Here is a 56,262-nt window from a genome sequence, read left to right on the forward strand (position 1 = left end):
AGCCACCTCGGCTAGCGTCACGGCCGCCGCGACGCTAGCGTTCAGCGACTCGACGTCGGAGACCATCGGGATGCCGACGGTCAGGTCACAGGTCTGGCCGACCAGCCGGGACAGGCCGCGGCCTTCGGAGCCCACCACCACAACGAGCGGGCCAACAGCGGCTTCCAGGTGGTACAGGTCGGTCTCCCCGTCGGCGTCCAGGCCGACCACGAGGAAGCCGGCGTCCTTGCACGCCTTCAGCGCCCGGGTCAGGTTGGTGACCTGGGCGACCGGAACCCGCGCGGCGGCACCGGCGCTGGTGCGCCAGGCGGTCGCGGTGATCCCGGCGGCCCGCCGTTCGGGGACGAAGACCCCCTGCGCGCCGAACGCGGCGGCCGATCGGATCACCGCACCCAGGTTCCGCGGGTCGGTGACGCCGTCCAGCGCCACCAGCAGCGGGGCGGGCTGTTCCAGCGCCGCCGCCGTCAGCTCCTCGAACGGCTCGTACCGGAACGGCGGCACCTGCAGGCCGACGCCCTGGTGCAACACGCCGCCGGTCATCCGGTCCAGCTCGGCGCGGCTGACCTCCAGCATCGCGATGCCCCGGTCCGCCGCGGTCCGGACGATCTCGCTGATCCGGTCGTCGGTGTTGAGCCCCTGCGCCACGTAGAGGGCGGTGGTCGGCACGTTCGCACGCAGTGACTCGAGCACGGGGTTGCGGCCGACCAACAGCTCGGGAGTGTCCTTCGCCGGGTTCGTCCGACGACCGGGGGCAACCCGCGGGCCACCGCTGCGGCTCTCTGGCCGACCCCGGCCGCCGCTCTTGGCGGGGGCGCCCCGGCCGCTCTTGTTGGTGGGAACACCCCGACCGCCACCCCTGCCCCAGGTGGTGTCCTTCGTGCCGGGTTTACCGATCTTCGGGGCGCGCCCCTCCTCGGCCGCGCTCCGCCGCTCCTTCTCCTGCTTCCAGGCGGTGCGCTGGGGCAGCTTCTCGGTGCCCGAGTACGCCTTGTGCCACGGCCGCTCGTCGGCGGGCAGGGTACGGCCCCGGCCGGCGAGGGCGTCCCGCCCCTTGCCTCCGGTGCCCTTCGGGGCGCCTGCCTTCGATGTCAGCCGTCGGCCACGGCGCTGCGAGTTGCCGGCCATCAGTCCTGCTCTCCAATAGTCCAACGGGGGCCCTGGGGGGTGTCCTCGACCACCACGCCGGCCTGCTTGAGCTGGTCGCGGATCGCGTCGGCGGCGGCCCAGTCCTTGCGGCTGCGGGCCTGCGCCCGCTGCTCCAGGGCCAGCTGCACCAGCGAGTCGACCACGGTGCAGAGGTCGTCGGTGTCGCCGCCGGCGCTCCACGCCGGGTCGAGGGGATCGACCCCGAGGATATCCAGCATCGCCCGCACCTGGCCGAGCGCGGTGCGGACGGTCACATCGTCGCCGCCGGTCAGCGCGGTGTTGCCGTCCCGGACCGTCTCGTGCAGCACGGCGAGCGCCGCCGAGGTGTTCAGGTCGTCGTCCATGGCGGCGGCGAACGCCGCGGGCACCACCGCGGGTTGGCCGGCGCCGACCCGTTCGGCGGAGCGCTGCACGAAGCCCTCGATCCGCCGGTACGCGACGGCGGCCTCCCGCAGCGCGTCCTCCGAGTAGTCGATCATCGACCGGTAGTGGGCGGCGGCGTAGTAGTAGCGCAGCTCCACCGGACGCACCCCGAGCGAGTCCACGTACGTCAGGTCGAGCGAGTTGCCGCAGGACTTGCCCATCTTCGTACCGGCGATGTTGAGCAGGCCGTGATGCACCCAGTAGCGGGCGAACGGCAGGCCGGCGGCCTGGGATTGGGCGAGTTCGTTCTCGTGGTGCGGGAAGGTCAGGTCCAGCCCGCCGCCGTGGATGTCGAACTCGCTGCCGAGGTAGCGCCAGCACATCGCCGAGCACTCGATGTGCCAGCCGGGCCGGCCCCGACCCCACGGCGACGGCCAGTACGCGTCGGTGGGCTCGCCGGGCTTGGCGCCCTTCCAGAGGGCGAAGTCGCGCGGGTCACGTTTGCACCGCTCGGGGGCGTCGCCGGCGGATTGCATGTCGCTCGGGGACTGGTTGGACAGCGCCCCGTACGCGGGCCAGGAGTGCACGTCGAAGTAGACGTCGCCGGAGCCGTCGGGGGCCGGGTAGGCGTGGCCGGCGTCGATCAGTTTCGCGATCAGCTGCTGCATCTCCGGGATGTGTCCGGTGGCCCGCGGCTCGTAGGTCGGGGGCAGCACGTTCAACGCCCGGTACGCGGCGGTCAGCTTCAGCTCGTTGGCGTAGGCGATCGACCAGTACGGTCGGTCCTGCTCCACCGCCTTGACCAGGATCTTGTCGTCGATATCGGTAAGATTGCGAATGAAGCGGACCTCGAAACCGCGGGCCAGCAGCCACCGGCGGAGCACGTCGTAGTTGACGCCGGAGCGAAGGTGACCGATGTGCGGCGGCGCCTGGAGGGTGAGACCACACAGGTAGATCCCCACCTTGCCGGCTTCCCGCGGGACGAAGTCCCGCACCGAACGGGTGGCGGTGTCATACAGGCGTAGGGTCACCAGACAAGGGTATCCGTCCCCGCTTCCTCGGGCCGCCGGGAGCCGGGTCGTACGCTGCTGGCGTGGACACGACCCCCCGACGCAGCGACCCGCCGGCCCCGCGGGGCGGCGAGAGCGCACAGACGCTGGACCGGGGGTTGCGCCTGCTGCACCTGGTCGCCGACGCGCCCGGCGGGTTGACCGTCACCGAGCTGGCGGGCCAGTTACGGATCGGCCGTGCCGCCGTGTACCGGCTGGTCGCGCCGTTGAGCGCGCACGGCCTGCTGCGCCGGGACGCCGACGGCCGGCTCCGCCTCGGCGTGGGGGTGCTGAATCTGGCCCGGCGGGCCCAGCCGCTGCTGGCCGAGGGAGCGCTGCCGGCGCTGCGCCAACTCGCCGAGCAGACCGGCGCGACCGCCCACCTGACCGTGGTCGAGGGCGGTGAGGGCGTCGCGCTGGCGGTGGTCGAGCCGAGTTGGACCGCCCTGCACGTGGCGTACCGGACCGGGGCGCGGCATCCGCTGGAGCGTGGGGCGGCAGGGCGGGCGATTCTCGCCGGCCGGGCCGGCGTGGCCGATCCGGTGGACACGGCGGGGGAGTTGCAGTCCGGGGCGCACGGGGTGGCGGCCCCCGTGCTGGGCGTACCAGGGCTGGAGGCGAGCGTCGGTGTGGTCTCCCTGACGCCGCTGGACACCGAGACGATCGGCGGCCAGGTCCGCACGGCCGCCGGCGCCGTCGCCGACGCGCTGCGCTGAAGCCGACGTGCCGCGCTGAAGGGCGGTGGGCGACCTGGACCGGCGTTGCTGAGCCGACGTGCCGCGCTGACAGTTGGGGCCGATGTGCCGTGCTGAAGCGAAAGGCCCGGCCGACCTGTCGGGTCGGCCGGGCCTTGTGCTCGCTCGGTCCGCCCTACGGCCGGCCGTGTGACTTCAGCGGGGTGGTTACCGCCGTGTACGCGTCGATGACGCCGTGCCCGTAGAAGCCGTTGAAGCTACGTCCACCGGCGCAGTACGCGTCGTAGGTCTCGTCGCGTCCCTCGTCGCGGTACTGCTGCAGCCGCGGGTTGGGGCAGGCCTGCTCGGTGGCGGTGCGGTAGAGGTGCTGCTCGACCAGGTCCGGGGCCAGGCCGTAGCCGCCGCGGCCCTGCTTCTTCCCGTGCTTGCTGACGATCAGCGCGGCCACGCCCGAGGCGTGCGGCGACGCCATCGAGGTGCCCTGGAGGTAGCGGTAGTAGCCGCACTCACCGTTGCTCTTGCAGTCCTTGAAGACGATCCCTTCCGCGCTCGGGTCGATGTTGCCGTCCGCGTCCACCAGGCCGTCTTCCTTGAGCACCTTCTCCGGGTAGGTGGAGAGGATCAGGTTGGGGTAGGTGCTGAAGGTGTCCGTGCCGAAACCGTCGCGGTACCAGCCGCCGGGCGCGGCGATGCTAATCTGCTCGGTGCCGTAGTTGGAGTAGGCGGCCTTCTTGCCCGAGGGGCCGACGGCGGAGACGCCGATCACGTGCGGCCCTTCGACCGGCAGGTCCCAGCAGCTGTCGTTGTCGATCTCACGCGGGTACGGCGGGGTGTCACCGAAGTCCGGGCTGGACGTGTCCATCCGCGGGTCGCCCAGGTCCTCGTGGTTGTTGCCGAGGGAGCCGACCAGGGTGACGCCCTGTTCGTGGGCGAAGTTCAGCGCCCGCTTCATCGCCTCGATGATGGCCCGCTGCTCGGCCTGGTGTTCGGGCGAGTCGGCCGGGTTGGCGGTGCAGTTGTAGAGCCACGGGTCGACGTAGAAGGACATGTTCACCACGTCGAGCCCGGCCCGGCCGGCGTGCAGCAACGACTGCACCACCGGCTCCAGGAAGAAGTAGCCGGAGTCCTGGCCGCCCTTCAGCTCCACCAGCGAGACGTTCGGCGCGACACCGGAAAGGCCGAAGCCGTTGGCGGCGGCACCGATGGTGCCCCCCACGTGGGTGCCGTGGCCACCGTCATCGGTGCCGACCGGGTCGAGACAGCTCGCCACCTCGCACTCGCCGTCGACCTCGGGCAGGTCCGGGGCGAAGTTGCGGGACAACGCCCAGTTGAAGTTCGGCGCGATGTCGGGGTGGCTCGCGTCGAGGCCGGTGTCCAGCACGCCGACGGTGACGCGCTGGTCGCCGGGCTCCTTCTTGCGGGCCTTGTCGGCGCGGATCATGTCCAGGCCCCACAGCTTGTCGTCCAGCGGGTCCATCTTCTTGCCCTTGCCGCCGGACCCCTTGCCGGAGTCGGAGCCCTTACCGGAGCTCTTGCCGTTGATGGCGGTCAGCAGCGCCTCCTGCTCGACCGGGTCCAGCTTCGGCTTCCGGCCGATGGCCTTCTGCTCGACGGCACCGATCAGGGTGTCGGCCTCGGCAATCCGATCGGTGAAGTCCACCCGGTCGCTGGTCACCTGGAACACGCCGACATCGTCGATCCGGGTTACGACGGCACCCCCGGCTGCCTTGATCTCGGCCAGGGCCGCCTCGGCGCTGACGCCGTCCGCTGCGACCACAGTGAAGGTTTCGTTGCTGCTCGGTGCGGCGCCAGCGGGGACGCTGAGCCCCGTGACCGTCAACGCCAGGCCGGTCACGGTAGCGACGGCGCCAGCGGTGATGCGTCTGCTCACATCGGATCCTCTCGTTGCGGGACGTGGCAGTCATCGAACAGCACCATCGACGTTTACACCAGGGGTCGTTCCGATTGCGCCCGAAGATCTTCTTCGTCCGCAAGAGCAGCCAAGACGGCAGGAAGATCCGTCAAGGTGGACAGCTCCGCGTCTGGCCGCACCCCCGGCGGGCAGGTTCGACCATCGCGGTTGAGCCAGACTCCACGCAGCCCGGCGGCCTGCGGCCCGACCACGTCGTGGGCGATCGAATCGCCGACGTACACCACCTGCTCGGCCGGCACCCCGGCCGCCTGGACCACCGCCGCGTAGAACTCCGGCGCCGGCTTCTTCGGCAGCCCGTTGTCGTGCGCGTACACCTCGAAGGCGAACCTCCCGGTGAGCCCGCACCGCTCCGCGCGGCTGTTGCCGTTGGTGGCGTAGCCGACCGCCCACGTCTCCGCCAACTCTGCGAGCGCCGGCAGCGCATCCGGGAACGGGCGGGTCAGCGCGAACCGCCGGGCGAAGTAGCGCGCCAACAGGTCATCCAGGTGCGCGTCGAGCCCGACCCGGGACACCGACCGGGAAAGCGCCACCCGGCGCAGCTCCGGCGTCGGAATAGCAGGGTTCGCGGCGAAGGCCACGGCCCAGTCGGTCTCCAGGTCAGCGAGGGACACCTTGGCCGCCGCCGGGGTCAACCGGCGCATCTCGTTGAGGACGGCCAGCAGCCCGCCGGTCATCGCTGGGCGCAGGTCGAGCAGGGTTTCGTCGGCGTCGAACACCACCGTACTCAGCATGGCGTCGAGCTTGCCAGGGTCAACCGCGGGTGGCGAGTGCCGGTTTCTCGTCCTGCTCAACCGTTGGGGTCTCGCGTGGCTCGTCAAGGCGGACCAGGGCCACCCCGGCGACGATCAGGGCCCCACCGACGAGCTGGACCACGGTGGGCAGCTCGGCCAGCACCAGCCAGGCGATGAGCACGGCGAACATCACCTCGGTCAGCCCGACGAAGGAGGCCAGCCGGGCACCGAGGAGACGGGTCGAGACGACCCCGGTGAGGTAGGCGAGCACGGCCGCCACCAGCACCAGCCCCGCCACCGGCACCAGCCAGCTGGTGCGCTGCCCGGCGAAGTCGACCGGGCCGGTGTACGTCCGCAGCGGCAACAGCCCGACCAGCCCGAGGAGGAGCAGCACACCGGCGCCGACCGCCATCCCACCGGAGGCCAGCACCACCGACGGGAGGTTCGCGTCCATCCGGCCGGCGAGCACGAAGTAGCCGGCCAGCCCGACGGCCGCGCCGAGCCCCCAGAGCACACCCACCGGGTCGAGCCGCTCGGCCCCGGCGAGGTCGAGCACGAGGCCGAGCCCGGCCAGGGCGACGATCGACCCGACGACGGTGAGCCGCCGGGGTCGTTGCCCGTGGGCCAGCCACATCCAGCCGACCACCACCACGACGGCCAGGTACTCCAACATCAGCGCGACGCCGACCGGCAGGTAGCGCACCGCGTTGAAGAAACACACCTGGGCGAGGGCGACGCCGAGCAGCCCGAACGCGGTGATCGAGGCGGCGTTGCGCCGGAGCAGCGACCAGCGACCGCGCAGCGCCAGCACCGCGGGCGCCGTCAGCACCAGAGCGGCGAGGCCGACCCGGACGACCACCGCCGCCTCGGCGGACCAGCCGGCGTCGATCAACGAGCGGGCGAACGTCCCGGAGGTCGCGAAGGTCAGTGCCGAGAGCACCGCCAGCAGCAGGCCGGCGCTGCCGCGCGGGGGTTGGCGCATGGGTTCTCCTTGGCAACAACACCATGTAATGGGCAAAATGCGCTTACGTCGATGACGGTAGCGCTACCAGGATAGGAGTCAAATTGCTTTTTGCCCATGACACCGAGCATTCATTGATCGCCGCCGCAGCCCTGGTGAACACCGACAGCAGCGCCGGCGACGGCCTGCCCGACACGACCGCGCTGGACAACTTCTTCGTCGCCCACGCGTACAGCGGACGACACGAGCACAGCGAGGGCGAACTCCGGGGGGTACGCGAGCTGCGCCCCCGGCTGCGCCGCCTCTGGCACGGCGACACCGACGAGATCGTGTCCATCGTCAACGGACTGCTCCGGGAGAACGCCGCCCTGCCCCAGCTCATCACGCACGACGACGAGCCGTACCACCTGCACGCGGTACCCCGGGACGCGCCGCTGGCGACCCGGATGGCGGTGGAGGCCGCGATGGCGATGGCCGATCTCGTCCGCAGCGGCGAACTGGGCCGGCTACGAAGCTGCGACCACCCCGGGTGCGGCAACGTGTTGGTCGACCTGTCGCGGAACCGATCTCGCCGCTTCTGCGACGCCGGCTGCGGCAACCGGGCCGCCGTCACCGCCTACCGCGCGCGCAAGACCGCCAGCCGGCCCTGACCGGCCGTGGTGCCGCGACCCAAGTTCTGACCGTTGCATTACGGAGTTCGGCACCCCCGGCCCCGACCGGGCATCCTGGACAGGCACGGTCGCACGGGCGGCGCAGCGAGGAGGCTGGTGGGGTGGAAGAGTGGGATCTGGTGGTCCTCGGTGGCGGCACCGCGGGGCTCGTCGCGGCCAAGACCGCCGGCCGGTTCGGTGCCCGGGTGCTGCTGGTCGAATCCGCCCGCACCGGGGGTGACTGTCTCTGGACCGGCTGCGTGCCGAGCAAGTCGCTGATCGCGGCCGCGCACGCCGCACACGCCGTCCGCACCGCCGACCGGTACGGGGTGCGGACCGGCCCGCCGAAGGTCGACGACGCCGCCGTGCTCGCCCACGTACGGTCGGCGATCAACCGAATCGAGCCGGTGGACTCCCCCGCCGCGATCGGCGCGACGGGGGCGACGGTGGTGGCCGGCCGGGCGGAGTTCACCGGCCCGGCGACGCTGCGGATCACCGACGACGCGGGCACCCGACCGGCGCGGTTCCGCTGGGCGCTGATCGCCACCGGTGCCGCGCCGGCCCTGCCCACCGTGCCCGGCCTGGCCGAGGCCGACCCGCTGACCACCGACACGCTCTGGGACCTCACCGAGCTGCCGCAGCGGCTGGCGATCCTCGGCGGTGGCCCGATCGGCTGCGAGCTGGGCCAGGCCCTCGCCCGGCTCGGCGTCGAGGTCACCGTCGTGGAGGTGGCCGACCGGCTGCTGGGCAAGGAGGAGCCGGAGGTCGGCGCGCTGATCGCCGAGCGGCTCCGGGCCGAGGGCGTGACCGTGGTGACCGGGACCGCCGTCGACCGGGTCGCCGCCGGCACGCTCCACCTCAGCAGCGGCGAGACGGTCGAGGTCGACCGGATCCTGGTCGCCACCGGACGCCGACCGCGCAGCACCGACCTGGGCCTGGCCGCCGCCGGAGTGCGCTGCGCCGAGCCGGGGCACGTCGTGATCGACGGCCTGATGCGGACCAGCAACCGGCGGATCTACGCCGCCGGTGACGTCACCGGCACCCTCCCGTTCACCCACGTCGCCGGGGTGCAGGGCGGATACGCCGCCACCAACGCGCTGCTCGGGCTGCGCCGCCGCATCGACTACGCCGCCGTACCGTGGGTGACCTTCACCGACCCGGAGGTGGCGCGCGTCGGGGCGACCCTCGCCCAGGCCCGCCAGCGGCACGGCACCCGCGCCCGCGCGGAGCGGCTCTCCCACGACCACGTCGACCGGGCGATCACCGACCGTCGTACCGACGGATTCACCCAACTGGTGAGCGGGCCGGGCGGCCGGCTCCTCGGCGCCACCGTCGTCTCGCCCCGGGCCGGTGAGTCGATCGCCGAGCTCGCCGCCGCGATCCGGCGCGGCGCGAAGGTACGCGACGTCGCCAGCACCGTGCACCCCTACCCGACGTACGCGGACGGGCCGTGGAACGCCAGTCTCGCCCAGCTTCGCGCCGACCTGACCGCGCCGCTGCCGGCCCGGGCGATGACCGCGCTCCGCACCCTGCGCCGTGCCCTGCACCCGATCCGGGGTGGGAACCGATGACCGACGAACCGGTCCAGCCCGCGGCGGCGTCCCGGCTCGTCCGGATCGTCGGCTCACCGTGGCCGAGGCTGGCCTTCCTGGTGGTGCTGCTGGCCGGTGCGGCGACCCTGCTGGCCACCCAGGGCACCCCGGACGTGGCGGTGCTGCGGGACCGCGTCGCCGCCACCGGGCCGTGGGCACCGCTGCTGTACATCGCCGGGTACGCGCTGGGCACCGTGCTGCTGGTCCCCGGGGTGCTGCTCACCGCGGCCGCCGGGGCGCTCTTCGGAGTGGTCGGCGGGTCAGTGGTGGTGCTGGTGGGGGCGACCACCGGGGCGGTGGCGTCGTTCCTGCTCGGTCGGCTGCTGGGCCGCCCGGCCGTGGACCGGCTCGTCGGCGGCCGGCTGCACCGCCTGGACCGGTTCCTGGCGCGGCGCGGGCTGATCGCGGTGATCGGGCTGCGACTCGTGCCGCTGGTCCCGTTCGCGCTGCTCAATTACGGCTCCGGAGTGACCGCCGTGCGGCTACGCGACTACGCCCTCGGTTCGGCGATCGGCATGACGCCGGGAATTGTCGCCTACACCGCGGTCGGTGGCTCGCTGACCGACCCCACCTCGCCGCAGTTCCTCGCCGCCGTGGCCGGGCTGGCCGCGCTGACCCTGGCCGGTGCGGCAGCTGCCCGCCGGGCCCGCCGCCGGGACTCCCGCCCGGTGCCGACCGCCGAGGGCGCCACCGGGTCGGCGTTGCGGCTGCCGCCACCGTCGCCGCCGAGGTCCGCCCCGTGATCGACGCACGTCTGCGGCCGGTCCTCGCCAAGACCCTGGACCGGTGCGCCGCCGCCGTGGACCGGCCCTGGGTGACACCCGGCCGGTTGACCGCCGCCGGCCTGACCCTGGGCCTGGCCGCGAGCGCCGCCGCAGCCGCCGGCTGGTGGTGGCCGGCGCTGGTCGCGTGGCTGGTGTCCCGGCTCGCCGACGGCCTCGACGGCCCCCTCGCCCGCCGCCGCGGCACCGCCTCCCCGTTGGGCGGCTTCCTCGACATCGTCGCGGACTTCACCGTGTACGGGGCGTTCGTCGCCGGGGTCGCCGTCGGCGTCGACGGGCCCGCCACCCCGTTCCTGGTCCTGCTGGTGACCTACTACGTCAACGGGGCGACGCTGCTGGCGTACTCGTCGATCGCCGAACGGGTCGGCCGGGAACGCGGTGACGAGCGGTCGCTGCACTTCCTCGGTGGACTGGCCGAGGGCGCCGAGACCATCGCCGTACACGCCCTCTTCTGCCTGCTGCCCGGCTTCGCCGGACAGCTCGCCTGGGGGTGGGCCGCCGTGGTGGCCATCACCGCCGGGCAGCGCGTCGTGCACGCCGTCCGTACCCTGTCCGAACCCGCCGGGAGGCCCACCCGATGAACCGACGATGGCGCGCGGTGGCGACGCTGACCGCGGCCGGCCTACTCGCCGCCAGCTGTACCACCGGCACCGATGACGCCGACCCCGCCCCCCGCGACTTCGCCCAGGTGCTGCGGGAGGCCCGCGGGCAGACGGTCAACCTCTTCATGTACGGCGGCGACGACGGCGCCAACCGCTATGTCGACGAGGTCGTCGCCCCGGCCGCCCGCGAACGGCTCGACGTCGCGATCAACCGGGTGCCGATCACCGACACCGCCCTGGCGGTCAACAAGGTCCTCGGCGAGAAGCAGGCCGGCCGCGGCTCGGGCGGATCGGTGGATCTGGTGTGGATCAACGGGGAGAACTTCCGCACCGGTAAGCAGGCCGGGCTGTGGCAGTGCGGGCTGGTCGAGCTGCTGCCGAACATGCGCTACGTCGACTGGTCCGAGCCGACCGTCGCCAACGACTTCGGCACCCCGGTCGAGGGGTGCGAAGTGCCGTGGAGCCGCGCCCAGTTCGCGTTCAGCTACGACTCCGCCCGGGTCAGCGACCCGCCGGCCAGCCTCGCCGGGCTGCTGGACTGGATCCGCGCCCACCCGGGCCGGTTCACCTACCCCGCCCCGCCGGACTTCACCGGCTCGGTCTTCGTCCGGCACGCCCTCTACGCCCAGGCCGGCGGGGTCGACCAGATCCCGGACGACTTCGACCAGGCCACCTACGACCGGCTCACCCCGCCACTGTGGCAGACCCTGCGCGAGCTGCGGCCCGCCCTGTGGCGCGCGGGTGAGACGTACCCGGCCAACGAGAAGGAACTCAACGACCTGTACGCCAACGGGCAGGTCGATTTCACCATGACGTACGGGCCGGCGCAGGTGACCAGCCTGGTCGAACGGGGACAGTTCCCGGCCACCACCCGTACCCTGCTGCTGGACGAGGGCACCATCGGCAACACCAACTACCTGGCCGTACCGGCCAACGCCGCCCACCGCTCCGCCGCCCTCGCCCTGGCCGACCTGATGCTCTCCCCCGAGTTGCAGTACGAGAAGGCCCGCCCCGACGGGTGGGGCCAGTATCCGGCCGTGGACCTCGACAGGCTCGACGTCGAGTGGCGGGACCGCTTCGCCGCCCTGCCCGCCTCGGCCCAGGTGCCGAGCTACGACCAGCTGTCCCGCAACAGTCAACCGGAGCTGCGGGCGGAGTGGCTGCCGCCGTTGGAGGAGGGCTGGCGGCGCGAGGTGCTGCAACAGTGAACCACCGCCGTACCGGGCTCCTGCTGATCCTGCCGGCGCTGGCCACCGTGGTGCTGCTCTTCGGCGGCGGCCTCGGCTACGGGTTCGCGCAGAGCCTCGGCCTGGCCGGGTTCACCGACACACCGGTCGGCCTGGCCGCCTACCAGCGGGTGACCGACGGTCCGGCGTTCACCGACGGGCTGCTGCTGAGCCTCTGGATCTCCACCGTCGCCACCGGGCTCGCCGTCGCCATCGGGGTCGCCGCCGCCCTGGCCCTGCGCCACACCGCCCCGGGTCAACGGGCGGCCACCTTCCTGGCCCAGCTCGGGCTACCGGTGCCGCACCTGATCGGCGCGGTCGCGATCGGGCTGCTGCTGGCCGACTCCGGCCTGCTGGCCCGCGCCGCCCGTACGGTCGGCGTCGCACTGCCCGCCCTGGTCGCCGACCCGCACGCGGTCGCCGTGATCGCCGAGTACGTGTGGAAGGAGGCGCCGTTCGTGCTGATCGTCGTCCTCGCCGCGCTCGGCGGGCCGGTCGCCGAGCACGAACGGGTCGCCGCCACCCTCGGTGCCCGCCCCCGGCAGGTGCTGCGGCACGTGACCCTGCCCCTGCTCGCCCCATCGATCCTGGCCGTGGCGGTGCTGATCTTCGCCTTCACCCTCGGCGCCTACGAGGTGCCCGCCCTGCTCGGTAGCGCCTACCCGCAGCCGCTACCGGTCCTGGCCTACCAGCGGTTCACCGCCGCCGAGCTCTCCGGCCGGGCCGAGGGGGTCGCCATCGCCCTGCTGATCGCGGTCATCGCCGTCGCGGCGGCGCTCGCGTACACCGGGGCGAGCCGCCGGGCCGTCGGCCGGGTGACGGGAGCGCGGCGATGACGGAAACGGGGCTGGCGACGGGATCTCGGCCGGTGCAGGAAGCGCGGCCGGCGACCGGAATGCGGCGGCCCCGGCGGCCGCTCGGCGTGGGGCTGGCCCGTCCCACGGTGCTGATCCTCACCGGACTCTGGGTGGCGGGGCCGCTGCTGCCGCTGGCCGTGCAGGCCTTCACCGACCAGTGGTTCTACCCCGACCTGTGGCCGAACCGCTGGTCGCTGGCCGGCTGGGAGCAGGCCCTCGGCCCGCAGTCCCGCCTCGCCGAGGCCGTCGCCACCTCCATCGGCATCGGCGCCGCCGTCGCCGCCCTCGCCACCGCCCTCGGGGCCGCCGCCGGCCGCGCACTGGCCTGGCACCGGCTGCCGGGGAGACGGCTGATCGAGCTGGTCCTGCTCGCCCCGGTACTGGTGCCCCCGTTCGCCGTCGCCATGGGCGCGCAGATCGTCTACCTGCGCGCCGGGCTCGCCGACTCGCTCACCGGCGTGGTCCTGGCCCAGCTACCGGCGGCCACCGCGTACGCCACGTTGCTGATGTCCGGGATGTGGGCCGGTGTCGACCCCGCCCTGGAACGGCAGGCCCGCACCCTCGGCGCCGGGGCGTGGCGGGCGTTCCGCGAGGTCAGCCTTCCCCAGCTGCGCGGCGGGCTGGTCGTCGCCGCCATGTTCGCCTTCCTCATCTCCTGGAGCGACTACTTGTTGACCCTGCTCATCGGTGGTGGCGTCGTCACCACGGTGCCGCTGCTGCTCTTCGCCACCGCCGCCGGCAGCGGCAACCAGGCCGCCACCGCCGCCATCGCGCTGGTCGCCGTCGCCCCGCCCCTGCTGTTGACCGCCCTCGCCGCCCGGCAACTCGCCGGCCGCGACACCGCCCTGCTCGGAGTCGGCCGATGACCGCCGACATCACCATCGCCGACCTGGACCACACCTACCCGGGCGCGACCACGCCGACGCTGCGCCGGGTCACGCTGGAGGTGCCGGCGGGCACCCGTACCGCCGTCCTCGGGCCCTCCGGCAGCGGCAAGTCCACCCTCCTGTCGATCGTCGCCGGGCTGAGCACCCCCACCGGCGGCGACGTCCGGCTCGCCGGCCACAGTGTCCTGCGCCAGCCCCCGCACCGGCGCGACCTCGGCGTCGTCTTCCAACGCCCCCTGCTCTTCCCGCACCTCACCGTGGCCGAGAACGTCGCCTTCGGCCTGCGCATGCGCGGCACCGACCGCACTGCCATCCGGCGGCGGGTAGCCGAGCTACTCGACGCCGTCTCACTACCGGGCTACGGCGAGCGGCGCAGCGGCGAACTCTCCGGCGGCCAGCAGCAGCGCGTCGCCCTCGCCCGCGCCCTGGCCGCCCGCCCCGGTGTCCTGCTGCTCGACGAGCCGTTCAGCGCGCTCGACCCGCAGCTACGCGGCGACATGCGGGCGCTCCTCACCGAGCTGCACCGCCGGGAGGGCAGCACCACCCTCTTCGTCACCCACGACCGCGACGAGGCCACCGACGTGGCCGACACGGTCACCGTGCTCCTCGATGGTCGGGTCGCGCAGCACGCCCCGCCCGCCGACCTGTTTCGCCGGCCCGCGACCCTGACCGTCGCCCGGTTCCTGGGCGGCGCCGACAACGCCATCCCCGGCACCGCTTCCGCCGGCCACTTCGACTGCCCCCTCGGCCGGCTCCGCCTCGACACCGACCACCGAGGACCAGGCCTGCTCCTCATCCGCCCGGCCGCCATCGTGGTCGGCGACCATCCGGGCGACAACGTGGTGCCGGCGACCATCACCGCCGTCACCGACCGCGGCACCCACCTCGACATCCAGGCCACCAGCGGTGGAGTCACCCTGCAGCTCACCACCGGGCCGGCGGCACCGCTGCGCCCCGGCGACGACACCCCCCTCTGGCTGCCCCCGGCCCACCTCAGCGTGGTCACCCCGTAGCCAGATGAGGGGAACGGTTCGTGGTCCGGGCCCGGGTGCCCGTCGCCTACCCCGCCTGTCGTACCCGCTGGGCGACGTCGCGGTAGAAGAGGGCCGAGCGCTTGGGCACCCGCCGTTGGGTCTCGTAGTCCACCCGGACCAGGCCGAACCGCTTCGCGTACCCCTCGGCCCACTCGAAGTTGTCCAGCAGGGACCAGGCCAGGTAGCCGCGGACGTCGGCCCCACGTTGCCGGGCCCGGGCTACCGCCCGCAGGTGCTCGGCGACGAAGGCGACGCGGTCGTCGTCGGCGACGAACCCATCGGCGTCCGGCTCGTCGTCGAAGGCGGCACCGTTCTCGGTAATGACCATGGGAATGCCGGGATAGTCGTGGCCGAGGCGGACCAGCAGGTCCGTCAGGCCCTCGGGTTGGATCTCCCACCCCATCGCGGTCGTCGGCCGGCCGGTGGGCAGAGAGCGTCGAACGGGTAGGCCGTCCGCCTCCTCGGTACGGCCCTGCTCGTCGGTGCCGCTGATCCGGTGGGCGAAGTAGTAGTTGACGCCGAGCACGTCGATCGGCGCGGAGATGGTCTCCAGATCACCCGGTCGCACCGGGATCTGGACGCCGACCCGGGCGAGGTCGGCGACCACGTCGTCGGGGTAGCTGCCACGCAGCACGGGGTCGAGGTAGAGACGGTTCCCGAGGCCGTCTGCGAGGCGGGCCGCGTTGCGGTCCACCGCACTGTCGGTGGCCGGCTGCCCCGGACCCAGGTTCAGGGTGATGCCAAGCTGGGTGCCGGGGGCGGAGGCGGCCCGCAGCCGCTCTGTGGCGAGGCCGTGACCGAGCAACAGATGATGGACTGCGGCGACAGCGTCACCCAGGTCGCGCCGGCCCGGGGCGTGCACGCCGACGTGGTAGCCGAGCATCGCCGCGCAGAGCGGCTCATTGAGCGTCGTCCAGGTGGGTACGCGGTCACCGAGCGCGTCGTGGACGAGCATCGCGTAGTCGGCGAACCGGTACGCGGTGTCCCGGCCCGGCCAGCCGCCGGCATCCTCCAGCTCCTGCGGCAGGTCCCAGTGGTAGAGCGTGATCCACGGTTCGACACCGCGACTGAGCAGTTCGTCCACGAGCCGGTCGTAGAAGGCCAGGCCGGCGTGGTTGACCGGGCCGCGCCCGCCCGGTTGCACCCGCGGCCAGGCCACCGAGAAGCGGTAGGTGTCCAGGCCGAGGTCCGCGATGAGGGCGACGTCCTCCGGCATCCGGTGGTAGTGGTCGCAGGCGACGTCTCCGTGGTCGGCGTCCCGCACCGCGCCCGGGACGCGGCAGAACGTGTCCCAAATGGAGGGGGTACGGCCGTCCTCGCTCGCCGCACCCTCGATCTGGTAGGCCGACGTCGCCACGCCCCACCGGAACGTGGCCGGCAGCGCCCAGATCGGGTCGTCCTGGTCCACGGTCAGCGAGGCACGGCGCGCGGTGGGGGTAGGAGGTGGGGTGGTGTCCATGCTGCTCCTGTCACGGTCGGGTCCCGGTGGCGGGCTCGGCGGTGGGGTGCAGCCAGCAGGCGACGGTGCGGCCGGCGTGGCTGTCGGCGGGCCGCCCCAGGGGTGGCAGCCGGCTGCGGCACACGTCTAGGGCGTACGGGCAGCGAGGGTGGAAAGCGCAGCCGGTGGGCATCGCCCGGAGGTCGGGCGGGGATCCAGGAATGCCGGTGAGGGTACGTCGCGGCCCTCGCAGGGCGGGGAATGACTGCAGCAGGCCCTCCGTGTACGGGTGCAGGGCCTGCTGGTAGAGCCGATCACTCGCGGCCTGCTCGACGACGCGACCGCCGTACATGATGGCGATGTGGTCGGAGAATTCGACCAGTAACGACAGGTCGTGGGTGATGAACAGGACGGCGAATTCGAGCCGCTGACGCAACTGCGCGAGCTCGCCGAGAATCTGCCGCTGCATGACCACGTCCAGTGCGGTGGTCGGTTCGTCCATGATGACCAGCTGCGGTTCGAGCAACAGTGCCATCGCGATCATTACCCGTTGCCGCATACCGCCGGAGAGCTGGTGTGGGTAGGCGTCCAGCCGGTCCGTTGGGATGCCGACCAGCCGCAGGACCTCTCGGGCCCGCTCGCGCCGCCCGACGGCGGTGCTGGTCGGCCGGTGTGCCTTGAGCACGTCCAGCAGCTGGGTGGAGATCCGGTGCACGGGATTGAGCGAGTTCATGGCGCCCTGGAACACCACGGCCGTCTCGGCCCAGCGGAAGCGGCGCAGTTGCGCGGGCGTCATGGCCAGCACATCCACCGGGGCACCGGCCGGCGGGTGGTAGATCACCTGCCCGCCGGTCACCACGCCGGGCGGGGGCAGCAGCCGGGTCAGCCCGTAGGCCAGGGTGGACTTGCCGCTGCCACTCTCGCCCGCGAGACCGAGCACCTGGCCCCGGTGCAGGGTCAGGTCCACGTCGCGGACCGCGCGGACCGCCGTCGCACCCACGCCGTAGTCAACGCAGAGGTTGCGGATCTCCAGCACCGGGCTACTCACGGGACGGCCTCCTCGCCGTGGTCGGCCGGCGCCGCTGCCGACGTGGTTGACGACTTTGTGGCTGCGCTGGCGCGAGGACCGGGGTGAAGCCGGTCCGCATCCGGACGGTGCGGCCGTCGGGAGTCCGGATCGGTCCGCTGCCTGAGGTACGAAGCCGAGGGCTGACCAGTTCGTCGATGCCGAAGTTGACCAACGCGAGGGCGGTGCCGAGCAGCGCGATGGCCAGGCCCGCGGGTACGAACCACCACCAGGCGCCCTGCGCGAGGGCCTGTTGGCTCTGGGCCCAGTAGAGGATGGTGCCCCAGTTCCACGGGGAGATGGACGAGATGCCGATGAAGGCCAGGGTGATCTGGGACATCACCGCGAAGATCACGGTGCCGATGAAGCCCGAGGAGATCACCGCGGTCAGGTTCGGCAGGACCTCGAAGGCGATGATGCGCCAGGTCGACTCGCCGGTGGCGCGGGCGGCCTCGACGAAGTCCCGGCGCCGCAGCGACAGGGTCTGCGCGCGCAGCACCCGGGCCCCCCAGGCCCAGGATGTAAGCCCGATGAGCAACGCGATGGTCAGGTCACCGGACTCGGGAATGGCGGCGGAGACGATGATGATCAGAGGTAGCGCCGGGATCACCAGGAACACGTTCGACAGCACCGAGAGGCTCTCGTCAGCGACACCGCCGAGGTGGCCGGCGGTAACACCCACGACGACCGCGAGCAGCGTGGCCACGATGCCGGCGGTGAAGCCGACCAGCAGCACCCCCCGGGTGCCGACCAGGACCTGGCTGAAGATGTCCTGCCCGAGGTGTGTCGTGCCGAACCAGTGCTGGCCGGAGGGCGGTTGCAACAGGTCGGCGCTGCGGCGGCCGGGGTCGTACGGGGCCAGCCAGGGACCGATGACCGCGACGACGGCGAAGAACCCGAGGGTGATCAGCCCCGTCATGGCCTTGCGGTTGCGCAGCAGCGGGAGTCGCCGCCCGGGGCGGTGGCGCACTCCGGTGCCGACCGTCGCGGGGCCGGCCGGGGTGGCGGCGTCAACGGTGCCGGCAGGGACAGCCATCTCCTCAGCCCTCCTTGCGGGTACGCGGGTCGAGTGCGAGGTACGCCAGGTCGGCGAGCAGGTTCGCCACCAGCACCGAGACTGTGATGATCAAGAATATGCCCTGCAGGAGGGGGTAGTCCTTGGCGCCGACCGCCTGGAAGAGCTGGAAGCCCAGGCCGGGGTAGGAGAAGACGATCTCCACCAGCAGGGTGCCGCCGACGATGAAGCCGAGGGACAGCGCGAAGCCGGAGATGTTGGGTAGCAGCGCGTTGCGCGCGGCGTAGTGCAGGGCGACCCGGCGTTCGCCGAGGCCCTTGGCGTGGGCGACGGTGATGTAGTCCTCGGCGGCGACGGTGACCATCATGTTGCGCATGCTGAGCACCCAGCCGCTCATTGAGGAGACCAGGATGGTGGCCGCCGGCAGCAGGCTGTGCTGTAGCGCGCTGCCGAGGAAGATGGTGTCGAAGGCGGGTACCAGGCCGGGTTCGTAGCCACCCGAGGACGGGAAGAAGCTGCCGGGGCCGGTGAGCAGGGCGATCGCGACTAGCCCGAGCCAGAAGTACGGGATCGAGGAGAGGAACGTGGTGACCGGCAACAGCCCGTCCAGCCAGGAGCCACGCCGCCAGCCGGCCAGGACGCCCAGCCCGGTGCCGAGGGCGAAGCTGACCAACGTGGTGATGCCGACCAACGCGACGGTCCAGGGCAGCGCGTTCCCGATCACGTCGGAGACCGGGGTCGGGAAGAAGGTGAAAGAGAGTCCGAGGTCACCGCGGAGCAACTGCGCCCAGTAGTCAACGTACTGCCCCCAGAGGCTCCGCTCCTGGTCGAGCCCGAACAGCACGTACAGCGAGTCGATGGCGTCGGTGCTCAGTTGCCCCTGATAGCGGGCGATCAGGGAGCGGACCGGGTCACCGGGGATGAGCCGGGGCAGGAAGAAGTTGATGGTGATGGCGGCCCAGACGGTGAAGAGGTAGAAAGCGAGCCGCTGCAGCAGGAACCTCACCCGTCCCCCTTCCCCGCGCCGGTGACCGACCCGGCGGTGTGCCGGTCGTAGAGCCAGCAGGCCGCCCAGTGGCCCGGCTTGTCCCCCACGTCGAGGCGGGGCGGCAGGTCGGTGGCGCAGCGGGGCATCACCGCCGGGCAGCGTGGGTGGAACCGGCACCCGGCCGGGGGCCGGATCAGGCTGGGCGGTTCCCCGTCCCCGCGGTCGGGCACGGCCGGCGGCGCGGCACCGGTGATCCGGTCCGGGTCGGGTGCCGAGCCGACGAGCAGTCGGGTGTACGGGTGCGCGGGTCGCTGCGTGACGGTCTCGCTGTCGCCGCCCTCCACCGACCTGCCCGCGTACATCACCAGCGTCTCGTCAGCGAAGTAGCGTGCCGAGGCGATGTCGTGGGTGATGTAGAGAACCGCCAGGTGTAGCCGTTCGGTCAGCTCGCGCAGGAGGTTGAGCACGCCCAGTCGGATGGAGACGTCGAGCATGGACACCGGCTCGTCGGCGAGGAGCACCTCCGGGTCGGCGCCGAGCGCGCGGGCGATGGCCACCCGCTGCCGCTGACCGCCGGACAGTTCGTGCGGGAACGCGTCCAGGTAGCGCTGCGGTGGCGTGAGGGCGACCCGTTCCAGCAGCCGGTGCAGGGCGGCCGCACGCTCGGCTGGGCCGCGACCGGCGGTGCCGTGGATCCGCAGCGCGCGCGTCAGGTGGTAGCGCACGGTGTGTACCGGGTTCAGGGAGGCGAACGGGTCCTGGAAGATCATCTGCACCCGCCGGACGTACGCCCGGAACGGTCGGCCGCCGCGGACGGCGACCGGCTCGCCGTGCAGCAGAATTCGGCCGCTGGTGGGCGGTTGCAGTTGGGCCAACAGGCGCGCGACGGTGGACTTCCCGGAGCCGGACTCTCCGACGAGCGCCGTCACCCGGCCACGGCGCAGGGTCACGGTCACGTCGTCAACGGCGTGCACGACGGGCCGCTGCCGGCGCAGGAGTTGCGCCAGCCCCCGGCGGACGGGGAAGTGCCGGGTCACCGCCTCGGCGGTGAGCACCACGTCGGAGCGGGGTTCGGTCTCGGTCATCTGGGCTCCTTCGCCCGGGCGGGCCGGACGCGGGTGCGGGGCCCACCAGGACGAGGTCCCGCACCCGGTCCGCGCTCAGGAGGTGGGGGTGAGACGCAGCAGCACGTCCAGGGCGCTGGGTTGGGTCGGCTGCGCGGACGCGTAGGGGTCGGCGTCATTCGGCCAGCCGGTCCAGTTCCTGGTGACGTACGCGCCGCCGACATTGCCGGCTCCGGCCGGCAGCATCGGCGCCTGCTCGACCATGATCTTCTGGAGGGTGTTCAGGGCCGCGGTCCGGCTGGCGTCGTCGGTGGCCTCGGCGTAGTCCCGCAGCGCCCGCGTCGCCTCCGGGCTGTCGAACCGGCCGAAGTTGCCCTGCTGGGAGGCGGTTCCGATCGGCTTGAGCAGCGCGCCATCCATGATCGTCTTATAGAGGTCGTAGGGGGTGGCACCCGAGTCCGTCCAGCGGAAGGTGCCCTCGAAGGTGCCCTCCTCGACGGACTTCTGCCACGCCTCGGTGTTGGCCTTGTCGACGGTGGCGGCGATGCCGATCGTGGACAGGTTGTCCTTCACGATCTCCAGACTGGTGATGTAGTCGGACCAGCCGGCCGGGTCGCTGAGCTTGATGGTGACCGGCTCACCGGACGGGTCGCGCAGCGTGTCGCCGTCGAACCGGAAGCCGGCGTCGGTCAGCACCTTCTTCGCGCCGGCCACGTCGACCTGGTACGTGCGGCCCTTGTACTCGGGGGCGATGAACGGTTCACCGGCCGGGGTGGGGATGCCGGTCACCGAGGTCACCTCGGGCTGGAACCACCCGGCCGAGGCCTGCACGAAGATGTCATTGCGGTTGATCACCATGTTCATCGCCCGCCGCAGTGCCGGGTTGTCGAACGGTTTACGCGTGGTGTTGATCCACAGGCCGTGCACGCCCAGCGCCGGCGCCGCCCACACCTTGTTGTGTTCCGGGTTCTTGGCGACGAAGACCGTCTGGTAGTTGGGGATGAAGACGAAGCTCCACTCCGACTCACCGTTGGCCAGGGCGGTCGTCTGCGCGTTGTTGTCGTTGTACGAGGTGTAGCGCAACTCCTTGACCTTCGGCAGGTCCTGCCAGTAGCCGCCGTCGCGCAGGGTGAGGGTGGTGGTCTGCGGGGTGAAGGATTTCAACGTGTAGGGGCCGCTGCCGACCGGCTCGGCGTTGAGGTCGGTGGCCGGGTCCTCGACCGCGGACCAGATGTGCTTCGGCACGATCGGGATCGAACCGAGGACCTTGGCCTGGTTGACGAACTGCGACGCGCCGAAGGTGACGGTCACCTGGTTACCGCTGGTGGTGATCGAGGAGAACGGCAGGGCGTTGAGGTTCAACGCCTCATTGTTCTTGATCATGTCAAGCGTGAACGCGACATCGTCGGCGGTCAGCTGCTGCCCGTCCGACCAGGTGGCGTTCTCCCGGACGGTCAGGGTGAGGGTGCGGTAGTCGGACGACCACTCCCACTTCGTGGCAAGCCACGGCCGGGCGGGCTCGGCGGGACGGGCCAGATTGGTCATGGCGAGCGGCTCGTAGAGCGTCCACCGGTAGCCGAGAGCCGCCGCCGAGGAGGACTCGAGGAACGGGTTGTGATTCTCGGTCTGCGGGCCACTCGGCATGCCGATGTTGAGCACCGTCACGCCTTCGTCCTGGGCGCGGGTGTTCGCGGTCTCGCCGCAACCGACGAGCGCGGTGGTGGCGACGGTGCCGGCGAGCGCGACGGCGAGGAAACGACGTCTGTCGATCATGACTCCCTGCGTTTCTCCGGCCGGGGGCCGGGGGGAATGGTGCCGGGGAATGAACCAGGGCCGTTGGTGCGACATCAGGCGACGGTGGATTGACGAACGGTGAGGGTGGTGGGGATGACCACCGGCGCCGTTGGCAGCGGTATCCCGTTGAAGTGGTTCAGCAACGCGCGCGCGGCAACCGCACCCATCTCGCGAACGGGTTGGCGCACCGCGGTCAGTGGCGGCTCGGTCTGCGCCGCCAGCGGTAGGTCGTCGAAGCCGACCACGGCCACGTCGGCCGGAACCCGCCGGCCGTTCTCCCGGAGCACCCGCAACGCCCCGGCCGCCATCACGTCGTTGTGCGCGAAGACGGCGTCGAAGTCGAGCCCCTCGGCGACTGCGCGGCCGGCCAACGCCTGCCCGCACTCGTACGTGAAGGCGCCCTCGAAGAGGAGCGCCGGGTCCAGCCGCGCACCGGCGGCGGCGTAGCCGTCGGTGAAGCCGCCCAGGCGCTCCTGGACACAGCCGAAGCGGTACGGCCCGGCGATGACCAGGGGCCGTCGCCGGCCGAGCCCGACCAGGTGCTCGGCGGCGACCCTCGCCCCCGCCCGGTTCGTGGTGCCGACCGAGGGGAACCTTGGCTCGTGCCCCCGGTCGTCGATCAGCACCACCGGCAACCCCTGGTCGTGCAGCTCGGCGATGTAGTCGAGGGTGCCCTCGGGCTCGATGACCAACAGCCCGTCGAAGGACTTCGCCGACACGTGGGTGGCGAACTGCCGCATCGACTCCACGCCCCGGTTGCAGGTGGACAGCAGCAGCCCGTACCCCTCGCTCTCCACCACATCCACGGCGCCCTGGAGCACCTGGCCCACCCAGGGCCAGGTGAGCGAGGGGACGAGCATCCCGACGACCCGGGTGGAGCCACGGGCGAGGTTGACAGCGCGGGCGCTGGGGACGTAACCGAGCTCGTCGATGACAGCCCGGACTCGCGCCGCCGTGACCTCGTCGAGCTCCCCCTTGCCGTTGATGACCCGGGAGACGGTGGTCTTGCTGACACCCGCCCGGAGCGCAACATCCGCGATGGTGATTGGCACTGACCGCATCCTTGTCAAGCGCTGAATGAGCCCGAAACCGGTTCCGGAATCGGTTTCGGGCAGTCAACCCCCGTGAAATGCGTCACGTCAATAACAAGAAGGTAACGGAAGAAGTTTCCTCGTCATCTCTTCTCAGCGCCGCCCGGGCGTGGTTTCATCGGCACACCTGAGTTCATGGAGCGCTCCCATGCCGCCGACCCCCCACCCGGCACCACCACCACCAGGATCGAGAGGAGCCTCATGGCCCCCAATCCACCCGCCGACCGGAGGCGACGCGCCGCGCCGCTCGCCGCCGGCATCGTCCTCGCGCTCGCCGTCAGCGGGTTCACCGGCGGCAGCGCGCAGGCCGACGCCGTAGAGCAGATCATCAACGGCACCTTCGACGACGGCCACGCGCCCTGGTGGTCCACCGGCAACCTCACCCTCGACTCCAGCGACGGCCGGCTCTGCACCGATGTGCCCGGCGGCACGATCAACCCGTGGGACACCATCGTCGGCCAGGACAACATCTCCCTCCAGGCCGGCGTGACCTACGAGTTCCAGTTCTTCGGCAGCGCCGACCCGGGCAAGGTCGGCAAGGCGCTGGTCCAGCTCCCGGTCCCGCCGTACACCCAGTACCTCGCGGCCAACCCGGCGCTGACCGTCTCCGGTGACAGCTACCGCTACACCTTCACCTCCCCGGTCGACCTGCCGAACGCCCAGGTCGCGTTCCAGATCGGCGGCAGTGCCGAGCCGTGGCGGATCTGCCTCGATGACATCAGCCTCGTCGGGGACGCCGAGCCAGACGAGTACGAGCCGGACACCGGCCCACGGGTACGCGTGAACCAGGTCGGCTACCTGCCCAAGGGGCCAAAGAACGCCACCGTCGTCACGGAAGCGACCGAAGCGCTGCTCTGGCAGCTGCGAAACGACGCCGGGGCCGTCGTCGCCAGCGGCACCACCCAGCCTCGGGGACTGGATGAGTCGTCCGGGCAACACGTACACAGCATCGACTTCGGCGACTACCAGCAGCCGGGCACTGGCTACACCCTCACGGCCGACGGCGAAACCAGCCGGCCGTTCGACCTCGGCGCCGACTTCTACGAGCAGCTCCGGCTCGACGCGCTCAAGTTCTACTACACCCAACGCAGCGGCGTGGAGATCCGCGAGGACCTGCGCCCCGGCTACGGCCGACCGGCCGGGCACGTCGGTATCGCCCCCAACCAGGGAGACATGTCGGTCCCCTGCCAGCCCGGCGTTTGCGAGTACACACTGGACGTCTCCGGGGGCTGGTACGACGCGGGCGACCACGGCAAGTACGTCGTCAACGGCGGCATCTCCGTACATCAGCTGATGAGCGAGTACGAGCGCGCCCTCCTGGCCCCGACCGGCGAATTCTGGAAGCTGCGCGACGGCACCCTCGACCTGCCGGAGAGCGGCAACTGGGTGCCGGACATTCTCGACGAGGCCCGTTGGGAACAGGAGTTCCTGCTCAAGATGCAGGTACCGGCGGGGCAGCCCTACGCCGGCATGGCCCACCACAAGATCCACGACGACTCCTGGACCGGCCTTCCGCTCCTGCCCCACCTCGACCCGAAGCTCCGCGAGCTGCACCCGGTCTCCACCGCGGCGACGCTCAACCTGGCGGCCACCGCCGCCCAGGCCGCCCGGGTCTACCTGCCCTACGACTGGCGGTTCGCCCTGCAGAACCTCAAAGCCGCGAAGGCGGCGTGGGCGGCAGCGAAGTCCCACCCCGAGATCTACGCCGACCCGAACGACGGCAACGGCGGTGGCGCGTACAGCGATGACAACGTCACCGACGAGTTCTACTGGGCCGCCGCCGAGCTCTTCATCACCACCGGTTCCCGCGAATACCGGGACTTCCTGCTCGACTCCCCGCTGCACACCGCGGATGTCTGGCGGGACCGGGGCTTCGACTGGGGCAACACGGCTCAGCTCGGCCGACTCCAGTTGGCAACCCTGCCCAACCGCCTGCCCGACCGGGAACGAGTCCGGCAGTCGGTCATCACCGGCGCCGACAAGTATCTCGCCACGCTGGAGGCGCACCCGTACGGCATCCCGTACGCGCCCACGGACAACACGTACGACTGGGGATCCAACAACCTGATCCTGAACAACGCCATCGTGATGGCGGTGGCGTTCGATATCACCGGCACCGACCGCTACCGCGACGGCGTCCTGGAGACCATGGACTACATCTTCGGGCGCAACGCTCTCAACCAGTCCTACGTGACCGGGTACGGCGAGGTGGCCTCGGAGAACCAGCACAGCCGCTGGTACGCCCACCAACTCAACACCGACCTGCCCAACCCGCCCCGGGGAACCCTGTCCGGAGGTCCCAACTCAAGCATCCAGGACCCGGTCGCCCAGCAGAAACTGCAGGGTTGCGCGCCGCAGTTCTGCTACCTCGACGACATCGAATCGTGGTCGACCAACGAGCTGACCATCAACTGGAACGCGCCGCTGGCCTGGCTCACCGCGTTCGTCGCCGACCAGGACAACGGCGACGCCCGCGGTCGACTGCGTTAGGTAGTCGTGGACCGCCCCGGCCTGACAACCAGGCCGGGGCGCTCGCCTAACGGCGTAGCGCGGCGGTGAAGGAGCGCCAGGAGCCCGGGTCGATGGAGAGCGCCGGGCCCGCCGGATCCTTACTGTCCCGCACCCCCACCACACCCGGCAGGTTCATCGCCACTTCGACACAGTCGTTGGTCTGAGCACTCCGACTGCTCTTCCGCCAGGTAGCACCCATCAAGTCCATGACTCCGTCACTTCCCTCACCAGTTCGATCGACTGCGGCAAGGCAGGGTCATGACAGTGCAGACCCCAGCCCGTTACCTCGGTACGGCGTTCGACTAACGGCGTAGCGCGGCGGTGAAGGACTGCCAGGAGCCCGGGTCGATGGAGAGCGCCGGACCCATCGGATCCTTACTGTCCCGCACCCCCACCACACCCGGCAGGTTCGTCGCCACCTCAACACACTGGTCGTTGGAACCACTGCGACTGCTCTTACGCCACCGCGCACCGGTCATTTCCATGACTCCACCAGTTCCTTGATCCGCTCGATGGACTCCTGCGGGGGCAGGGCCACGGCGAGAGTAGCTTCCCAGGTCCGCTGCAAGCGCATGAGATCAGCCGGCCGGTCGAACTCCTGACCGCCGATCTGGCCACCGAGGAACGCGAGTTCGCTTCCGCCAGCCATGCTGGCAAGGATGAACGGGCCGTTGAGGCCTGGATACTCATCCGCAGAACAGGGCACGACTTGGACTCGGACGTGTGGGTGCTCGACGGCTAAGCGGGCGAGGTGTGACAACTGGTCACCCATGACCTTTCGACCGCCTACCCTCCGCCGCAACACCGCCTCGTCCATCACCCCTACGAGCCGGGATGGACGCTCGGCGTAGAGAACTGCCTGACCGTCCAGTCGTTCGGCAAGCCGGCGCTCAACCTCCTCTGGCTCAAGTAGCGGATCCGACTCGAAGACCGCCCGCGCATATGCCTCGGTCTGCAACAACCCTGGAACGTGCAGTGGATCGAACCAGCGTAGGGCCCACGACTCCGCCTGGATTCTGCGCCAACCACGGGACCATGCCTGGTTCTTATCGAGGACGACCAAGTCGGTCAGCATCCGGGTGTAGAGACCACCGGTGTCAAGAACCTTGTCGAACTGCTCGAGATACTTACTGGTCGGCGGCGCCTGCCCCAACTCCACCGCACTGATCATCGACGGCGAGTAGTTGATGGCCTTGGCCAACTCCTCCTGACTCCAGCCCCGCCGAATCCGCGCCCGCCGTAACTCCGCCACCAAAAACGCCGCAGCGGTCATCTCTCCAGTCGCCATCTCCAACCGCCCTCCACGAACCGGTTGATCGACTCCAATACCGCGGACCCGCAACCCCGGCCCCACCCAAAGGCTCTCGCACAACGCCACCAAACCCTTCCGACCGTAGCCGCGCCCTCAGCACACTGTGAAGCACGACGCCCACTTCCATTTCCGAACGCGGCGTCGCGGTGGGTCGCCCGCTCCCCCGGCCGGGCGACCCCACCGCCGGGGCCGTGACACTCATAGTGGATTCAAGAAGGGCCGCGTCATGTCTCGATCCATCCGAAACTGGCTTCCCCACGCAATCCGGTGGCCCCACAACCAACGGCCCATACCGCTCGCACCCCGACACCGCCGGATCTGGCGCGGGCCCCGCCCCCGGTGTTCCTGCGGCCTACGCTGGCGAACCTGCCCGGACCGCCACGCGACCGCGCCAACCGAACCCACCACCGCCGCGCCCCCACCGGGCCGCCCCGCGTGGAACGCCCCCACCGTCGCCAATCCCCAGGTAGGCCGGGTCGGCTGGCTCACCCCCGCCCAAACCTGGCGCGCCAACGGCGGCAAGTGGTGACCCCTCCCGCCGCCCGACCGCATCTGCCGCTGCGCCCACTCTGGATCTGCCGCACCTGCGCCGCACCCTGGCCCTGCGCCACCGCCCGACTCACCCTGCGCCACGAGTACGCCAGGGATCTCGTCGCACTCCGGATATACCTCTGCGCCCAACTCCACGACGCCGCAGCCGACCTGCACAAGCTCCACCCACAGAATGGCCCAGATCCGAGAACCCTCTTCGACCGCTTCCTCGCCTGGACACCTCGAAGCAGCCCGCCGGCGATGAATTCAGATCAGGGTGACGGGGTTGGTTAGCACCGCCACTCGGTGGGGGCACACCAGTGAGCCAATCCGGCAACGAGGCCAGTGCGGTAGGTGCCGGTCCGGCGGTGCCGTCGGTACGCGAGGCGGCCGTGCGGTACCTGGGCCGACCCGCTCAGCCGTGAACGGGCACGCCGGGGCACCCGGACGGAAGCCCGGGCGGGCGACCGAGCGTCGTCCTGCCGTGACCAGGCGGTGCGGTGCCGCCTGCTGTCGAGCTGCCCGCATAGCTGGGGCGCAGCAATGCCCGGTGCCCGCCCAGCAGCCCGCCGGTGCCTGGTCATCGCCGAAGGACTGCTCGGGCCGCCCCTGGCCTACGCCGAAGGACCGCATGGGCCGCCCCCGGCCCACGCCGAAGGACCGCGCGGGCCGTGCCTGCGTCGGGCAGAGCCGGTGCGTCCATGTTGGTCGAGCCCTGGCGGCACACCCGCCTCGACCGACACCTCGGTCTATTCCGGGCTGATAACACCTGCTCGCGGCAGCCCGGGTCGAGCCTTGGCGTCGGTCCCGCCGGTGGGGCAGCTCGACAGCGAAACTAACCCGGACAGCTACCTCGGGCACAACATCCCGCCGGGGCTGACGCCCTGGCGGCCAGCAGCATTGGCACCTCCACACCCACCACCGACAAGCCGTTTGATCATCTAACGTCACGACCCGCTACGCGAAAGGCTCAGTGAGTCAGCGGGGCACCGGAATGTCGGTGGGTGATGATGACATCGGTGAAAGCGAGCTTTCCGTGATCATGACACCTCAGCAACCCCGGAGAGGTGGGCAGGAGCGCTGTTCCCGGCTCGCGAAGCGAGGATGCCAGCAACCGGTGGAGGTTTCATGGGAAAAGTAGTATTGGATATGACGATGTCGGTAGATGGTTGCATCGCCGCCGCGGACGGTGGGCCCGCCGGTCTACATGACTGGTTCTTCGCACCCTCGCCGGAGAGCCAGGCGATCATCGAGGAGCTGCAGCGCAGCATGGGCGCGATGGTCATGGGGCGACGCACCTACGACCAGGGTGCCAGCCAGGACGGGTTCGCGGACAACCCCTTCCCGGTCGAGCACTTCGTCGTCTCGCACAGCACGCCGGAGCAGGTGGCCAAAGGGGACACCGTCTTTCACTTCATCCCGGGCGTGGCCGAGGCCGTACGCCGTGCGCAGGCCGCCGCCGGGGAGCGCGAGGTCATCATCGGCGGCGGCGCCCAGCTCGCCCAGCAGTGCCTGGCCGCGGGGCTCGTTGACGAGATGCGGCTGGCGGTACGGCCCCTGGTGATCGACGGCGGGATCAAGCTGTTCGACGCTACCGCCCTGCGGTTAGAGAACATCGGTGTGATCGATACGCCCGAGGCGACCCACCTGCGGTTTAAGATCCTGCGCTGAGCTGGGTGTTCCCTGGGGCGCGGAGGCCGCCCCCCAGGGAACACCAGGCGGCCCGGATGACACCCGACTCCGCCACCGCCCGCCCCCTGGCCCTCAACCCCGGGCCCCGGCACTCGGCCCTCGGTTCAGCTCGCTGCCCCAGTTGATGGCTTGTCAGGACTCCGGGTGATCCCAGCCGCTAGCTTGAGAAGGTTGAGCGCATCTGCCGAGGAACCCTGGAGCGCCGAATGCCACACCTGACCATCGTTGTCGACGTTCGCGCCAAGCCGGACCAGGTAGAACCGCTCAAGGCCGAGCTCAGGCGCGTTGTCCCGCTCATCCGCCAGGAGAACGGATGCATCGACTACCACCTCCATCAGGACAACAGCGACCCCACCCGTTTCCTCGTTTACGAGAACTGGGAGTCCTATGAACTCTGGCAGGTGCACATGAACCGCTCACACGTACAAGAGCATGGGGAAGCCACCGCCGACAAGATCGCTGAATGCACACGGTACGAGATGAGTCAGATTGATTGAGTCCGGCGCCGTACGGCGCCGGCGGCCCCTTGCTCCTTCGCGGCCCTAGCCACCGAGGACTGCGGTGGCCTCCACCTCAACCAGCAGGTCGGGGCCGGCGAGCGCGCTGATACCCAAACCCGTCAACGGGGCGGCCAGGGTGACGCCCAACTTCGCCGCCGCCCGCGCGATCCCCTCTCCCAGGAGCGCCATCTTGTCGGGCGTCCAGTCGACGACGTACACGGTCAACTTCGCCACGTCACCGAAGGAGCCGCCGACCTCGGCCAGGGCGGTGGCGACGTTGAGGTAGCACTGCTCGACCTGGGCGGCGAGGTCGCCCACACCGACCGTGTTCCCGTCGGCATCAACGGCGACCTGGCCGGCGAGGAAGACCAGCCGTGACCCGGTGGCGACCGCCACCTGCGAGTAGAGGTCGACCTTCGGCAGCCCATCGGGGTTCACCAGAGTGATGGTCATGCTGACTCCTTTCCTGGAGCTGTCGGTTAGACCAGCTATAACATAGCACAGCTATGTTATGTATCCTGGAGATCGTGGCCAGGAGGAAAGACCCAGCGGTCCGTACCCAGCTCATCGAGCGGGCCGCGCAGATGCTCCGTACCCGCGAGCCCATCACCCTCCGCTCGCTGGTGGCCGGCACGAGCGTGTCAACCATGGCCGTCTACACCCACTTCGGCGGGATGGACGGCATGTGGAAAGCCCTCCGGCAGGAGGGCTTCACCCGCCTCGCCACCCGCCTCGCCCAGGTCACCCCCTCAGCCGACCCGGTCCGGGACCTGACCGCCCTGGTCACCGCCTACCTGGGCAACGCCCTCGACCACCCCGACCTGTACCGGGTCATGTTCGACGCCAACTTCGACCTGGAAGACGCCCAGGCAGCGGACGACACCCTGGAATACCTGGTCCAAGCCGCCGAACGAGGCCGGCTAGCCGGCCGCTACCGCGCCGACACCAACCCGCTCGAACTGGCCACCCAGAGCTGGGCCATCGCCCACGGGCTGGTCTCCCTGGTCGCCACCGGCCCCCTGCCCCGGCCGGCCCTCGCCCACGGCCCCCTCCTGCTGACCGCACTCTTCACCGCCACCGGAGACGACCCCGACCGATGCCGCCGATCGGTGGCGAGTGGCTGGCAGCCGCGCCTGACCGGATGAACCAATCAGGGATACCGCCAGACAGGGCCGGGGCTATCGCCACATGTCCCACCGCTGGCGAGTCCACCACCCCTCAGCATGATCAGAGTGGGCCTCCCCGGTATCGCAGAGCAGACGGCGCAGCCGGCCGCGATGAACGCGGCCGGCCAGCGAGCCAGATTCCGTCCCTACCAGCGCGCACGCAGGCCGGGCAGGTTGGCCTCTTCCTCATGCCGTCGAGCAGCCGTCGGCGAAGAGCCGGGGTACCTGGTGGTGGAAGGCTCCGGAACAATGACGATCCGTACTCAGCGAGGCGCGGCGAAGACCTGCGTCCAGTACGGTCCGTTACTACTCGCGACGCCGACGCCGATCTCGGTAAAGGAGCAGTTCAGGATGTTCGCCCGGTGGCCGGGGCTGTTCATCCACGCGGTCATCACGGCCTCAGGTGACTGCTGGTTCCAGGCGACGTTTTCCCCGTAGGTGCGCCACTGGTAGCCGACGTCGCCGAGCCGATCGCCGGGGCTACTGCCGTTGCTACCCGTGTGGGACATGTTCCGGTGATCGGCCTGGTCCTGGCTGTGCCGCTGGGCGGCGGTCATCAGCTTGTCATCGACACTCAACGCCGCACAGCCGGCCTTCGCACGCTCGGCGTTGGCGAGTCGGATCACTTCGCCGGCCTCCGCGCTGACCCCGCCAGGGGCGGGCGCGGTGGTCGGCGCGGTGGTCGGCGCAGTGGTCGGCGCAGTGGTCGGCGCAGTGGTCGGCGCAGTGGTCGGCGCAGTGGTCGGCGCAGTGGTCGGCGCAGTGGTAGACACCTGAGTGGGGCGGGGTGCGGCAGTTTTGCGCACCCGCGTGGGGCGGGGCTTAGCGGTATAGCGCGACGCCTCCGGAGCTGGACCCCGGCGCTCTCCGGTGGACCGCGACGGTGCCGCGGTACTGGGCGTGGCGCTGGGACCGGAGCTGGAGCTGGTTGAGGAGCGCCGCTCGGCACGGGTCCCGCCCCCCTGGTGGTAGGAGGTCGGCTTCGTGGCCACGATGTCTCTGTAGCCCGAGGTGGGGATGAGTTCGTCTCCGTCGGAGAGTGCGGCGGCACCAACCCCGAGGCTCACGGCCAGCGTGGCAGCCGCCGCCGCACCGATGAGTACCGGCCGGCGGGTCCGGTGGCCGACGCGAGGTCCTTTGTTCGCGGGTGGACCGTCGGCCGAGGAGGCACCACCGATCCGATGCCCACTCGTTAGTCCGCCGGCATGTCCGCCGGTCGGCCCGGCAGGCTCGTCCCGCCCGCCCGCCGGCTGCTGGCGGTGCCGGCCACCCGACGATTCCTGCTGCCGCCGGCCCCAGTCATCGGCAGGCCGATCCCATACGTCGGCAGCCGGTTTGGGTTCCCGACGATCACCATCCGGTTCCATCGATTCGCTCCAGCCATACACGCCGGCAGCCTCCTCGGTCTCAAACTGCGGGTCGAGGCGACGCTACGTGCCGACAATTTCCTGCGGCAACGCGCCTAAGAAATGGCTAAGAACAAGTTAAAGGAATCGACCCCTCGAGCAGGTAAATTGAAGTAGGTAACTAATGGTCGGTGCGTCGCACCAGGTGGCGACGGCGGCGGGCCGCCGGACAGGACCGGTTCCAGCGTGAGCGGCAGCCATGACGCGCAAACTCTTCCGCATACGTCAAGAGGAGACCGGCGGCACTACGCCCGCTGCCCGGCAAACGAGCCGCCTTAACCGCTATCCGTTGCGGAACAGACATCAAGCGCAGTCGGGCAGCTACGGCTCCTGTTTCTCGGCCCGATCCAGTTACGCAGTAGTGATCCATCACTACCTATTGTCGACAAGGCACCGATTTCGCCGCAGGCCCAATCGTGATCCCGCGCGCCAACAGACCAGCGGCGTGCGGAATCACGCTATGTGCCCTCGTACCGTCAGGGGTGCGTCATCCGGAGCAGGTCGAGCGCCTCATCAAGCTGCTCCCCGGTGAGTTTGCCGGACTCCAGGTGCCCCCGGGAGACCACCACCTCCCGGATCGAAACCTGCTTCGCGAGGGCCTCCTTCGCGATCGAAGCGGCCTCGTCGTACCCGAGATGCCGGTTGAGCGGGGTGACGATGGACGGCGAGCCCTCCGCGTACGCCAAACAGACCTCGGCGTCCGCGACCAGGCCGACCACGCACCGGTCCGCCAACAACCGCCCCGACGCGGCCAGCAATTTGATCGACTCCAGCAGGTTGCGGGCCATCACCGGGAGCATGACGTTCAACTCGAAGTCGCCCTGGGAACCGGCGAAGGCGACCGCCGCGTCGTTACCGATCACCTGCGCACAGACCTGGCGGACCGCCTCACAGACCACCGGGTTAACCTTGCCGGGCATGATCGACGAACCGGGCTGGAGATCCGGGATACGCAACTCCCGCAGCCCGGCGCGCGGCCCGGAGCCCATCCACCGGATGTCGTTGGCCATCTTGTAGAGACCGACCGCGATCGTCCGCAGCTGCCCGGAGGTCTCCACCAGCGCGTCCCGCGCGCCCTGCGCCTCGAAGTGGTTCCGCGCCTCGGTCAACGGCAGCCCCGTCGAATCGCGCAGCCGCTCGACCACCCGCGCCGCGAAGCCGAGCGGAGTGTTGATGCCGGTGCCGACGGCGGTCCCGCCCAACGGCAGCTCGGCCAGGCGGGGCAGGGCCGACTCCAGCCGCTCGATGCCGTAGCGGACCTGCGCAGCGTACCCGCCGAACTCCTGACCGAGCGTGACCGGTGTGGCGTCCATCAGGTGGGTACGCCCCGCCTTGACCACATCCCCGAACTCGGCGGCCTTGCTCTCCAACGCCTCCGCCAGCTGCACCAGGGAGGGCAGCAGGTCTCGGGTCACGAACTCGGTGGCGGCCAGGTGGATCGAGGACGGAAAGACGTCGTTACTCGACTGCGACGCGTTCACGTCGTCGTTGGGGTGCACGTCGGCGCCGAGCTCGCGGCTGGCCAGGGTGGCGATCACCTCGTTGGTGTTCATGTTCGACGACGTGCCAGAGCCGGTCTGGAAGACATCGACGGGGAACTGGTCGTCGTACCCGCCGTCGGCCACGTGCGCCGCGGCGGCGACGATCGCGGCGGCCACATTCGCGTCGATCACCCCCAGCTCACCGTTGGCCTCGGCCGCGGCTCCCTTGATCTGGGCCAGCGCCCGGATCTGGGCCGGCTCCATCCCCCGCCCGGAGATCGGAAAGTTCTGCACCGCGCGCTGGGTCTGGGCCCGCCACAGCGCCGCGGCCGGCACCTCCACGTCGCCCATCGAGTCGCGTTCGATCCGGTAGCCCGTCGCCTCAGGATTCGTCACCCCACCATCCTGCCGCGCACGACCGCCCCGCGCGGATATTCACCCCGAGCCGCTCAATCGGTCCCGATCATCCGGACCGCGGCGGCCAACGCGGCGGCGGCTCCGACCAGCGAGTCGCGGGAGTGGACGGCATACCCCACGACGAGCCCCGGTGTCGGCGGACGATGGTGGAAGGCGAAGTGGTCCGCTCCCCGCACAACCACGCCGAGTCGCGCGGCGGCATCCACCAACGCCCGTTCGTCAAGGTACGGCGGAATCGCCAGGAACGTATGCAGACCGGCGGGTGAGCCGATCAACCTGAAGTCGGGCAGCAGGTTGGCGACCGCGGCAGTAAGGGCTGCCAGCCGCTCCCGGTAGCGCCGGCGCATCCGGCGCAGGTGCCGCTCGAGGCGTCCGGTGGCGATGAAGTGGGCGTACCCGAGCTGATCGATGGTGGAGCTGCCCAGGTCCTGGCGGGCGCGGGCCCGCTCCAGCGCCGGCGTGAGGTGCGCGGGCACGGCGAGCCACCCCATCCGAAGCCCCGGGGCGAGCGTCTTGCTGGCGGAGCCGCCGTAGACCACCCGGTCGGGAGCGAGGCCCTGGACGGCGGGAGGACGTTCGGCATCGTCAAACCAGAACTCCGCGTCGTAGTCGTCCTCAACGATGAGCCCGTCGACCTGCCGCGCCCAGGCCACCAGCGCCGTACGCCGCGACTCGGACAGCACGACACCGGTCGGGAACTGGTGCACCGGTGTCACCAGCACCGCCCGCGCCTCGCTGGCGGCCAGGGCCCGCACGTCGATCCCCTCGTCGTCAACCGGCACCGGCACCGGACGCAGCCCGATGTCTTCGAGGAACCTTCGCTGCCCCGGATGTCCGGGGTCCTCGACGGCGACGGTCACGTGTCCGAGATCCAACAGCATGTTCGACAGCAGCGCGAGGCCCTGCGCGAAGCCCGCGGTAGCCATCAAGGTGTCGGCGGTGGTGCGGACAGCCCGAACCCGTCCGAGGTAGGAGGTGAGTTCGCTCCGCAGCTCCGCCACCCCGGCCAGAGCTGGATACTCCAGATGCTCCGGCGTCGCGGTCTGCAGCACCCGCCGCAGGCAGGTGAGCCACTCGGCGCGGGGGAAGCCACTGACATCCGCAAGCCCGGTGCGCAGGTCCCACCGCGCGGAAACGGTGCCGACGGCGGACACCCCGGATGCCCCGGTGACGGCACGGTCCTGGGCGGGAGCCAGATTCGCGACCCGCGTGCCGGAGCGGTCCACCGAGATCAGGTACCCCTCGGCGGTCAGTTGCTGGTACGCCTCGACCACCACACTGCGTGCGATCCGTAGGTCGGCCGCGAGTAGTCGGCTGGACGGCAATGGCGCCCCGGGCCGCAGGGCACCGGCCTCGATCATGCTCTTGACGCCGCTACGCAGCTGTTCGATCAGCGGCGTTGTTGACTGTCGGTCCAGATTGAGCTGGAGCTGCCGCGCCATCTGGTCTGGTCTCACCTTTCCCATCTGGTCTGGCGCCCGACCCGGCAGGCCGGCTTCACTAAAGCGATCACGCAGGAACGACGTGACATCACGGCAATCGCCACGCTAAGGCAACGGACCGGTAGACCACGCCGCCGCGTCAAGGAGAGAGCATTTTGAGCCGATACTGGGGGATTCTGTCCGGCGTCGCGGCGATGACCTTGGTCGGCAGCTCGGCGGCTGTCCTCGCCGGGCTCACCGACTATCCGACGTTCGGCGGCCAGCTGCTGCGCTACGTCGGCGCGGCCCTGGTCCTGCTGCTGTTCATGCGCCTGCAGCGGGTGCCACACCTGCGCCTGTCGCCGCGCGAGGTAGTACGCCTGACGCTACTCGCCGGCACGGGCCTGGCCGGATTCAACGTCTGCTACGTGCAGGCCGTACGGCATGCCGACCCGTCCAGCGTCGGCGCCGTCATCGGTGGCGTTCCGATCATGCTCGCGTTCCTGGCTCCGCTGCTACGGCGTCGGCCCCCCAGCGGGCGGGTGGTAGCCGCCGCGATCGTGGTGACCGCCGGCGTGGTGCTGACCCAGGGCTACGGTGGCGGCAGTGCCACCGGGCTGGCGTGGGCGCTGGGGGCGCTGGCCGCCGAGGTGGCGTTCTCGCTGCTCGCCGTCCCGGTGTTACCGAGGCTGGGCCCATTGCGGGTCTCGACGTACGCGTCGGCGCTGGCGGTACCCGTACTGCTCATCGCCGCCGTCGTCGCCGACGGGCAGGGCGCCGTTCCCCTCCCGACCGCGGGGCAGGCGCTGGCGCTGGCCTATCTCGCCATCGTCGTCACCGCGCTCGCGTTCGTACTCTGGTACGGAGCGATTGCCCGGCTCGGCGCCGACCGGGCTGGGCTCGCCGCTGGCATCGCGCCGGCCAGCGCGGTCGCGGCCGCGGCACTGCTGGGCACCGGCCACCCCTCAACCGCGGACATCGTCGGTGCGATCGTCGTCGGACTCGGCGTGACCATCGGGTTGGCTCCCGCCCGAAGCTGGCCGGAGAACCAGTGCCCCGAGCCGGTCAGTCCAGCTCGGTCAACAGCCGCCGCACCTCGTGCCGCTCCGGCACGTCTACCTGGTCGAACAGGGCAAGCGCCTGGGTCCAGTACGCTCGCGCCGCACTCACGTCCGTCGACCGTAGGCAGCGGGCCATGCCGTCCAGGGCCCGCGCCTGCTCGTATCGATGGTTGATCCTCTGGGCGTCGTGCAGCACCCGGCGGAAGAGATCCAACGCGCTCGGCCGGTCCCCCTGCTGGGCGATCGCCCGAGCCAGCATGTTCCGCGTTCCGCACTGCCCGACGCGGTCACCCGCCTCGATCACCGCAACCAGCGCTTCCCGGTGCAGCGCCGCCGCCTCTTCGGGCCGCCCAGCCTCCCGCTCCATCAGACCAACTGCGTTGAGCATCTCGCCTTCGCCGTGCCGGTGTCCGATCCGGCGCTTGAGGCACAACGCCATCAGCAGCAGCCGCCGGGCCGGTTCAATGTCCCCCAGCCGGTGACGGATCGTCCCGACGTGCCCGATGGCATGCGAAAGCTGCCGCAGGTCACCGATTTGCCGGCTCACCAGCAGATGGTGACGGCTGAATCGCAACGCGTCACCATAGCGTCCCCAGCTGAGCAGGCTTTGCGTGATGTTGTTCAGAAGATTCGTTTTGGCTACGAAGTCTCCGTCGTGAGGTGACAGCTCCAGTGCCTCCTGGAAGAGCCGCATGCTGGCGCGGTATTCACCGTTGGCTGCCTTCAGGCTGCCCAGGTTATTCAAGGTGATCATGACTGCCGAGGTGAGCCCGAGCTGCCGTCGCAGGCTGAGCGCCTCTTCGGTAAGCCGGATGGCCGCTGCGAATCGGCCCAGCCGATAGTAGGCAGACGCAAGATAGTTGATGGTCGTAGCGACAGCCGCGTCGTCACCCAGCCGTCGCGCGGCGCGGAGCGCGACGGTGTGTGTGTCGATCAGGTCGTCCAGCTGGCCCCGCTCATAGTTGAACCCCCAGCAGGCGCGGGCCAGCTGCCAGCAGTGCTGCAGAAACCCCTCTGCCTCGGCGATGCGGGGCAAGGCAGTCAGCACCGTACGGTTCTCGTCGCACCACGCCCGGCCCTGCCCGACGCAACTGTCCACCAGGTCCGCCCGCGGCGCCTTCGGCGACATGAACTGGGCCCGACTCGCGGCCGTCTCGAACCGATCGGCGATCATCGCCGCCACGTACAGGTGGTGATCGAGGAGCCGTTCCAGGGCGGCGGAGCGCTCAGCCGCTCGACCGGGTTCGGCCAACAGGCGGTGGGCGTACTTCTGGACCAGGTCGTGGAGGCGGAACCGGCCCGGCCTCGGCTCCTCAACCAGATTGGCGTCGATCAACTCGTCGAGCAGGTCCCGGCTATCGGGTAGGAGCAGGTCGGCCAACGCGGCGGCGACCACGTTGTCGAAGTTGCTGTCCGGATGCACGCCGAGCAGTCGAAAGAGCCGCCGCGCGGGCGGTGAGACCTGCGCGTACGACAGGGCGAAGGCGCCGCCAACCGAACGCGGCCCGGCCGCGAACTCGGCCAACGGATCACGGGCTCCGGCCAGCCGTTCGACAAGGTCGACAATCCGCCAGCTCGGCCGATGCGCCAACCGGGCACCCGCCAGCCGGATCGCCAACGGCAGGAAGCCGCAGCGACGGATCACCTCCGCCGCCGCCTCCGGTTCGGCGGCGACCCGCTCCGGACCGGCCACCCGCCCCAGCAGCGTGACCGCCTCGTCCAGATCGAGAACGGGCAGGGACACCGGGTGGCCCACGTCCAGGCCGGCCAACCGCCGTCGACTGGTCACCAGCGTGAGGCAGGAACGCCCGGTGGGCAGCAGGGGTGCGACCTGATCGACGCTCGCCGCATTGTCCAGCAACACCAGCACCCGCCGGTCGGCGAGTTCGGTGCGCCACCGGACGAGACGATCCTCCAGGTCCACCGGAATCTGCTCCGCCGGAATACCGAGCTGCCGCAGCAAGGTCGCCACCGCCACCGCCGGGGTCAACGGGGTGCGTTCGCTGTGGCCGTGCAGGTCAATGTAGAGCTGCGCGTCCGGGTAGCGGTCGGCGAGGCGGGTGGCGAGGTGCACCGCGAGGGTGGTCTTGCCGCTGCCCGCCATCCCGTCGATCAGTTGAACCTGGGTGTCCCCCTCGTGGAACTGCTGGAACAGGTTCGCGACGATCTCCTGCCGGCCGGTGAAGTCGCTGATCGCCCTCGGCAGGCCCCGGACCGGGGTCGTGCTGGGTCGGGGTCCAATGGTGACCAGGTCCCCGGCCAGCACCCGCTGGTGCAGCTCCTGCAGCTCCACGCCGGGCTCGATGCCCAGCTCGTCGGCGTAGTGCCGGCGCCCGTCCCGGTAGACGACGAGGGCATCGGCCTGGCGACCGATGGCGGAGAGAGCCAGCATCAGTTGGCCCCGCAGGCGATCCCGGAGCGGATGTCGCGCGACCGCCTCGGTCAGTTCGTCGATCAGGTCGACGGCGTTGCCGAGCCGCAGCTCGACGTCAACGCACTCCTCCAGCGCCGTCACCCGTTGCTCGTCAAGCGTCTGGGCCCGGCCGCGTACGCTCCGCCCGGCGATGCCGCCCAGTGCCGGCCCCCGCCAGAGCGCGAGCGCAGCACGGAAGCGCCGGCGGGCGTCAGCCAGGTCGTCAGCGACTACCGCCGCCCGCGCGGCAGCAACCTCGTCGCCGAACACCTCGGCGTCGAGGTCACCGGGCGCGGTATGGACGCCGTAGCCAACCGGGTCGGTGACGATGAGGTCCGGGGACAACCCGAGGGTGACGAACCGGCGCCGCAGCCGGGACACACAGGTCTGCAGCTGGGCCCGGGCGGTAGCCGGTGGCTGCTCCTCCCAGACCGCGTCGACCAGCTCCTCCACCGGCACGATCCGGCCCGCCTGCAGTAACAGCATCGCGAGGATGGTCCGATCCCGACCCGCGGTAACGGTGGCCTCGCCACCGACCCGCAGCGGGCCCAGGATCCCAAACCGCATACTTCCACCCCTGCCGTACCTGCAACTTCCAGCAGGGTAGCTGTCGGCCTAAAACCCTTTTCGGATCCGGCGATAGCGCGGTGAGAGTGGATCAAGAGAGCGGCGGCTGACAATCAGGGTTGCATAGTCGAAGACACATTCGACGGGGGCGGTGCGCCCGTCCGGCCGTAGCCGAACGGGCGCACCGATGTCAGCGGCGGCCCACGGTGAGGACCGGCTTGGTCACCTCGGCGAAGAAGTCGTTGCCCTTGTCGTCGACCACGATGAAGGCCGGGAAGTCCTCCACCTCGATCCGCCAGACCGCCTCCATGCCAAGCTCGGCGTACTCGAGCACCTCGACATGCTTGATGCAGTCCTGGGCCAGCCGGGCCGCCGGGCCGCCGATCGAGCCGAGGTAGAAGCCGCCATGCTCCTGGCAGGAGCGGGTGACCTGGGTGGAGCGGTTCCCCTTGGCCAGCATCACCATCGAGCCACCGGCGGCCTGGAACTTCTCCACGTACGCGTCCATCCGGCCCGCCGTGGTCGGGCCGAACGAGCCGGAGGCGTAGCCCTCGGGGGTCTTCGCCGGGCCGGCGTAGTAGACCGCATGGTCTCGCAGGTACGCCGGCATCGACTCGCCGGCGTCCAGCCGCTCGGCGATCTTGGCGTGGGCGATGTCCCGGGCGACGACCAGCGGACCGCTCAGCGACAACCGGGTCTTGACCGGGTACCTGCTCAACTCGGCGCGGATCTCGTCCATCGGCCGGTTGAGGTCGACCCGGACCACCTCCGACGACTCCAGCTGGGACTCCGTCACGTCGGGCAGGTAACGGGCCGGGTCCGTCTCCAGTCGCTCCAGCCACACCCCCGACGGGGTGATCTTCGCGACCGCCTGCCGGTCCGCCGAGCAGGACACGGCGATCGCCACCGGGCACGACGCACCGTGCCGGGGCAGCCGGACCACCCGCACGTCGTGGCAGAAGTACCGGCCACCGAACTGCGCGCCGATGCCGAAATCCCGGGTCAGCTCCAGCACCTCGGCCTCCAGCTCCAGGTCACGGAAGCCGTGCGCGGTCATCGAACCCGCGGTCGGCAGCCCGTCGAGGTACTTCGCGGAGGCCAGCTTGGCGGTCTTCAGCGCGTACTCGGCGCTGGTGCCGCCGATGACGACGGCCAGATGGTACGGCGGGCAGGCCGCCGTGCCGATCAACCGCAGCTTCTCCTCCAGGAACTGCATCATCCGAGTCGGATTCAGCAGCGCCTTGGTCTCCTGGTACAGGTACGACTTGTTGGCCGAGCCGCCGCCCTTGGCCATGAAGAGGAACTTGTACGCGTCCGGCTGCCCGTCCGGATCCTCGGCGTAGAGCTCCACCTGCGCCGGCAGGTTGCTGCCGGTGTTGCGCTCCTCCCACATGGTCAGTGGGGCGAGCTGCGAGTAGCGCAGGTTCAGCCGGGTGTACGCCTGCCAGACCCCCCGGGAGACCGACTCGGCGTCCGTCCCGTCGGTGAGCACGTGCCGGCCCCGCTTGCCCAACACGATCGCCGTGCCGGTGTCCTGGCACATCGGGAGCACCCCACCGGCGGCGATGTTGGCGTTGCGCAGCAGGTCCAGCGCGACGAAGCGGTCGTTGGGCGAGGCCGCCGGGTCATCGATGATCGACCGGAGCTGCGCCAGGTGCGCGGGGCGCAGAAAATGCGCGATGTCGTGCATCGCCTCGGCGGTCAACGCGGTGAGCGCAGCCGGCTCCACAGTCAGGAATCGGCGACCACCGGGGCCGTTGACGACGTCAACGCCCTCGTCGGTGATCAGGCGGTACTCCGTCTGGTCCGAACCGGTCGGCAGCAGGGGTGCGTACGAGAAGGAGGCGGCACTGCTCATGAGCGGAAAGCCTAGGGCAGAAGAGCCGTCCGGTCCCACCCGCCGGGTAGGTCCTGGGACAGCCCTCTCACCCCGTCGGGTCGGTTGACTGGAAGGAGACGTACCCGATCTGCCGGCCCTCACCGATGACCATGCCGTTCGCTCCGGCCGCGAGCGCGTTCGCCGCCGTTCGGAGGTTCGCCAGCTCAGCGCCGGTACGCGGATCGAGCGCGACAAGCCGGGACGGATCCTGTTCGGCGAAGATCGCCGCGGACGGGGTGAGCGCCACCCGCGGCTCCCCCTCGGCGGGGCGAGTCCACCGGGTCTCGCCGCCGCCCAGTTCGCGGGCGGAGACCGAGCGCTTGTCCGCCGTGCGGACCAGGGCGTATCGATCGTCAACGGCGACGATCTTCGTGCCCGGGTCGGTGACCAGCAGCAGCCGGCCGTCGTAGGCGTCAAGGACCGCCTGCTTGCCGTCCGGCGACATCCCGATCAGCACGCTGCGGGCACCCAGCGGGTCCCGGCGCTGGGCGCATCCGATGGCGTCGGCGGTGCCGAAGTTGACGCCCGCCCGGTGCCAGGTCTCCTTCCCCAACAACGGGTCCCAGCCCGAGACGGTGTATAGACAGTTGCCCTCCTCGGAGCGGGCGGTGAGCCGCAGCATCCGGCCACCGACCACGGAGAGCCGCTCGTCCCGGCCGGGCTCGATGTCAACCAGCACCCGTCCGGTCGCGGTGTCCAACACGTGCACGCGACCGTCGACCGGAAACCCGAGCAACCCGGGTACCGGCTCGGGGCCGGAGACCCCGTCGTCGATCCGGACGGCCTCGATTCGCCGGGTGTCGAGCAGCCCCGGGTTGTCGCCGAGCAGGCCACTTCGGACACCCGGCAGATAGGCCGTCCACAGCGGGGTGTCCCCACGCGGATCCCAGGCGTGCAACGTGCAGTCGGTCGGGGCCGGGCAACGCGCGTCAATGAGCAGGTTCCGCCAGGTCCAGACCGCGACCGCGTCGTCGTCCCGCCGCCGGGTGGCACCGGTGACCGGGTCGAGCACCTCGTAGCCTCGGGTGAGGAGCTTGCCCACCACGACGACGGCGTCCTGCCCCGCACCGGCGACCGCCGACCAGTCGGCCTTGCGCTTCCAGAGCGGGGTGCCGTCACCGAGCCGTACCGCCTCCACCCGGGTGCGCTGCTCGACCACGACGGCCTCGCCGGCGATGGTGACGCTGCGCGGGGTGCCACCGACGCGTTGCTGCCAGACCACGCCCGGCCCGCCGATCGGGGCACTGCGGTTCACCCAGTCCCACACGCCGGGGAACGGGTTCCAGACACCGCTCACCGAGAGCACGACGACCGTCACGAGCCCGAGCAGCAACCAACCAGGCTTACCCAGGCCGCGCCCCTTCACCACCGGGACACGGTAGCCGCCCGCCCGGACCGCCGCATCCCGCCGCGCCCGCGTCCGGCGGGGCCAGCGTCCGCCAGAGCACCACCGTCGCGGTGAGCGACGCCACCCCGGCGAGCGCTATCACGGTACCGGGGGCGACCACCTCGCTCAACGCCCCGCCGGCCGCGGCGGCCAATCCCTGCCCCGCCATCATGCCGGTGCCCAGCAGCCCGAACGCCTGCCCCCGGCGGGCTTCCGGCACCGCATCGAGAAACCGCCGGGCCAGCCCGAGGTGGTAGGCGAAACCGGCGGTCGCGACCGTGAGCAGCACCACCGCCGGCCACTGGCTCGGCTCGGCCACGAAAGCCAGCAACGGCACGCCGAGCAGCAGCGCCAGCCACGGAGTCAACGCCTCCCGGCGGGCGGGCCCGACGAACCGTCCGACCAGCAGGTCGCCGAGGAGCATCCCGAAGGCACCGGCCATCAGCAGCAGGCCGGCACTGGCCGCCGGTTCGAGCTGGGCCGCGTACGGCACGAGCACGCCATCGGCCCCGACCAGCAGCGAGCCGGGAATCCACTGTGCCAGGAGCAGGCCGCGTACCCGCCGGTCGGCGAGGAGTATCCGGTTGACCCGCCAGGTCTCCCCGACGGCGCTTCCGGTCCCCGTCGCCACCCGGGGCGCTCGGGACGTCAGCCCGACCCGGGCCAGCAGGGCGGCGAGGAGGCAGGTGGCCGCCGTGAGCCAGAGCGCCCCGTACGGGCCGACCAGCCCGAGCAGCAGGCCACCGAGGGCGAACCCGGCCACCTGGGTGCCCCCGGCCGCCACGGTGAGCACCGACCGCCCCAACACGTACGCGTCGCCGTGCAGTATCTCCGGCAGCAGCGCGCTGCGGGCGGCGCTGCTGACCGGGGCGAGGAGTCCGACGACCGCGACCAGGCCGAGCATGGCCGGCGGGGAGAGCACGCCGAGCGCGAGCACCACGACCATGGCGAGCCGTAAGAGGTCGTAGCCGACGATGAGCCGCCGCGGCGGCCACCGGTCGGCGAGGGCGAGCAGGAACACCCCGCCCACCGCGTGTGGCAGGAACCCGGTCACGTACGCCAACGCGGCGAGCAGCCCGGAGCCGGTGCGCTCGTAGATCAGCACGGACAGGGCGAGCATCTTCACCGTCTCGCCGATCACGAACACGCTGTAGCCGCCGAAGAGCGCCCGGAACTCGGCGACGGCGAAGACCTCCCGGAAGGTGACGGGACGGGAGTCGGTAACGATCATTCGAGCAAGTGTGGGGAGTGAACCGGTGACGACCTATCCTTTCGTTCACCAGCGAAAGGAGCGGCATGCGGATCGAGGTGACCTCGGCGGACGTGGCGGTGAGCCGCTACGCCATCTCACCGCTCGGGGAGGCGATGTCGGCGCTGCGGCTCTGCGCCGGGCAGAACGAGGTCACCGGGCTGACCCCGTGGGTGACCCGGGCCCGCCCCGCCTTCGAGCAGCTGCGGCGAAGCATGCCGGCGATCGACGCGCTGTTGGCGTTGCAACGCCGGGGCGCGTACAACGCGGACTTCTACCAACCGCCGCCAGACGGCATGGCACGGGAATTCGCCGACGAACTCGCCCTGGTCCGGGCTACTCCGCTGGCGCAGGCCCGCGCCGAGTTGGCCCGCAACCTCGCCGGCCATCGCACCCCACCGGCGAACGCCCGTCGGATCTACGAATCGCCGGCGGTGGTGGACCGACTCGCCGACGGGATCGAGGCGGCCTGGGTCACGCTGGTCGAGCCGGAGTGGCCGCGACTGCGGGCCGTCCTGGAGCGGGACCTGCTGCACCGGGCGGGGCGGCTGCTCGCGTACGGCTGGGGCGCGGCGGTCGCGGACCTGGACCCCCGGCTGCACTGGGTGCCCGGCCCGGGCGTCGGCTATCTCGACATCGACGACCCGGACCCGCGAACGTACCCGCTGAGCGGGCACGGAATGCTCTTCGTGCCCACCGTCTTCGGCTCCCTGATGTACTACGTCGAGCAGCCCGGGCCGTACGCGATCGTCTACCAGGCCGCCGGGGTCGCCGAACTGCTCGGTCCCCCGGACCCGACGCGGCCGGTGGACGCGCTGGACCGGCTGGTCGGCCGGGGCCGCGCCACGGTGCTGCGGGCCCTGGTGGCCCCCGCGACGACCAGTCAGCTCGTCGCGCAACTCGGTCTGAGCCTGGGCGGCATCGGCGACCATCTGGCGGTGCTACGCGAGGCCGGTCTGGTGACCCGCGCCCGCGCCGGCCGGACGGTCCGCTACCGCCGCACCTCGCTGGGGGACGCGCTCGCCGAGAACGACTGACCGGACCCGGCGCCCTCCGTGGCCGGCGGCGACGTTGCCCGCAGCGCGGAACGGAGCAGGGGCAGGACCCGGTGCGGGATCTGCTCCGCCAAGGCGATGATCGTCGAGGTACGTCGGATGCTCTCGTGCGACACGATCTGGTCGATCACCCGTTGCAGGTCGGCGTTGGAACGGGCCACGATTCGGCAGAGCAGGTCACCGGAGCCGGTGATGGTGTGCGCCTCAAGCACCTCCGGGATCGCCGCCAGGTGGGCGACGACCGGATCGCGCCCGTGTCGTTGGCTGATCTCCAGGGTGACGAAGCTGGTCACCCCGAACCCGACGGCGGCCGGGGACACCGCGGGGCCAAACCCGTCGATCACCCCTCGGGCGACCAACTTGTCCAACCGCGCCTGCACGGTGCCCCGGGCCACCCCGAGGCGACGGGAGCACTCCAGCACTCCAATCCGCGGCTCCTCGGCGAAGAGCTCGATCAGACCAACGTCGAGGCTGTCCAGCTGGACAGAATGACCAGTGCTCATAGGTAAGGACCCTACTGCTTGTGCAACCTGACCAGGCTGATCAACAACAGTTGCCCAGTGATGGGGAGCACAGCGATATTCACGGGAAGAGCACGGCACTAACGGAACACGGCTGCGGCCCACCAGGCCGGCCGGTACGCGAGGGAGGGCCACCATGACCCAGGCGATCGACCGACCCCAGTCGAACGACGAGGTCAACGCCGACCTGCTGGTCGGCGCCGTTGACCACGACATCAGCCGCGACCCGTTCCCGGTCCGGGGACTGGACCACGTGCAGTTCCTGGTCGGTAACGCCAAACAGGCCGCGCACTACTACTCCACCGCGTTCGGCATGACCTGCGTGGCCTACCGGGGGCCGGAGCAGGGCTACCGGGACCACGCCCAGTACGTGCTGACCAGCGGTTCGGCGCGGTTCGTCCTCACCGGCGCGGTCCGCCCCGACGCGCCCGGCGCCGACCAGGTCGCCCGGCACAGCGACGGGGTCTGCGACATCGCGCTGGAGGTCCCCGACGTGGACGCGGCCTACGCGCACGCCGTCGCCCAGGGCGCGACCAGCCTGGCTGAGCCGCACGAGGTCAGCGACGAACACGGCACGGTCCGGCTCGCCGCCATCGCCACGTACGGCGACACCCGCCACACCCTGCTGGACCGCTCCCGCTACCACGGTCCGTTCCTGCCCGGCTACGTCGCACGCCGACCGATCGTCGACCGCCAGCCGATGATCGACGCCGGCGTCCAGCCGAAGCGCTTCTTCCAGGCGATCGACCACGTCGTCGGCAACGTCGAGCTGGGCCGCATGGACGAATGGGTCGAGTTCTACCAGCGGGTGATGGGCTTCACCAACATGGCGGAGTTCGTCGGCGACGACATCGCCACCGACTACTCGGCGCTGATGAGCAAGGTGGTCGCCAACGGCACCCGGAAGGTGAAGTTCCCGCTCAACGAGCCGGCGGTCGCCCGGAAGAAGTCGCAGATCGACGAGTACCTGGACTTCTACCAGGGCCCCGGGGCCCAGCACATCGCGGTGGCCACCAACGACATCCTGGCCAGCGTGGACGCGATGCGTGCGGCGGGCGTGGACTTCCTGGAGACCCCGGACTCGTACTACGACGACCCGGAGTTGCGGGCCCGGATCGGCGAGGTCCGGGTGCCGATCGAGGAGTTGAAGGCCCGCCGGATCCTGGTCGACCGGGACGAGGACGGCTACCTGCTCCAGATCTTCACCAACCCGGTGCAGGACCGCCCGACCGTCTTCTTCGAGCTGATCGAGCGGCACGGCTCGCTCGGCTTCGGCAAGGGCAACTTCAAGGCTCTCTTCGAAGCGATCGAACGGGAACAGGAGAAGCGCGGCAACCTGTGACAGACCGGTGGTTGGCGGCCCGCCCGGTGGCCACCACGGCTGCGCTGCCAACCACCGTCGTTAAGGTGTCCAGGTGAGCGAGCAGAACGAGGTGGCGCGGTGAGCGTCGCACCTGGCTGGTATCTGGACCCCGCCGACCCGGGCACCCGGAGGTACTGGGACGGCGAGGGTTGGCTCGGTGCACCCATCCCGGCCGAGGCCACACCCCCGGCGGGCCCGCCGCCGCCCGAGCCCGAGCCGACTACCCGGCCCGACGAACCCGAGCCCGACCCGGCTACCCGGCCCGGCGAGCCCAAGTCAGCGCCGGCTACCCGACCCGGCGAGCCCGGCCCAACCACCGGTCGGGCCGGCGCCGTGGGACAACACGCCCCGGTCGGGGCCGGCACCCCGTCACCGGGGTATGGGCCACCGCCGGGTGCGCCGTACCCGGGGACAGCCGGCGGGCCCCCACCGGGAGCGCCGTACCCGACGTGGCCGGGCCAGCAGCCCGAGCCGCGTCCGCACGGGCTACCGCTGGCCGGGTTGGGAGCCCGACTGGTAGCCCGCCTCATCGACATCACCGTCGTCCTCGCGCTGAACGTGGTGGTGAACTTCTGGTTCGTGTGGCAGTACATCCAGCAGATGTCCCCGCCGATCACCGAGGCCTGGCGCCGGATCGTTGACCAGGACACCACCACCGAGCAGCTACCGGCGGCAGGTGACCAGGCCGGCAGCCTCCAGATCGCGATTCTGTTGATCGCCACAGCGCTCTGGATGGCCTACGAGGTACCGTCAACGGCCAGCCGCGGACAGACCTTCGGCAAGCGGGTGATGGGCCTGCAGGTGCTACCGGTGAGCGCCGTCGCCCCGCTGGGCTTCGGGCGGGCGCTGCGCCGCTGGAACTTGCTCGGCCTGCCCACCCTGGGCTGGTTCTGCTGCATTGGCTTCCTGCTGCAGCTCATCGACTCCCTCTCACCGCTGTTCGACCGCCCGCTTCGGCAGGCCCTGCACGACAAGCGGGCGCAGACCGTGGTGGTTCAGCTACCCCGCACCCCCGTCCCGAATGACCGCCCCGCACCCCCGGGAGACACCTCATGACCGATACCGGACGACGCCGGCCGGCGCCCCGGCTCACCCGCGCCGACCTGGACGTACTGCCGAGCTACGTGCCGGGGCGCAGCCCGGCCGACCTGGCCCGCGAACTGGGCCTGCCCGAGGCGATCAAACTGGCCAGCAACGAGGTGCCGTACGGCCCGCTGCCCGGCGTGGTGGCGGCGGTCACCGAGGCCACCGCGGGCGCCCACCGATACCCGGACATGGGCGTGGTGGCGCTGCGCGCGGCCCTCGCCGAGCAGTACGGGGTGGACGCCGAGCGGATCGCCACCGGCTGCGGGTCGGTGGCGCTCGCCGATCACCTGGTCCGGGCCACCTGCATGCCCGGTGACGAGCTGATCTACTCCTGGCGCTCGTTCGAGGCGTACCCGATCATCGCGGCGACCAACGGGGCGACCAGCGTACGGGTCAGCAACGACGCCGGGCACGGGCACGACCTGACCGCGATGGCCGCCGCGATCACCGACCGCACCCGAATGGTCCTGGTCTGCAACCCGAACAACCCCACCGGCACCGCGGTACGCCGAGCCGAGCTGGAGCGCTTCCTCGACCAGGTCCCGGACGACGTGCTGGTGGTCATTGACGAGGCCTACCGGGAGTTCGTCACCGACCCGGAGGTGCCGGACGGCCTCAGTTATCTGGACCGACCGAACGTGGCGGTGCTGCGGACCCTGTCAAAGGCCTGGGGCCTGGCCGGGCTCCGGATCGGCTTCCTGGTCGCCCAGCCGGAGGTGGCCGCGGCCATCCGAAAGGTGGTCACGCCCTTCTCCGCCAGCGTGGCCGCCCAGGCCGGCGCGCTGGCGGCCCTCGCCCAGGCCGACGAGGTGCGGCGGCGCTGCGCCCTGGTCGTGGCCGAGCGGGGCCGGGTCACCGAGGCGGTCCGCAAGCTGGTCCCGGACGTACCGACCAGCCAGGCCAACTTCGTCTGGCTACCCCTGGGCGACCAGGCGGTGGAGTTCGGCCGGGCCTGCGAGTCGCGCGGCGTGATCGTACGACCCTTCCCCGGCGACGGAGTCCGGGTCACCATCGGCACCCCGGCCGAGAATGACGCCTTCCTCGCCGCGGCGGAGGCCGCGCTCGGCTGAGTCACGGCGTCCTGCCCGCCGCGAGCTGACGGTCTGCTCAGGTCGCGGCGAGCAGGACCGGACGCGAGGTGAGGAAGTAGCGCTGGTCGTCCGCCGCCGAGTCGACCGGGAGGCGAAGGCACTCCACCGCGAGGTAGCCACCGACCGCGTACACCGCGCCCGGGGCCCACGAGGTGCTGTCGGTGCCGAGCGAAAGCGTGAACCGGGATCGCTGATCCCCACTGGCCGAATCGTACGTGATCAGGCCATTGTTATCGGTGATCAGATGTACCCGGTCCGACTCCACCGCGAGTACCCGAGCCCCGCCCACATCCTCGTGCCGCCACTGCTCGCTCCCGGTCCGCGCGTCGCGCGCCACCAGGGCGCCATCCCGTACGCCCACGGCGATGTCACCGGCGAGCCGGGTGTCGGGCGCGTTCAGCACCGGTGCCGGCACCGGCTCTCCCGCGCCGAACAGCCAGCCCCGAGCCGCGTCGTCACCCGGGCCGACAGCCGTACGCAGGCCGGCGCAGCCGGATCGGCCCGAGCGGCAGCCGAGCGGGGTCACGGTCAGCACCTTCCCATCGCCGGGCGGGCTCCAGCGAGTAACGGCACCGGTGGCCGCGTCCCGGAAGTCGACGGTCGCCGCGGAACCGCAGGAGTCCACGCTGACCAGTTCGCCCGCCGTGGTGGTGCCGACCGCCTGCTGACACCCGGGCCGGACGTCGGACTGCCAGAGTTGCTGCCCGTCGGCCAGGTTCCAGCCGGCCATCGAATCCTGGCCGACCGAGAGCACCACCGCGGTGTCGGCAGCCGAGGCGACGAAGAGCCCCGCCGGGTTCCACACGGCTTCCGCACCGGTTCGCCGGGCCGCCGTCTCCTCCTCCGGCACCGGCCCCTCCGCCCGCCAGGAGATCTGGCCGGTACGCCCGTCCAGCGCCACCACCTGACCGTCCGACCAGCGGGTCACCACGATGTGGCCACTCGCCACCACTGCGGTCAGCTTGGCCGGCCAGCGGCGGTACGACCAGTACGGGGTACTTCGATGCTCGAACTCGACCGGCTCGTCGGCGTAGACGTGACGCTCGGCCGCGTACACCCGGATTCGGCCATCCACCACCAGCGGCGCCACCGGCAGCCGCGCGACGAGGCCGGGAGCCGGAGCTGCGGCGGTGGGGTATGCGCCAGCCGCCGGGGTGCTGACCTCGGCCGGGGCGAGCACCCGGAAAACCGTGGCCGCCGCCACCACCAGCACCACCACGACCGCCGCCACCACCACGAACAGCCGGCGGCCCGTCGGGAAAACCATGCGCACCTCCGCCCGGAACCCTACCCAGGGCACCGCGCCCGGCTGCGGCGTGGTTGCCGGACTGACATCCCGGCCAGCACAGATGGCCTGGCAGCGACGAAAACCGGCCGTGGTCGCACCGCCGGCGCCACCGGGTCGGCACCCCGGCCGTGGCCTACCGCAAGGCCACCGTGTCGGTGCGGGCGGCGGCGGCGAGCTCGGCGAGATCACGACGCAGCGCACCGGCGACCGCCCGAGCGGCCAGCCCACCGAGGAGGAACGCGACAATCCGGCCGCGGGCCCCGGCGGGGGTCGCCTCCTGGGTGACCGTGACCACCGTGTTGCGCTCGCCCCCGCACCGGGCCGGGCGCAGGGTCCAGGTCACCCGATAGTCAACCTCCGTGCCGGGCGAAGCGAGCACCAGCCGGTGTGGCGGCTCGGCCTCGATCACGACAAACTCCTCGATCAGCGCCGACCCGTCCGGTTGGGAGCGGACCTCCCGCCAGGCGGCGCCGGGGCCGAACTCGCCACGGGTCAGGGCCACGCGACCGAGGATGGCGTGGGTCTGCACGGTCAGGTCGGTGAGCAGGCGCCACACGTCGTCCGACTGCGCCTGGATGGACCGCATGACCGTCACCCGCGACATGCCACCTCCCGTGGCGTCGACAATACGTGCCGTAACCGTCGTGTGGGGTCCCACCGCGGGCTTTGCCGGAAAGCTGCCCTGCACCGCCCCACGCCGCTCAGTTACCGAGTTCTCCGGCCCGGACCGCCCGGATGAACCTCGACCATCCCGGACCACCCACCGCGAGGGCCGGACCGGATCTGTCCTTCGAGTCACGTACGGCCACCACGCCGAGCGCCTCGACCAGGTTGTCGGCCACCTCCACACAGAGGCCCTGGTCATTGGAGCGGCTGCTGGACCGCCACACCGCCCCTGGGAAATCGTTCATCCTTCACCCTCCTGTCGCCGTGCCGCCAACCGGTCACCGCTCCCGACTCGGGGAGCGGGCCCGTACCGCGTGGCGGCGGATCCGATCGATCAACGTGACAGCAGGGCGGCCCGGTCGGACGACCTGTGCGATCTGCCCGTACCGAGCGGAAAACCTCCGTCGGTACGGGCGGGGATGGAAGGGGTTTCGCCGGTCAGCGGGGGGCGACGACGGTGCCGGTGACCTCGCCGAGGCCCACCGTCGTGCCATCCGGGCCGGGCGCGGTACCGGTGATGGTGATGGTGTCGCCGTCGGCCAGGAAAGTACGCTCGCTGCCACCGACCCGGATTGGCTCCGCCCCACCCCAGGTCAGCTCGAGGAAAGAGCCGACCTGACCGCGCTCGGCGCCGGAGACGGTGCCGGAGGCGTAGAGGTCGCCGGTGCGCAGCGCGGCCCCGTTGACGGTCAGGTGGGCCAGCTGTTGCGCCGGCGTCCAGTACATGGTGGCGAACGGCGGCTCGCTCACCCGCTCGCCGTTCCACTCCACCGACAGCCGCAGATCCAGCCCGAGGTGGGGCTCGTCGCGCAGGTAGTCAGCGACCGGTGGATCCTGCTCCGGTGCCGGCACGAACGCCGCACCAAGCGCCTCCAGCGGCGTCACCCAGGCCGCGATCGAGGTGGCGAAGGACTTACCGAGGAACGGTCCGAGGGGCTGGTACTCCCAGGCCTGGATGTCCCGGGCGGACCAGTCGTTGACCAGTACCACGCCGAACACGTGGTCGGCGAAGTCACCGACCGGGACGCGGCTTCCCAGCGGACTGGGCACACCCACCACAAAGCCGACCTCCGCCTCGATGTCGAGGCGAACCGAGGGCCCGGTGACCGGGCCCTGCGGGGTAGCCCGCTGGCCGCACGGCCGGACGATCTGGGTGCCGGAGACCACGACGGTGCCGGCTCGGCCGTGGTAGCCGATCGGCAGGTGTTTCCAGTTGGGCAGCAGCGGCGGCTGGCCCGGCCGGAAGATCTGACCGACGTTGCTGGCGTGCTGCTCGGAGGAGTAGAAGTCGACGTAGTCCGCCACGTCGAAGGGGAGCTGAAGCTCCACGCCCGACAGTGGCAGGAGCAGCGGCTCGACCGCCGCCCGGTGGGCGCTGTCGGTGAGCAGCTCGACGATCCGCTGCCGCACTGAGGTCCACTGCGGACGGCCAAGCGCCATGAAGTCGTTCAACCGCGGGCGACCGAGCGTACCGGCGGCCAGCACCAGGCCGGCCTGCTCGGCACCGCCGAGGTCCAGCACACCGGTGCCGACGCGTACGCCCACCCGCGGCTCGCGGTCGACGGTGCGGAACACCCCGTACGGCAGGTTGTGCAGCCCGTACGGCGAGCCCTCCAGGCCGGTCACCCAGGTCATGCGTCAGTACCCCCGTTCACCAGCCCCAGCTGGATCAGATCGGTCAGTGGTTCCAGAACGCTGCACGAGCCGTAGCCGACCCAGAGCGGACGCGCCGCGTCTAGCCACTGCTCGATCGGCGCGAGCAACGGCCGTGGGTCGGTGACGCGGAGCAGCTCGGTGACCCGCTCCACCTCGGCGCCCCCGGCCGCGGCGAGCGCGGCGGCGAGCACGTTCGCGAAGCCGTGGTGGGTGAAGCCGGTCTCCCGGTCCAGGTGTCGCACCGCGTGATGCAGCCCGGCGGTCAGCTTGAACGGCAGCCCCCGCTGCTGGCACCCGTGGATTACCGCGGCCAGCTCGGCAGAGGTGGGGAAGAGCTCGGCGGCGAGCCCGCCGGTCCGGAACTTCGCGGCCACCGGCACCCCGGCGGCGCGGGCCTCAACCAGCCGGTCCAGCGCCCCCATCAAGCCGGAGGTCAGCGGAATCTCGGCGTAGACGGTGCGACCGGCGAGCCGCTCCGCCAAGGGTAAGAGCTTGGCCAGGCCCGGCTGCGGGTCCGCGCCGCGGGCGGCGACGGCGACCTCGACCTGCTGGACCGTGATGCCGGGGGGCACTGCGGCGAGGGCGGCCGGGAGGCCGGCTGGTCCGGTGTCTCCGATCAGCCCGACCACGAGCTCCTCGGCCGGATCGACCAGGCCCTGCAGCTCCCGATTAAGCACTGTGGAGGCGGGGACCAGGAGCGGGCCGACGAGTTCGGCGTACCAGGACGAGCGGTGCTGCCGGTGCGCCGGAACGGCATCGGGCAACGACGCGCTGCCGGGCGGGAAGACGGCGGCGTCGTCGACGAGGCCGGCGAGGAGTCGGGGCAGCTTCGTTGACACGAGACAACAATCTACGGGACGCTAAAGGAGCGGACAATAGCGTCCGATTTTCGGACACCCTGGATGATCTGCTCGGGGAGGGCGAGATGCCGTTCTACCGCCGCGTCGGCGAGGTGCCGCGCAAGCGCCACACCCAGTTCCGTCAGCCCGACGGCCGCCTCTACGCCGAGGAGCTGGTGGGCCAGGAAGGCTTCTCCGACGACTCCTCGCTGCTCTACCACCGGCACGCACCGACCGCGATCGTGGCCGCCGAGGAGTTCACCCCACCGGCGGTCACCTGCACGCCGAATCTCCCACTCAAGCCCCGCCACCTGCGCACCCACCAACTCGAGGGGGCCGGCGCCGACCCGGTGCTCGGCCGGCGCTACCTGCTCGGCAACGACGACGTCCGGATCGCGTACGTGCTGGCCGACCAGCCCTCCCCGCTGTTCCGCGACGCCACCGGTGACCACTGCCTCTACGTCGAATCCGGCACCCTGCGGGTCGAGTCCCCCTTCGGCCCCCTCAACGCCGTCGCCGGCGACTACGTGATCATCCCGACCTCGACCATCCACCGGCTCGTTCCCACCGGCACCGAGCCCGTCCGGCTGCTGGCGGTCGAGGCGGCCGGCCACATCGGCCCGCCCAAGCGCTACCTGTCGGTGCGCGGCCAGTTCCTGGAACACTCGCCGTACTGCGAGCGGGACGTCCGGGGACCGGACACACCGCTGCTCGTTGCCGGCGAGGACGTTGAGGTCCTGGTCCGGCACCGACGCGGCTGGACCCGGCACATCTACGCCAACCACCCGTTCGACGTGGTCGGCTGGGACGGGCACCTCTACCCGTGGGCGTTCTCCATCCACGACTTTGAGCCGATCACCGGCCGGATCCACCAGCCCCCGCCGGTACACCAGACGTTCCAGGGCCCGAACTTCGTGATCTGCTCGTTCGTCCCCCGCAAGGTGGACTACCACCCCGACGCGATCCCGGTGCCGTACAACCACCACAACGTCGACTCCGACGAGGTGCTCTTCTACACCGGAGGCAACTACGAGGCGCGGCGTGGCTCCGGCATCGGCCAGGGGTCGATCTCACTACACCCGTCGGGCTTCACCCACGGGCCACAGCCCGGGGCCGCCGAACGGTCGATCGGCGTTGACTACTTCGACGAGCTCGCCGTCATGGTCGACACCTTCCGTCCGCTGGAGCTCTGCGACGCCGCCGCGGCCTGCGAAGACGACGCGTACGCCTGGACCTGGGCGCGGCGCGGGTAGCCCTCAGCGCACCGAGCGGGCGAGCGCGGTGACGACGGCGAAGGCCGCCACCGCGATCGCCAGGACCAGCGGCCAGACCGTACCGACGAAGGTGTAGAGCAGTAGCAGCACCGGGGCCGCGGCAGTCGCGTACCCGGCCAGCGCCAACGGCCGGTCGGAGCGCAGCAGCTCCGGCAGGATCGTGCGGGCCACGCCGGGCAGCTTCGCCGCGTACCGCCACACCATCAGCGCGCCACCGAGGGCCGCCGCCGCCGCGACGGCCCGGGACAGCCCTGGACTACCCACCGCGAAGCAGGCGATCATCACCGCGGCGACCATGGACCAACCGGCACCGAACACGACGAGCTGACGAAGGCCGACCGAGATCGTCCGCACCGAATTGATCCGACCAGGGCTGATCGCCGCCGCGTCGGCGAGGTGCTCCAGCGCCTCGCTCCACCGGCGCTGTTCCAGCCGCATTACCCCGATGTCGTGCCGCGCCTCGGCGAGCTGCGGGTCGAGCCGCAGCGCTTCGGTGTACGCCCGCTCGGCCAGGTCATACAGCTGCAGGTTGGCCGCGACCAACCCGAGCACCAGATGCCCCGCCGGATCCTCCGGGGCCAACTCCACCCCCCGCCACGCCGCGTTCAGCGCCGGCTGACCATTACGCGAACCGGCCAGGATCGCCGCGCCGCTGCGCTGGGCGTACGCGTCCGCCGGCCCCAACGCGAGAATCCGGTCCGCGGTCCGAGCCGCCTCCCCGTGCTCGGCCAGGTCGGCCAGGGCCATCCCCCGAGCGACCAGGGCGGGGACCGAGTCCGGCGCGACCGCCAACGCGCGGTCGGCGGCGGTGAGCGCCTCTGCGGGCCGCCCCGCCGCGAGCTGCACCCGGGAGAGCTCGGTCGACACCGCCGCGTGGGCGGGATCAAGGGCGAGGGCGAACCCGAGCTCGGTGATGGCCTCGTCGTAGCGGCCGAGCTCGGCGAGGAGCTGGGCGCGCTGCAGGTATCCGTCGGCGGCAGAGCGGTCAGAGGTGGGTTCGCTGGACATCGCTGCGAGCCTAGGCGGCCGGGGCTGCGTAAACCAAGGCCACCGCGATCCCGGTCAGGCCCTCGTCCCGGCCGGGGAAACCGAGCCCGTCGGTGGTGGCGGCGGAGACACTCACCGGGGCGCCCACGGCCGCCGAGAGCACCTGCTGCGCCTCGGCCCGACGCGGCCCGATCTTGGGGCGGTTCCCGATCACCTGCACCGACACGTTGCCGATCGTGTAGCCGGCCGCCCGCACCCGACGGGCGCTCTCGCCGAGCAGGGCCACACCGGAGGCGCCGGACCACTCCGGCTGCCCCACCCCGAAGTTGGCGCCGAGATCGCCCAGGTCGGCGGCGGAGAGCAGCGCGTTGCACGCGGCGTGGGCGGCGACATCCGCATCCGAATGCCCGGCCAGGCCGTCCTGCCCAGGCCAGTGCAGGCCGGCGACCCAACAAGGCCGGCCGGACTCGAAAGCGTGC

Annotated in this window: 52 protein-coding genes and 1 pseudogene (2 of these 53 cut by a window edge); 22 read left to right on the top strand and 31 right to left on the bottom strand. The window is 71.1% G+C overall.

From position 1 onward, the window contains the following. Together rlmB and cysS are read right to left on the bottom strand one after the other, a co-directional pair. Positions 1-1,125, bottom strand: the 5' portion of a protein-coding gene (rlmB, locus tag SALPAC4_RS0107645; RefSeq protein WP_019869814.1) for a 23S rRNA (guanosine(2251)-2'-O)-methyltransferase RlmB. 24 nt of this gene lie to the left of the window's left edge; only the first 1,125 of its 1,149 coding nucleotides appear in the window; the start codon lies at positions 1,123-1,125; its stop codon lies off the left edge, out of view. After that, positions 1,125-2,540, bottom strand: coding sequence for a cysteine--tRNA ligase (gene cysS, locus SALPAC4_RS0107650; RefSeq protein WP_019869815.1), 1,416 nt, complete (start codon positions 2,538-2,540; stop codon positions 1,125-1,127). Before cysS ends, rlmB begins: the two co-directional genes overlap by 1 nt. A gap of 62 nt (positions 2,541-2,602) precedes the next feature. On the opposite strand from cysS, the gene SALPAC4_RS0107655 reads away from it, so the two are divergent. Next, a complete protein-coding gene (locus SALPAC4_RS0107655) occupies positions 2,603-3,274 on the top strand; it encodes an IclR family transcriptional regulator (RefSeq protein WP_019869816.1) in 672 nt (223 codons plus the stop codon). Between the two features lie 154 nt (positions 3,275-3,428). On the opposite strand, the gene SALPAC4_RS0107660 is transcribed toward SALPAC4_RS0107655, so the two are convergent. From SALPAC4_RS0107660 to SALPAC4_RS0107670, 3 genes are read right to left on the bottom strand one after another with little or no spacing between them, the layout of a single operon-like run. Next, on the bottom strand, positions 3,429-5,144 hold the full coding sequence (locus tag SALPAC4_RS0107660; RefSeq protein WP_019869817.1) for a S8 family serine peptidase: 1,716 nt from the start codon (positions 5,142-5,144) through the stop codon (positions 3,429-3,431). Positions 5,145-5,197: 53 nt separating this feature from the next. Further along, positions 5,198-5,917, bottom strand: a complete 720-nt coding sequence (locus SALPAC4_RS0107665) for an HAD family hydrolase (RefSeq protein WP_019869818.1) — start codon at positions 5,915-5,917, stop codon at positions 5,198-5,200. Positions 5,918-5,936: 19 nt separating this feature from the next. Next, on the bottom strand, positions 5,937-6,899 hold the full coding sequence (locus SALPAC4_RS0107670) for an EamA family transporter (protein WP_019869819.1): 963 nt from the start codon (positions 6,897-6,899) through the stop codon (positions 5,937-5,939). Between the two features lie 83 nt (positions 6,900-6,982). Here SALPAC4_RS0107670 and SALPAC4_RS0107675 point away from each other — a divergent pair, with 83 nt between their 5' ends. The 8 genes from SALPAC4_RS0107675 (at position 6,983) to SALPAC4_RS0107710 (ending at position 14,487) form a co-directional block, all read left to right on the top strand. Then, positions 6,983-7,528 carry a CGNR zinc finger domain-containing protein gene (locus tag SALPAC4_RS0107675; RefSeq protein ID WP_027644286.1) on the top strand — a complete coding sequence of 182 codons (546 nt, stop codon included), beginning with the start codon at positions 6,983-6,985 and terminating at the stop codon, positions 7,526-7,528. Between the two features lie 122 nt (positions 7,529-7,650). Next, positions 7,651-9,099 (top strand): dihydrolipoyl dehydrogenase family protein, encoded by a 1,449-nt coding sequence (locus SALPAC4_RS0107680; RefSeq protein ID WP_019869821.1) that lies wholly within the window; start codon positions 7,651-7,653, stop codon positions 9,097-9,099. Further along, positions 9,096-9,863 (top strand): TVP38/TMEM64 family protein, encoded by a 768-nt coding sequence (locus SALPAC4_RS0107685; protein WP_019869822.1) that lies wholly within the window; start codon positions 9,096-9,098, stop codon positions 9,861-9,863. The genes SALPAC4_RS0107680 and SALPAC4_RS0107685 overlap by 4 nt, the downstream gene beginning before the upstream one ends. Further along, positions 9,860-10,483, top strand: a complete 624-nt coding sequence (locus SALPAC4_RS0107690) for a CDP-alcohol phosphatidyltransferase family protein (protein ID WP_019869823.1) — start codon at positions 9,860-9,862, stop codon at positions 10,481-10,483. The genes SALPAC4_RS0107685 and SALPAC4_RS0107690 overlap by 4 nt, the downstream gene beginning before the upstream one ends. A 17-nt stretch (positions 10,484-10,500) precedes the next feature. Beyond that, positions 10,501-11,712 (top strand): ABC transporter substrate-binding protein, encoded by a 1,212-nt coding sequence (locus SALPAC4_RS0107695; RefSeq protein WP_019869824.1) that lies wholly within the window; start codon positions 10,501-10,503, stop codon positions 11,710-11,712. Beyond that, complete coding sequence (locus SALPAC4_RS0107700) at positions 11,709-12,566, top strand: ABC transporter permease (protein ID WP_019869825.1); 858 nt, start codon at positions 11,709-11,711, stop codon at positions 12,564-12,566. The genes SALPAC4_RS0107695 and SALPAC4_RS0107700 overlap by 4 nt, the downstream gene beginning before the upstream one ends. A gap of 59 nt (positions 12,567-12,625) precedes the next feature. Next, a complete protein-coding gene (locus SALPAC4_RS0107705) occupies positions 12,626-13,453 on the top strand; it encodes an ABC transporter permease (RefSeq protein ID WP_019869826.1) in 828 nt (275 codons plus the stop codon). Next, positions 13,450-14,487, top strand: coding sequence for an ABC transporter ATP-binding protein (locus SALPAC4_RS0107710; RefSeq protein WP_019869827.1), 1,038 nt, complete (start codon positions 13,450-13,452; stop codon positions 14,485-14,487). The genes SALPAC4_RS0107705 and SALPAC4_RS0107710 overlap by 4 nt, the downstream gene beginning before the upstream one ends. Before the next feature lie 46 nt (positions 14,488-14,533). On the opposite strand, the gene SALPAC4_RS0107715 is transcribed toward SALPAC4_RS0107710, so the two are convergent. The 7 genes from SALPAC4_RS0107715 to SALPAC4_RS0107745 form a co-directional block, all read right to left on the bottom strand. Further along, positions 14,534-15,967 carry a GH1 family beta-glucosidase gene (locus tag SALPAC4_RS0107715; protein ID WP_050564973.1) on the bottom strand — a complete coding sequence of 478 codons (1,434 nt, stop codon included), beginning with the start codon at positions 15,965-15,967 and terminating at the stop codon, positions 14,534-14,536. 10 nt (positions 15,968-15,977) lie between these two features. Then, positions 15,978-16,994: an ABC transporter ATP-binding protein gene (locus tag SALPAC4_RS0107720; protein ID WP_027644287.1), complete on the bottom strand. Its 1,017-nt coding sequence runs from the start codon at positions 16,992-16,994 to the stop codon at positions 15,978-15,980. Then, positions 16,987-18,048 carry an ABC transporter permease gene (locus tag SALPAC4_RS0107725; protein WP_019869830.1) on the bottom strand — a complete coding sequence of 354 codons (1,062 nt, stop codon included), beginning with the start codon at positions 18,046-18,048 and terminating at the stop codon, positions 16,987-16,989. The genes SALPAC4_RS0107720 and SALPAC4_RS0107725 overlap by 8 nt, the downstream gene beginning before the upstream one ends. A gap of 4 nt (positions 18,049-18,052) precedes the next feature. Further along, on the bottom strand, positions 18,053-19,033 hold the full coding sequence (locus SALPAC4_RS0107730; RefSeq protein WP_019869831.1) for an ABC transporter permease: 981 nt from the start codon (positions 19,031-19,033) through the stop codon (positions 18,053-18,055). Next, the gene (locus tag SALPAC4_RS29110) at positions 19,030-20,100 is read right to left on the bottom strand and encodes an ABC transporter ATP-binding protein (protein WP_019869832.1); all 1,071 of its coding nucleotides are present in this window, start codon (positions 20,098-20,100) and stop codon (positions 19,030-19,032) included. The genes SALPAC4_RS0107730 and SALPAC4_RS29110 overlap by 4 nt, the downstream gene beginning before the upstream one ends. A 75-nt stretch (positions 20,101-20,175) precedes the next feature. Then, on the bottom strand, positions 20,176-21,852 hold the full coding sequence (locus SALPAC4_RS0107740; RefSeq protein ID WP_019869833.1) for an ABC transporter substrate-binding protein: 1,677 nt from the start codon (positions 21,850-21,852) through the stop codon (positions 20,176-20,178). A 74-nt stretch (positions 21,853-21,926) separates the two neighbouring features. Continuing rightward, positions 21,927-22,934 carry a LacI family DNA-binding transcriptional regulator gene (locus tag SALPAC4_RS0107745; protein WP_019869834.1) on the bottom strand — a complete coding sequence of 336 codons (1,008 nt, stop codon included), beginning with the start codon at positions 22,932-22,934 and terminating at the stop codon, positions 21,927-21,929. A 165-nt stretch (positions 22,935-23,099) separates the two neighbouring features. On the opposite strand from SALPAC4_RS0107745, the gene SALPAC4_RS0107750 reads away from it, so the two are divergent. Beyond that, positions 23,100-25,454: a glycoside hydrolase family 9 protein gene (locus tag SALPAC4_RS0107750; protein ID WP_019869835.1), complete on the top strand. Its 2,355-nt coding sequence runs from the start codon at positions 23,100-23,102 to the stop codon at positions 25,452-25,454. A 46-nt stretch (positions 25,455-25,500) separates the two neighbouring features. Here the strand turns inward: SALPAC4_RS0107750 and SALPAC4_RS0107755 are convergent, their stop codons facing one another. From SALPAC4_RS0107755 to SALPAC4_RS0107765, 3 genes are all read right to left on the bottom strand, one after another. Beyond that, complete coding sequence (locus tag SALPAC4_RS0107755) at positions 25,501-25,683, bottom strand: DUF397 domain-containing protein (protein WP_019869836.1); 183 nt, start codon at positions 25,681-25,683, stop codon at positions 25,501-25,503. A gap of 94 nt (positions 25,684-25,777) precedes the next feature. Further along, positions 25,778-25,960, bottom strand: coding sequence for a DUF397 domain-containing protein (locus SALPAC4_RS25180; RefSeq protein ID WP_033664741.1), 183 nt, complete (start codon positions 25,958-25,960; stop codon positions 25,778-25,780). Further along, the gene (locus SALPAC4_RS0107765; protein ID WP_019869838.1) at positions 25,951-26,763 is read right to left on the bottom strand and encodes a helix-turn-helix domain-containing protein; all 813 of its coding nucleotides are present in this window, start codon (positions 26,761-26,763) and stop codon (positions 25,951-25,953) included. The genes SALPAC4_RS25180 and SALPAC4_RS0107765 overlap by 10 nt, the downstream gene beginning before the upstream one ends. Before the next feature lie 546 nt (positions 26,764-27,309). Between SALPAC4_RS0107765 and SALPAC4_RS28340 the strand changes: the two genes are divergently transcribed. The 3 genes from SALPAC4_RS28340 (at position 27,310) to SALPAC4_RS0107775 (ending at position 29,507) form a co-directional block, all read left to right on the top strand. Then, positions 27,310-27,612 (top strand): hypothetical protein, encoded by a 303-nt coding sequence (locus tag SALPAC4_RS28340; RefSeq protein WP_080640865.1) that lies wholly within the window; start codon positions 27,310-27,312, stop codon positions 27,610-27,612. A gap of 834 nt (positions 27,613-28,446) precedes the next feature. Continuing rightward, positions 28,447-28,989 carry a dihydrofolate reductase family protein gene (locus SALPAC4_RS0107770; protein WP_263404816.1) on the top strand — a complete coding sequence of 181 codons (543 nt, stop codon included), beginning with the start codon at positions 28,447-28,449 and terminating at the stop codon, positions 28,987-28,989. A gap of 227 nt (positions 28,990-29,216) precedes the next feature. Then, positions 29,217-29,507 (top strand): putative quinol monooxygenase, encoded by a 291-nt coding sequence (locus SALPAC4_RS0107775; RefSeq protein WP_019869840.1) that lies wholly within the window; start codon positions 29,217-29,219, stop codon positions 29,505-29,507. 45 nt (positions 29,508-29,552) lie between these two features. Here SALPAC4_RS0107775 and SALPAC4_RS0107780 read toward each other — a convergent pair whose 3' ends face one another. Further along, the gene (locus SALPAC4_RS0107780; protein WP_019869841.1) at positions 29,553-29,963 is read right to left on the bottom strand and encodes a RidA family protein; all 411 of its coding nucleotides are present in this window, start codon (positions 29,961-29,963) and stop codon (positions 29,553-29,555) included. Positions 29,964-30,037: 74 nt separating this feature from the next. On the opposite strand from SALPAC4_RS0107780, the gene SALPAC4_RS0107785 reads away from it, so the two are divergent. Further along, entirely contained in the window at positions 30,038-30,655 is a 618-nt protein-coding gene (locus SALPAC4_RS0107785) for a TetR/AcrR family transcriptional regulator (protein WP_027644290.1), read from the top strand. 284 nt (positions 30,656-30,939) lie between these two features. Here SALPAC4_RS0107785 and SALPAC4_RS28345 read toward each other — a convergent pair whose 3' ends face one another. Continuing rightward, positions 30,940-31,254: a CAP domain-containing protein gene (locus SALPAC4_RS28345; protein ID WP_263404817.1), complete on the bottom strand. Its 315-nt coding sequence runs from the start codon at positions 31,252-31,254 to the stop codon at positions 30,940-30,942. Here SALPAC4_RS28345 and SALPAC4_RS28350 point away from each other — a divergent pair. Both SALPAC4_RS28350 and SALPAC4_RS28355 read left to right on the top strand, forming a co-directional pair. Next, complete coding sequence (locus SALPAC4_RS28350; protein ID WP_223874719.1) at positions 31,238-31,453, top strand: glycine zipper domain-containing protein; 216 nt, start codon at positions 31,238-31,240, stop codon at positions 31,451-31,453. The two genes, SALPAC4_RS28345 and SALPAC4_RS28350, sit on opposite strands and share 17 nt — an antisense overlap. A 428-nt stretch (positions 31,454-31,881) precedes the next feature. Further along, a complete protein-coding gene (locus tag SALPAC4_RS28355) occupies positions 31,882-32,142 on the top strand; it encodes a hypothetical protein (protein ID WP_019869845.1) in 261 nt (86 codons plus the stop codon). 416 nt (positions 32,143-32,558) lie between these two features. Here the strand turns inward: SALPAC4_RS28355 and SALPAC4_RS0107795 are convergent, their stop codons facing one another. Both SALPAC4_RS0107795 and pdxR read right to left on the bottom strand, forming a co-directional pair. Next, on the bottom strand, positions 32,559-33,959 hold the full coding sequence (locus tag SALPAC4_RS0107795; protein ID WP_019869846.1) for a class II fumarate hydratase: 1,401 nt from the start codon (positions 33,957-33,959) through the stop codon (positions 32,559-32,561). Between the two features lie 53 nt (positions 33,960-34,012). Continuing rightward, on the bottom strand, positions 34,013-35,422 hold the full coding sequence (gene pdxR / locus SALPAC4_RS0107800; protein WP_027644292.1) for a MocR-like pyridoxine biosynthesis transcription factor PdxR: 1,410 nt from the start codon (positions 35,420-35,422) through the stop codon (positions 34,013-34,015). Between the two features lie 155 nt (positions 35,423-35,577). On the opposite strand from pdxR, the pseudogene SALPAC4_RS26255 reads away from it, so the two are divergent. Beyond that, positions 35,578-36,357 (top strand): annotated as a pseudogene (locus SALPAC4_RS26255) (DMT family transporter); the annotation flags it as partial. 109 nt (positions 36,358-36,466) lie between these two features. On the opposite strand, the gene SALPAC4_RS0107810 reads toward SALPAC4_RS26255, so the two are convergent. The 4 genes from SALPAC4_RS0107810 to SALPAC4_RS0107825 form a co-directional block, all read right to left on the bottom strand. Next, positions 36,467-39,442, bottom strand: a complete 2,976-nt coding sequence (locus tag SALPAC4_RS0107810) for an AfsR/SARP family transcriptional regulator (RefSeq protein ID WP_019869848.1) — start codon at positions 39,440-39,442, stop codon at positions 36,467-36,469. Between the two features lie 190 nt (positions 39,443-39,632). After that, positions 39,633-41,300, bottom strand: a complete 1,668-nt coding sequence (locus SALPAC4_RS0107815; protein ID WP_018737286.1) for a fumarate hydratase — start codon at positions 41,298-41,300, stop codon at positions 39,633-39,635. A 67-nt stretch (positions 41,301-41,367) separates the two neighbouring features. Then, a complete protein-coding gene (locus SALPAC4_RS0107820) occupies positions 41,368-42,687 on the bottom strand; it encodes an outer membrane protein assembly factor BamB family protein (protein WP_019869849.1) in 1,320 nt (439 codons plus the stop codon). Further along, a complete protein-coding gene (locus tag SALPAC4_RS0107825) occupies positions 42,665-43,939 on the bottom strand; it encodes an MFS transporter (protein WP_019869850.1) in 1,275 nt (424 codons plus the stop codon). Before SALPAC4_RS0107825 ends, SALPAC4_RS0107820 begins: the two co-directional genes overlap by 23 nt. Positions 43,940-44,004: 65 nt before the next feature. Here SALPAC4_RS0107825 and SALPAC4_RS0107830 point away from each other — a divergent pair, with 65 nt between their 5' ends. Then, positions 44,005-44,994, top strand: a complete 990-nt coding sequence (locus tag SALPAC4_RS0107830; protein WP_019869851.1) for an ArsR/SmtB family transcription factor — start codon at positions 44,005-44,007, stop codon at positions 44,992-44,994. Here SALPAC4_RS0107830 and SALPAC4_RS0107835 read toward each other — a convergent pair. Further along, positions 44,949-45,515, bottom strand: coding sequence for an Lrp/AsnC family transcriptional regulator (locus SALPAC4_RS0107835; RefSeq protein WP_019869852.1), 567 nt, complete (start codon positions 45,513-45,515; stop codon positions 44,949-44,951). The two genes, SALPAC4_RS0107830 and SALPAC4_RS0107835, sit on opposite strands and share 46 nt — an antisense overlap. Before the next feature lie 154 nt (positions 45,516-45,669). Between SALPAC4_RS0107835 and hppD the strand changes: the two genes are divergently transcribed. The 3 genes from hppD (at position 45,670) to hisC (ending at position 49,052) form a co-directional block, all read left to right on the top strand. Then, entirely contained in the window at positions 45,670-46,875 is a 1,206-nt protein-coding gene (gene hppD / locus SALPAC4_RS0107840) for a 4-hydroxyphenylpyruvate dioxygenase (RefSeq protein WP_019869853.1), read from the top strand. Positions 46,876-46,974: 99 nt separating this feature from the next. Beyond that, positions 46,975-47,952 (top strand): RDD family protein, encoded by a 978-nt coding sequence (locus tag SALPAC4_RS0107845; RefSeq protein WP_027644293.1) that lies wholly within the window; start codon positions 46,975-46,977, stop codon positions 47,950-47,952. Further along, positions 47,949-49,052, top strand: coding sequence for a histidinol-phosphate transaminase (gene hisC / locus SALPAC4_RS0107850; protein WP_019869855.1), 1,104 nt, complete (start codon positions 47,949-47,951; stop codon positions 49,050-49,052). Before SALPAC4_RS0107845 ends, hisC begins: the two co-directional genes overlap by 4 nt. Before the next feature lie 37 nt (positions 49,053-49,089). Here the strand turns inward: hisC and SALPAC4_RS0107855 are convergent, their stop codons facing one another. From SALPAC4_RS0107855 to SALPAC4_RS0107875, 5 genes are all read right to left on the bottom strand, one after another. Then, the gene (locus SALPAC4_RS0107855; protein WP_027644294.1) at positions 49,090-50,340 is read right to left on the bottom strand and encodes an outer membrane protein assembly factor BamB family protein; all 1,251 of its coding nucleotides are present in this window, start codon (positions 50,338-50,340) and stop codon (positions 49,090-49,092) included. 154 nt (positions 50,341-50,494) lie between these two features. Next, positions 50,495-50,965, bottom strand: a complete 471-nt coding sequence (locus tag SALPAC4_RS0107860) for an SRPBCC family protein (RefSeq protein WP_019869857.1) — start codon at positions 50,963-50,965, stop codon at positions 50,495-50,497. Between the two features lie 97 nt (positions 50,966-51,062). Then, complete coding sequence (locus SALPAC4_RS0107865) at positions 51,063-51,272, bottom strand: DUF397 domain-containing protein (RefSeq protein WP_018740579.1); 210 nt, start codon at positions 51,270-51,272, stop codon at positions 51,063-51,065. Between the two features lie 193 nt (positions 51,273-51,465). Continuing rightward, positions 51,466-52,662, bottom strand: a complete 1,197-nt coding sequence (gene fahA, locus SALPAC4_RS0107870; RefSeq protein ID WP_019869858.1) for a fumarylacetoacetase — start codon at positions 52,660-52,662, stop codon at positions 51,466-51,468. Further along, positions 52,659-53,522: a hypothetical protein gene (locus SALPAC4_RS0107875; RefSeq protein ID WP_019869859.1), complete on the bottom strand. Its 864-nt coding sequence runs from the start codon at positions 53,520-53,522 to the stop codon at positions 52,659-52,661. Before SALPAC4_RS0107875 ends, fahA begins: the two co-directional genes overlap by 4 nt. Positions 53,523-53,608: 86 nt before the next feature. Here SALPAC4_RS0107875 and SALPAC4_RS0107880 point away from each other — a divergent pair, with 86 nt between their 5' ends. Beyond that, positions 53,609-54,775, top strand: coding sequence for a homogentisate 1,2-dioxygenase (locus SALPAC4_RS0107880; protein WP_019869860.1), 1,167 nt, complete (start codon positions 53,609-53,611; stop codon positions 54,773-54,775). A 3-nt stretch (positions 54,776-54,778) separates the two neighbouring features. On the opposite strand, the gene SALPAC4_RS0107885 is transcribed toward SALPAC4_RS0107880, so the two are convergent. After that, complete coding sequence (locus SALPAC4_RS0107885) at positions 54,779-55,804, bottom strand: tetratricopeptide repeat protein (RefSeq protein WP_019869861.1); 1,026 nt, start codon at positions 55,802-55,804, stop codon at positions 54,779-54,781. A 10-nt stretch (positions 55,805-55,814) separates the two neighbouring features. After that, positions 55,815-56,262: the 3' portion of a 2-C-methyl-D-erythritol 2,4-cyclodiphosphate synthase gene (gene ispF, locus SALPAC4_RS0107890; RefSeq protein WP_018217440.1), read on the bottom strand. 38 nt of this gene lie beyond the right edge of the window; the window shows 448 of its 486 coding nt (coding positions 39-486); its start codon lies beyond the right edge, outside the window; it ends in the stop codon at positions 55,815-55,817.

Source organism: Salinispora oceanensis (assembly GCF_000383575.1).
In the GTDB taxonomy this organism is placed as follows: Bacteria; Actinomycetota; Actinomycetes; order Mycobacteriales; family Micromonosporaceae; genus Micromonospora; species Micromonospora oceanensis.

Excerpts from the sequence above, each read along its gene's own strand:
- SALPAC4_RS0107810 (WP_019869848.1), bottom strand. The coding sequence starts at position 39,442 with ATGCGGTTTGGGATCCTGGGCCCGCTGCGGGTCGGTGGCGAGGCCACC.
- SALPAC4_RS0107745 (WP_019869834.1), bottom strand. The coding sequence starts at position 22,934 with ATGCGGTCAGTGCCAATCACCATCGCGGATGTTGCGCTCCGGGCGGGT.
- SALPAC4_RS0107715 (WP_050564973.1), bottom strand. The coding sequence starts at position 15,967 with ATGGACACCACCCCACCTCCTACCCCCACCGCGCGCCGTGCCTCGCTG.
- SALPAC4_RS0107765 (WP_019869838.1), bottom strand. The coding sequence starts at position 26,763 with ATGGCGACTGGAGAGATGACCGCTGCGGCGTTTTTGGTGGCGGAGTTA.
- SALPAC4_RS0107835 (WP_019869852.1), bottom strand. The coding sequence starts at position 45,515 with ATGAGCACTGGTCATTCTGTCCAGCTGGACAGCCTCGACGTTGGTCTG.
- SALPAC4_RS0107865 (WP_018740579.1), bottom strand. The coding sequence starts at position 51,272 with ATGAACGATTTCCCAGGGGCGGTGTGGCGGTCCAGCAGCCGCTCCAAT.
- hisC (WP_019869855.1), top strand. The coding sequence starts at position 47,949 with ATGACCGATACCGGACGACGCCGGCCGGCGCCCCGGCTCACCCGCGCC.
- SALPAC4_RS0107755 (WP_019869836.1), bottom strand. The coding sequence starts at position 25,683 with ATGGACTTGATGGGTGCTACCTGGCGGAAGAGCAGTCGGAGTGCTCAG.
- fahA (WP_019869858.1), bottom strand. The coding sequence starts at position 52,662 with ATGACCTGGGTGACCGGCCTGGAGGGCTCGCCGTACGGGCTGCACAAC.
- SALPAC4_RS0107665 (WP_019869818.1), bottom strand. The coding sequence starts at position 5,917 with ATGCTGAGTACGGTGGTGTTCGACGCCGACGAAACCCTGCTCGACCTG.
- hppD (WP_019869853.1), top strand. The coding sequence starts at position 45,670 with ATGACCCAGGCGATCGACCGACCCCAGTCGAACGACGAGGTCAACGCC.
- SALPAC4_RS0107770 (WP_263404816.1), top strand. The coding sequence starts at position 28,447 with ATGGGAAAAGTAGTATTGGATATGACGATGTCGGTAGATGGTTGCATC.
- SALPAC4_RS28355 (WP_019869845.1), top strand. The coding sequence starts at position 31,882 with ATGTCCGCCGGTCGGCCCGGCAGGCTCGTCCCGCCCGCCCGCCGGCTG.
- pdxR (WP_027644292.1), bottom strand. The coding sequence starts at position 35,422 with ATGGCGCGGCAGCTCCAGCTCAATCTGGACCGACAGTCAACAACGCCG.
- SALPAC4_RS0107860 (WP_019869857.1), bottom strand. The coding sequence starts at position 50,965 with ATGTCGCGGGTGACGGTCATGCGGTCCATCCAGGCGCAGTCGGACGAC.
- SALPAC4_RS0107830 (WP_019869851.1), top strand. The coding sequence starts at position 44,005 with ATGCGGATCGAGGTGACCTCGGCGGACGTGGCGGTGAGCCGCTACGCC.
- SALPAC4_RS0107780 (WP_019869841.1), bottom strand. The coding sequence starts at position 29,963 with ATGACCATCACTCTGGTGAACCCCGATGGGCTGCCGAAGGTCGACCTC.
- SALPAC4_RS0107705 (WP_019869826.1), top strand. The coding sequence starts at position 12,626 with ATGCGGCGGCCCCGGCGGCCGCTCGGCGTGGGGCTGGCCCGTCCCACG.
- SALPAC4_RS0107775 (WP_019869840.1), top strand. The coding sequence starts at position 29,217 with ATGCCACACCTGACCATCGTTGTCGACGTTCGCGCCAAGCCGGACCAG.
- SALPAC4_RS0107855 (WP_027644294.1), bottom strand. The coding sequence starts at position 50,340 with ATGGTTTTCCCGACGGGCCGCCGGCTGTTCGTGGTGGTGGCGGCGGTC.
- SALPAC4_RS25180 (WP_033664741.1), bottom strand. The coding sequence starts at position 25,960 with ATGGAAATGACCGGTGCGCGGTGGCGTAAGAGCAGTCGCAGTGGTTCC.
- SALPAC4_RS29110 (WP_019869832.1), bottom strand. The coding sequence starts at position 20,100 with ATGACCGAGACCGAACCCCGCTCCGACGTGGTGCTCACCGCCGAGGCG.
- SALPAC4_RS0107825 (WP_019869850.1), bottom strand. The coding sequence starts at position 43,939 with ATGATCGTTACCGACTCCCGTCCCGTCACCTTCCGGGAGGTCTTCGCC.
- SALPAC4_RS0107750 (WP_019869835.1), top strand. The coding sequence starts at position 23,100 with ATGGAGCGCTCCCATGCCGCCGACCCCCCACCCGGCACCACCACCACC.
- SALPAC4_RS0107880 (WP_019869860.1), top strand. The coding sequence starts at position 53,609 with ATGCCGTTCTACCGCCGCGTCGGCGAGGTGCCGCGCAAGCGCCACACC.
- SALPAC4_RS0107815 (WP_018737286.1), bottom strand. The coding sequence starts at position 41,300 with ATGAGCAGTGCCGCCTCCTTCTCGTACGCACCCCTGCTGCCGACCGGT.
- SALPAC4_RS0107725 (WP_019869830.1), bottom strand. The coding sequence starts at position 18,048 with ATGGCTGTCCCTGCCGGCACCGTTGACGCCGCCACCCCGGCCGGCCCC.
- SALPAC4_RS0107740 (WP_019869833.1), bottom strand. The coding sequence starts at position 21,852 with ATGATCGACAGACGTCGTTTCCTCGCCGTCGCGCTCGCCGGCACCGTC.
- SALPAC4_RS0107670 (WP_019869819.1), bottom strand. The coding sequence starts at position 6,899 with ATGCGCCAACCCCCGCGCGGCAGCGCCGGCCTGCTGCTGGCGGTGCTC.
- SALPAC4_RS0107885 (WP_019869861.1), bottom strand. The coding sequence starts at position 55,804 with ATGTCCAGCGAACCCACCTCTGACCGCTCTGCCGCCGACGGATACCTG.
- SALPAC4_RS0107685 (WP_019869822.1), top strand. The coding sequence starts at position 9,096 with ATGACCGACGAACCGGTCCAGCCCGCGGCGGCGTCCCGGCTCGTCCGG.
- SALPAC4_RS0107710 (WP_019869827.1), top strand. The coding sequence starts at position 13,450 with ATGACCGCCGACATCACCATCGCCGACCTGGACCACACCTACCCGGGC.